Consider the following 48,551-nt stretch of genomic DNA (forward strand, 5'->3'; position numbering starts at 1 on the left):
TCGACCAGGTGCGACTCACGGTCGCTCATGACGGCTCCTCCCTGCGGTCGGTGCCGTCATGAGGCTCAAACGCGCTGTGCCTGATGATTCGCTCACTACGTTCGCTCATGCCCGCCTCCCTCTCTCGCTCATTGGATGCCTCCGGTGATCCGGCCGGCGGCGAGCTTGCCGGAGATCAACACCATCGGCACCCCGACGCCGGGCTGGGTGCCCGAGCCGACGAAGACCACGTTGGAGAGCGTCCGGTGCAGGTTGGTGGGGCGGAACGGCCCGGTCTGCAGGAAGCTGTGCGCCGCCGCGAACGGCGTACCGGCGGCCATCCCCTGCTCGGCCCAGTCGGCCGGGGTCACGGTGTGCAGCACCTCGACGCCCGAGCCGAAGCCGACGTAGCCGCGCTCCTCCAGCGTGCCGATGAGCTGGTCGGCGTAGCGGCGGGAGAGGCCGCCGCGCCAGTCGAGCGGGGCCCGGTCGAGGTTGGGCACCGGCGCGAGCACGTAGTAGCTGTGCCGGCCCGGGGGCGCGACCGAGGGGTCCGTCCGGCTCGGGTTGGTGACCAGCAGGGACGGGTCGGACATCAGCCGACCCCGGCGGATGACCTCATCGAAGGTTCCCCTCCAGGATCGTCCGAAGTGGATGTTGTGGTGAGCGATTTTTCCATAACCCTGGGTCGATCCGACGTGCAACACGACGCAGGAGGGTGAGTAGGTGAGCTTGCGGCGGGGCCCGGGCGGCAGCAGGTCGCGGTAGGCGACCGGCAGGTCCGGGTTGAGCACCACGACGTCGGCCGGGATCAGCTCGCCGTCGCTGGTCACCACCCCGGTGGCCCGGCCGTTCGCCGTCTCCACCCGGGTCACCGTCGTGTCGTAGCGGATCTGCACACCGTGCTTCTCGGCCGCGCCCGCCATGGCCCGGGAGACGCTGTGCATGCCGCCGCGCGGGAACCAGACCCCGGCCACCGAGTCCAGGTACGCGATGACCGTGTAGATCGCCAGGGCATCGTGCGGGGCGAGGCCCGCGTACATCGCCTGGAAGGAGAAGATGCGCTGGGTACGGGGGTCGCGGAAGAACTGACCGATCTTGGTGTGCAGGCGGCGGAAGGCGCCGGCGGCCAGCAGCCGCAGCAGGTTGCCGGTGAGCAGGTCGGCCGGGGTGTCCAGGTTGCGCTCGATGAAGTCGGCCCGTTCCAGCTGCCAGAGACGTCGGGCGTAGTCGACGAAGCGCAGGTAGCCGTCGGCCTCGCGGGGGCCGCAGACCCGGGAGATCTCCGCCGCCATCCGGGTGGTGTCGGTGATGACGTCGAGCGTCGAGCCGTCCGGATAGTGCGCCCGGTAGGCCGGGTCGAGCGGGGTCAGGTCCAGCCAGTCGCCGAGCTCCTCGCCGACCGCGCCGAGCGCCTCGGCGACCAGCTCCGGCATGGTGAAGACGGTGGGCCCGGTGTCGAACTCGTAGCCGTCGGCGCCGAGCCGGCCCGCCCGCCCGCCGGGCACCGGCTCGCGTTCGAGCACGGTCACCTGCCGGCCACTCCCGGCGAGGTGCAGCGCGCAGGCCAGGCCGCCGAGACCGGCGCCGACGACGACCACCCGATCCGTCCGGCCGTCCACCGTCCGCATGGCGCCACCTCCTCGCCCGAGACCGCCCATCATGCCTGCCGATCGATGGTGACGGTGGCCGCTGCGGATCCGCCTCGGCGTGTCACCGGTTCGAGGGGGGTGTCCGTACTGTCCGCATCCTTGGCCATGCGGCCGAGCGTACCCTAGAGTAACGAGTTGCGTCGATTAGTGCGTCGATTATGGAGGAGGGCGCCGGTGGACACGGAACTCGCCCACGCCTACGACCGATGTCGTGAGCTGCACAGACGCCACGGCCGCACCTACTATCTCGCCACCCGGCTGCTCCCCGCGTGGAAACGGCGGCACGTTCACGCCCTCTACGGCTTCACCCGGTACGCCGACGAGATCGTGGACCGGACCGACGGTCTGCCCACGGCCGAGCGGGCCGGCCGGCTCGACGACTGGGGCGGCCGCTTCCTCGCCGGCCTGCACGGCCAACAGGTCGACGACCCGCTGCTCCCGGCCGTGCTGCACACCATCGCCGTCTTCGACCTCGACCGGAACGACTTCGCCTCGTTCCTCAAGAGCATGGCGATGGACCTGACCGTCAGCTCGTACCCCAGCTATCGGCACCTGCTCGACTACATGGAGGGTTCGGCGGCGGCCATCGGCACGATGATGCTGCCGATCCTGGGGAGCGCCGATCCGGCCGCCGCTCGGGAGCCGGCCCGGCAGCTCGGCTTCGCCTTCCAGCTCACCAACTTCATCCGGGACGTCGCCGAGGACCTGGACCGGGGGCGGACCTACCTGCCCGACGAGGACCTGGACCGGTTCGGGGTGACCCGGCACGAGCTGGCCGAGGCCCGCTCACGAGGGCAGGCCACCCCGGCGATCCGGGCGCTCATCGCCTTCGAGGTGGCCCGGGCCCAGGCGCACTACGCCGCGGCGGCCCCCGGGATCACCATGCTCGCGCCGGGTTCGCAGGCCTGCATGCGGACCGCGTACGCCCTCTACGGCGGGATCCTCGACGAGGTCGCCGCGCAGGACTACGACGTCTTCGCCCGGCGGGCCGTGGTGCCTCGGCGGCGCCGGCTCGCCGTGGCGGCCCGGTCCCTGCTCGCGCCGGTCGGCACGCCGGTGTCCCTGCCCGGGCCGCCGCTGCCCGGGGACGCGGCGGCCCGACTCCCGCTGCCCGGGCCGACCGCCTCCTGAGTGCCGGCCCCACCGCCGAGCAGCCGCCGGGCAGCTGTTGTGCCCGTGACGGTTCAGAGGCAGTCGTGCAGGACGTCGACCAGGTCGTCGACCCGATCGTGGTCGGCCAGGTGCGAGGTCGCGTACGCGAAGGCGTAGCCGCGTCCGGGGTCGGCCCAGGCGGAGCTGCCGCCGAGACCACCCATGCCCCAGCTGCCGTCCTCCTCCCACTGCATCCCCAACGTCCACCGGGCCCGCCGGCCGAGCACGAGGTCGTCGCCGTCGTACTGGACCCGGGTCGCCTCGGCGACCAGCTCGGGGCCGATCAGGTGCGCGCCGTCCAGGGTGCCACCGGCGAGCAGACCGGCGTAGAGCCGCGCGAGCCCGGTAGCGGTCGCGTGCAGGTTGACCGCCGGCACCTGGCTGCCACGCCAGAGCGGGCTGTTCAGCACGGCCAGGTCGAGCCCGCCCGCCGGGTTGGACACCGCCCGGTGACGCAGCGAACCCGGCTCGCCTGCCACCCGGTCCGGCCAGGCCGGGTCGCCGTACCGCAGCTCGGCGCAGCGCCGCTGGTCGGCCGCGCTCAGACCGAAGCCCAGGTCGAGCCGCCACGGGCCGGCGATCTCCTCGGCCAGGAACCGGCCCGGCGTCCGGCCGTCCACCCGCCGGACCAGCTCACCGACGAGGTGCCCGTACGTCCAGGCGTGCTCGCCCGCGACGGACCCCGGCGCCCACTCCGGGTCGGCGGCGGCCAGGTCGGCGCAGAGCAGGTCCCAGTCGGCGACCGCCTCGGCGGGCCGGGGAGCCGGGAAGGCGGGCAGGCCGGCGGTGTGCGTCAGCACCTGCCGGACGGTGGCCGGGGTGCAGAAGCCGGGCCAGTGCTCGGCGACCGGGTCGTCCAGGTCGAGCCGGCCGCGGTCCACCAGCACGAGGAGGCAGAGCGCGGCGACGGGCTTGCCGACCGAGTAGACGCCGACCAGCGTCTCCGGCAGCCACGGCCGGCCCGGCGACCGCTCGCCGCCGACGACGTCGACGACGATCCGGCCGTCGTACCAGATGGTCAGGGCGGCCCCGGTCTCCCGACCGTCCGCGAGCAGGCTGCGGAAGCGGTCGTCGACGGCGGCGAAGCGTACGTCGTGCACCTGCTCACGGTAGTCGGCACGTCGTCCCGTCCGGCAGCTTCGATCATGACGTTATCGCCACGACACGCCGTGCCGATCGGCGACAAGTTCATGATCAACGCGGCGTTCGCGGTCCTGTCGGGGGATGCTGGTGGGGTGGCGGAGCCGGAGCAGGTTGACGTGGTCGTGGTGGGGCTCGGCGTCGGCGGCGAGGAGGTGGCCGGTCGGCTCGCCGAGTCCGGGCTGAGCGTCGTCGGCGTCGAGCGGGACCTGGTCGGCGGCGAGTGCCCCTACTGGGGCTGCATCCCGAGCAAGATGATGATTCGGGCGGCGAACGCCCTCGCCGAGGCGCGCCGGATCGACGGGCTCGCCGGCAGCGCGCAGGTGCGGCCGGACTGGGCGCCGGTGGCGCGGCGGATCCGCGAAGAGGCGACCGACACCTGGAACGACCGGGCCGCGGTCGACAGGTTCGTCGGCCGGGGCGGTCGGTTCGTGCGGGGCAGCGGCCGGCTGGACGGGCCCGGTCGCGTCCGGGTCGGTGACCAGCTCTTCGAGGCCCGCTACGGGGTCGTGATCGGCACCGGCACCCGCCCCTCGGTGCCCCCGGTCGAGGGGCTCGCCGGCACGCCGTACTGGACGAACCATCATGCGATCGAGGTCGAGGAGCTGCCCGGGTCGCTGCTGGTGCTGGGCGGCGGGGCGATCGGGCTGGAGCTGTCGCAGGTCTTCGCCCGGTTCGGCGTACGGGTCACCATCGTCGAGGCGCTGGACCGGGTGCTCGCCGTGGAGGAGCCGGAGGCGTCGGAGGCGGCCGCCTCCGCCCTGCGCGCGGACGGAGTCGAGGTCCACACCGGCGTACGGGCCGAGCGGGTCGACCACGACGGGGAGCGGTTCAGCCTCCGGGCCCATGGTGGGGCGGAGTTCACCGCCGAGCGGCTGCTGGTGGTCACCGGCCGCCGGGCGCACCTGGACGAGCTCGGGTTGGAGGCCGTGGGGGTGGACGCCGACCAGCGTTACCTGCCCGTCGACGACCGGATGCGGGTCGCCGACGGCATCTGGGCGGTCGGCGACGTGACGGGCGAGGGCGCCTTCACGCACATCGCGATGTACCAGGCGGCGATCGTCATCGCGGACGTGCTCGACCGGGCCCGGCACGCCCGGCCGGGCGCCGATCCCAGCGGTACGGCGAGCGTGGTGGGGGGCGCCATGGGCGCGGCCAGCGCGCTCGGGGCCAGCGGGTCGAGTGGCACGGCCGGCACCGTACCCCGGGCCGACTACCGCGCGCTGCCCCGCGTCACGTTCACCGATCCGGAGATCGGCGCGGTCGGCCTTACCGAGGAGCAGGCCCGGTCCCGGGGCATCAACGTCCAGGTCGGCTTCAGCAAGTTGGGCCAGTCCACCCGGGGCTGGATCCACCGGGTCGGCGACGAGGGTTTCATCAAGCTGATCGCGGACGCGGACGAGGGCGTGCTGATCGGGGCCACCTCGGCGGGACCGGCCGGTGGCGAGGTGCTCTCCGGGCTGGTGGTCGCCGTGCACGCGGCCGTGCCGCTCAGCCAGCTGCGGCACATGATCTATGCGTACCCGACCTTCCACCGGGCGATCGAGGACGCGCTGCGGAACCTGCGGTGACTGCGCTGATCTGACGTCTGTCGACAGAAGGCTGTTCAGTTCTTGCAGCCGACTGGCATAGCATTGCGCCGTGACGAAACGGTTGACCGAGGTGGCCCGCAAGGCGGGCGTCAGCGAAGCCACCGTGAGCCGGGTGCTCAACGGGCGGGGCGGCGTCTCCGAGACGACTCGCACCGCGGTGCTCACCGCCCTCGACGTGCTCGGCTACGAACGGCCGACCAAGCTGCGGGGCGAGCGCGCCCGGCTGGTCGGGCTGGTCCTCCCCGAGCTGCAGAATCCGATCTTCCCGGCCCTCGCCGAGGTGGTCACCGGCTCGCTGGCCCAGCGGGGATTCACCCCGGCGCTCTGCGCCCGCACCATCGGTGGGGTCTCCGAGTCGGACTACGTCGAGATGCTGCTGGACCACCAGGTCTCCGGTGTGATCTTCGCCGGTGGCTCGTACGCGCTCGCCGACGCGCCGCACGACCACTATCGACGGTTGACCGACCGTGGGCTGCCCGTGGTGCTCGTGAACGCCGGCGTGGACGAGCTGGGCTTCCCCCGGGTCTCCACGGACGACGCGGTCGCGGTGGAGCAGGCGTACGGACATCTGCGCTCGCTCGGGCACGAGCGGATCGGCATGGTGCTCGGGCCGGAGGGGCATGTCCCGTCCCGGCGCAAGCTCGCCGCGGTGGCCCGGATCGCGGGCTGGGCCGACCCGACCGAGTGGGTCGAGCGCTCCAGCTTCTCGATGGAGGGCGCCCGGGTGGCCGCGAGCAAGCTGGTGGACCGGGGCGTGACCGGGATCATCTGCGCCAGCGACGTGCTGGCGCTCGGGGCGATCCGGGCGGTACGCCGGTTGGGCCGTTCGGTGCCCGGCGACGTGTCGGTGGTGGGCTACGACGATTCGGCGTTCATGACCTGCACCGACCCGCCGCTGACCACTGTCCGGCAGCCGATCGAGACGATGGGGCAGGCGGCGGTGGACCTGCTGGTCACCCAGATCGAGGGGGCCGGCGTGCTGCACGACGAACTGCTCTTCGAGCCCGAACTGGTGGTGCGCGGCTCCACCGCCCCGGCCCCCGGCCGCGCCACGGCGTAGCCGACCTCGCACGGCATCCCGGCCGTCGACCGCTCCCCGCGGTCGGCGGCCGGTCTCGTCTCCGGCGGGCCCGCAGAGCACACCCGTCGACCGTTGTCGATTGCGGGATCGGCTCGAACGCCCGGCCGCCCAAAGTGGATGAAACCCCGCGTTATCGGGCCGCTTTCAGAACGCTGTCTTGATCTCTCGTTACAAAGTCGATTCTTTGCAAGGCGGTATCCATACCTTGCCGCCATGAAGCCACGTAGTTACAGTGACTCCACTCACACCTGACTCGCGACGCACCTACCGCGGTCGGGTCGTATGGCGGATGCAGATCAGTAGCAGGGCATCGCCGCGGTGGTGATCACCGCAGCTCAGCGAAGGTCATGGAGACACCCGTTCCCGAAGGGATGGACAGATGTCCGTACCGCAGTACCGGAAGGTTGCGGCGTTAGCGCTCGTGGCCGGCCTGGGAATCAGCCTCACGGCTTGCTCCACGAAGAGTGACAACGCGTCGGACGAGGCAGGCGGCAAGGTCACCATCACGGTCGACTGCCAGCCGGTCGGCGCTCAGAAGGAGCTTTTGCAGAACTGGAACGCCGACGTCGTCGAGTTCCAGCGGCAGAACCCCGACATCATCATCAAGAGCGTGAGCGTCGGCGAGCAGTGCAACAACCCGCCGGACTTCACCGCCCGCCTGGCCGGCGGAACCGTCACCGACGTGTTCTACGGCTACATGACGGATCTCCAGCAGGTGCTCGACTCCGGTCAGGCGATGGAGATCACCGAGCACGCCAACAAGGACTCGGTCTCCACCTGGGACAGCGTCGACCCGGCGCTCAAGGAGGTCTTCACCGACGGCGGCAAGCTCTACGCCGTCCCGGTGAAGAACTACTCGATGGGTCTGGTCTACAACAAGGTCCTGTTCCAGCGGGCGGGGCTCGACGTCAACAACCCGCCCAAGACGTGGCCCGAGGTCCGGGCGGCGGCCAAGAAGATCGCCGCGCTCGGCGACGGCATCGCCGGCTACGCGGAGTACAGCGCCGGAAACACGGGCGGCTGGCACTTCACCTCCCTGCTCTACTCCCAGGGTGGCCAGGTGCTGAGCGAGGACGGCAAGAAGGCCGACTTCAACAACCCGATGGGCAAGCAGGTCCTGCAGAACCTCAAGGACATGCGGTACGGCGACAACAGCATGGGCAGCCGCCAGCTGCTCCAGTGGGGTGACCTGCTCACCAACGCCGCCGCGGGCAAGGTCGGCATGTTCATCGGCGCGCCGGACACCACCCAGGCGATCGTCAGCCAGTTCCAGGGCAAGTTCCAGGACTGGGCGATGGGCCCGCTGCCCGGCCAGGACGGCGCGGCGAAGGGGACGCTCGGCGGTGGCGAGGGCTACTTCTTCAAGAAGGGCCTCACCCCCGAGCAGGTCAAGGCCGGCCTGAAGTGGATCGCGTACCAGAAGCTGACGCCGGGCAAGGGCCAGTTCGACTACGTCCGGGCCAAGCCGCAGAACTACCCGGTGGGTCTGCCGCAGCCGCTGCTCTTCGCCAACGGCAGCGAGGCGCAGAAGCAGGAGTTCGAGCTGCGTAAGGCGAACGCGAACCTCGACACCGCCAACTTCGCGCTCTTCGAGGCGAACCCGGTTCCGATCAAGGGTGAGCCGCGCAACGCGCAGGCGATCTACGCGGTGCTCGACGCCGCGATGTCCGGGGTGCTCACGAACCCGAACGCGAACCTCGACGCGCTGCTGAAGACGGCCGAGGAGAAGGTCAACCAGCTCCTCGCCGCGGAGAGCTGACCCCGTGGGTGGGGGCCGGACCGCTGGCCCCCACCCCACCGGCACGCCGTCGACCGGTGCCTGACCCACCAGGAGTTGCCTTGGCGATCACCACCGCTCCGGGTACCACCAGACCGGGCCGCCCCACGTCGCCGTACGCGCCTCGGCCCCGGCGCGCGGGCCTCGGCCGCAAGCTGCGCGACAACCTCACCGGGCACGCGTTCCTGATCGGTGCGGTCCTCTGCTTCGCGGTCTTCTCCTGGTACCCGATGATCCGCGGCATCGTGATGAGCTTCCAGCGCACCCGGCGCGGCGTGACCACCTGGGTGGGCTGGGACAACTACCTCCGCATCCTCGACGACCCCAGCTTCTGGACCGCCTGGAAGAACACCTTCTACTTCACGGCCCTCGCGCTGGTCCTCGGGTACGCGGTGCCGTTCCTCGTGGCGATCCTGCTCAACGAGCTGCGCCACGCCAAGGGGTACCTGCGGATCCTGGTCTACCTGCCGGTGATGCTGCCGCCGGCCTCCGCGCTCTTCCTCTTCAAGTTCTACGCGTACGACCCCAGCGAGGCGGGGCTCTTCAACGCGATCCTCAAGGCCCTGCACCTGCCGACGTCCCAGTGGATGCAGTCGCCCGAGATGACGATGCCGGCCATGGTGATCGCGTCGACCTGGATGAACATGGGCAGCGCCGTGCTCATCTACCTGGCGGCGTTGCAGAACATCCCCGGCGAGCTCTACGAGGCGGCCGAGCTCGACGGCGCCGGGATCTGGCGCCGGATCTGGAACGTGACCATCCCACAGACCCGGCTGATCCTCGCGCTCCTGGCGATGATGCAGATCGTCGCCACCATGCAGCTCTTCATCGAACCGCTGATCCTCGCCAACGGCGCCGGCGCGGAGGACTCGGCCACCTCGGTCGCGTACCTCATCTACCAGCACGGGTTCTTCCAGAACGACCTCAACGGCGCTGCGGCCCTCGGCGTGATCATGCTCGTGGTGCTGGCCGGCTTCTCCGCCGTCTACCTGCGGCTGACGGCGAAACAGGACTAGGACGGACGAGGAATGGCACAGGACTCCGGGACCCGCACCCTGATCTCGCACGCCCAGCTCCGGCGGGGGCGCGGCAGGGCGATCTACTGGACGCTGCTCGCCGTCGTGGTCGTGGGGTTCTCGCTCGTCTTCCTCGGGCCGCTCTACTGGATGGTGACCGGAGCGCTGAAGTCCGGCCAGGAGATCGCGCAGACCCCGCCGTCGCTCGTCCCGCAGGATCCGCAGTTCCAGAACTACGTCAACGCGTGGCACAACCTGGACCTCGCCAAGCTGCTGTTCAACACCTTCTACTACGCGGCCGGGGCGGTGGTGTTCCAGCTCGTCCTCGACACCGCGGCGGCGTACGCGCTGTCGAAGCTCCGTCCGATCTTCGGCAACGCGATCCTCGCGATGATGCTGGCGACGCTGATGATCCCGGCGATGGTCCTCATCGTCCCGCAGTACGTCACGGTGATCGACCTGCCGTTCCTGCACGTCAACCTGCTCGACTCCCCGTTCGCGATCTGGCTGCCCCTGGTCGCGAACGCGTTCAACATCTTCCTTCTCAAGCGGTTCTTCGACTCGATCCCGGAGGACCTGATGGCGGCGGCCCTCATGGACGGGGCGACGCCGCTGCGCACGCTCTGGTCGGTGATCCTGCCGATGTCGCGCCCCATCCTCGGCGTGGTGTCGATCTTCGCCGTGACCGCGGTGTGGAAGGACTTCCTCTGGCCGAAGCTGGTCATGCCGTCACCGGAGACGCGCACGGTCAGCGTCGGCATCTACGCCTTCGCGGGCGGTACGCCGATGAACGTGGTGATCGCCGCCTCGGTGATCGCCGCCATCCCGACCGTGATCATCTTCCTGATCTTCCAGCGGAACATCATGTCCGGTCTGACCACGGGGAGCCTCAAGGGATAGCCCCCCATCCGGCGTAACCTGCCGCGCGGCGCTCGAAGATCGTGCGCCCGATCCACATCCAGGTCCGGCGAACCCGCCGACGTAACGCAGAAAGCAGGTGCTCGTGTCCACAGCAGACGGCAGTCCGTGGTGGCGTGGAGCGGTGATCTACCAGGTGTACCCGCGTAGCTTCGCCGACGGCGACGGCGACGGGATCGGCGACATCGCCGGCATCCGGTCCCGGCTGAACTACCTGTCCACGCTCGGTGTCGACGCGATCTGGTTCAGCCCCTGGTACCCCTCCCCGATGGCCGACGCCGGCTACGACGTGGCCGACTACCGCGACATCGACCCGGTCTTCGGCACGCTGGCCGAGGCGGAGGCGCTGATCGCGGAGGCACACGCGCTCGGCCTAAAGATCATCGTCGACGTCGTGCCCAACCACTGCTCCGACGCACACCCCTGGTTCCAGGCGGCCCTCAACGGCGGACCGGACGCGCCCGAGCGGGAGCTGTTCTGGTTCCGTCCGGGCCGGGGCCCCGACGGCGACCAACGACCGACCGACTGGGTCGGCGAGTTCGGCGGTGAGACCTGGACCCGCACCACCAATCCGGACGGCACCCCCGGCGACTGGTACCTGCACCTGTTCACCGCCGAGCAGCCCGACTTCAACTGGGACCACCCGAAGGTGCGCGCGGAGTTCGAGGACATCCTGCGGTTCTGGTTCGACCGGGGCGTGGACGGCATCCGGATCGACTCGGCCGGGCTGCTGGTCAAGGACGGTTCGCTGCCGGAGACCCTGCCCGGGCGGCCGCACCCGTTCCGCGACCTCGACGGCGTGCACGAGATCTATCGCGCCTGGCGGCGGGTGGCCGACGAGTACCCCGATCGGGCGCTGATCGGGGAGGTGTGGATGCCGGACCGGCAGCGGTTCGCCAACTACCTGCGTCCGGACGAGCTGCACGCGGCGTTCAACTTCGACTTCCTCGGCTGCGCCTGGGACGCCGCCGCGCTGCGCGAGAGCATCGACGGAACGCTGAGCGCGCACGCCCCGGTCGGCGCGCCGGCCACCTGGGTCCTCTCCAACCACGACGTGACCCGGCACGTCACCCGCTACGGCCGGGCGGACACCACGTTCAGCTTCGCCGCGAAGCGGGAGGGAACCCCGACCGACCTGGAGCTGGGCACCCGCCGGGCTCGCGCCGCCGCGTTGTTGTCGCTCTCGCTGCCCGGTGCGGCCTACGTCTACCAGGGCGAGGAGCTGGGCCTCTGGGAGGTCGAGGACATTCCCCGTGAGCTGCGACAGGACCCGATGCACTTCCGCTCCGGCGGAGTCGACCCCGGCCGGGACGGGTGCCGTGTCCCGCTGCCCTGGTCCGGGGAGACGCCGCCGTTCGGCTTCAGCCCGGACGAGACGACGGGGGCGCCGTGGCTTCCGCAGCCGACCGACTGGAAGGACCGGACGGCCCAGGCGCAGGCCGGCGACGAGCGCTCGATGCTGGAGCTGTACCGCGCCGCGCTCGCCATCCGCCGGGCCGAGCCCGCGCTCGGCGACGGGGAGATGACCTGGCTGCCCGCGCCGGACGGGGTGCTCGCGTACCGCCGCTCGGCCGGCTTCACCTGCCTGGTCAACCTCTCCGGCGCCGCAGTGCCGCTGCCGCCGCACACCGAGAGGCTGCTCGCCAGCGGCCCGCTCGACGACGACCTGCTGCCGCCGGACACCGCCGTCTGGCTGCGTACCGCCGAACCCGTCTCCGCCGGGTCCGACCCGGCCTGATCGCCCGGTGCCGGCGGCTGGCGTCCCGCCGCCGGCACCGCGCCCGCACCACCCGGCGGCACCGTCCCGCCGCCGGCCCCGGATTCGCCCGCCGGCACCGCCGGCCGAGACCGAAACGGAGGTAGTCGCCCGCAACCGCACCGCCTCGGGGGGACCGCAACGCACGGGGGGATCTGGACCACCGACGAGAGGGAGAGCCCAGCTCATGCCCGAACACGCCACCGCCCACCCACCCCGAAGAGTCCGCGCCCGCGCGGGGGTGGCCGCCCTCGCCGCCGCCGCCCTCACCGCGACGTCGCTCACCGTTCTCGCGCTGACCGGCACCGCGACCCCGGCCCAGGCGGCCGGCCTCTCCCCGTTCGACATTCCCGGGCGGGGCGCCGACGTCCCGTTCGTGGAGCACGAGGCGGAGGAGGTGGCGCACACCGGCACGAAGATCGGCCCGGACCGGTACTACGGCGCGCTGCCGTCCGAGGCGTCCGGCCGCGAGGCGGTCACCCTGGACTCCGTCGGCGAGTACGTCGAGTTCACCCTCACCGAGCCGGCCAACGCCGTGACCTTCCGGTACAGCCTCCCGGACAACGCCGCCGGCACCGGCCGGGACGCCAGCATCGATCTGCGCGCCAACGGCGCCCTGGTGAAGGCCGTCCCGGTGACCTCCCGGTACGGCTGGTACTACGGCGGCTATCCGTTCAACAACAACCCGGGCGACACCAACCCGCACCACTTCTACGACGAGACCCGGACGATGTTCGGGACCACCTACCCGGCCGGTACGAAGATCCGGCTGCAGGTCTCCTCGACCGCCCAGTCGCCGACCTTCACCATCGACCTGGCCGACTTCGAGCTGGTCGCGCCGGCGATCGGCAAGCCCGCGAACGTGCTGGACGTGGTGACCGACTTCGGCGCCGACCCGACCGGTGCCACCGACTCGACAGCCAAGTTCCAGGCGGCTGTCGACGCCGGCCGGGCGCAGGGCCGGGCGGTCTGGATCCCGACGGGCACCTTCACCCTCTGGGACCACGTGGTGGTGGACGGGGTGACCCTGCGCGGCGCGGGACCGTGGTATTCGGTGCTCGGCGGCCGGCACCCGACCGACCGCAAACGTGCCGCCGGCATCTACGGCAAGTACGTCCCCGGCGGCGGCTACAGCGGTGAGATCCGTGCCCACGAGGCCGGTGGTCCGAGCCGCAACGTGACCCTGCGGGACTTCGCCATCATCGGCGACATCCGGGAGCGGGTGGACGAGCACCAGGTCAACGCCATCGGCGGCGCGATGTCGAACTCGGTGGTGCAGAACGTCTGGATGCAGCACACCAAGGTCGGCGCCTGGATGGACGGCCCGATGGACAACTTCACCATCCGCGACAGCCGGATCCTGGACCAGACCGCTGACGGGGTGAACTTCCACTGGGGCGTCACCAACTCCACGGTGACGAACACGTTCGTCCGCAACACCGGTGACGACGCGCTGGCCATGTGGGCGCAGAGCGTGCCGAACGTCAACAACTCGTTCACCTTCAACACGATCGGCGTGACCGTCCTCGCCAACCACCTGGTGACGTACGGCGGGCGGGACATCAAGATCACCGACAACGTGACCGCCGACTCGGTCACCAACGGCGGCGGCATCCACGTCGCCAACCGGTATCCCGGCGTGAACGGCCCGACCGCGGTCTCCGGAACGATCACCGTGGCCCGGAACACGCTGATCCGCAACGGCAACTCGGACTACAACTGGCGGTTCGGCGTGGGCGCGATCTGGTTCTCCGCGCTGAACGAACCGATCCAGAACGCGACCATCAACGTCACCGACACCGACATCCTGGACAGCTCGTACGCGGCGCTGCACTGGATCGAGGGCGCCACCAGCGGGATCAACTTCAGCAACGTCCGCATCGACGGGGCGGGCACGTACGCCCTCCAGGTGCAGGCACCGAGCCAGGTGTCGTTCACCAACGTGCGGGCCACCGGGATCGCCCAGTCGAACCCGATCCACAACTGCGTCGGCAGCGGCTTCCAGATCACCCAGGGCCCCGGCAACTCCGGCTGGTACACGCCCAGGCCGTACTGCGGCCCCTGGCCGGAGCCGCGGTGGGGCGGTGGCCCGACCGACCCGCCCCCCACCGACCCGCCGCCGACCGATCCGCCGCCCACCGATCCGCCGCCGACGGGCGGAAACCTGGCGCTGGGCCGACCGGTCACCGCGACCAGCTCCACCCAGAACTACGTGGCCGCCAACACGGTGGACGGCAACGCCGCCAGCTACTGGGAGAGCGCGAACAACAGCTTCCCGCAGTCGATCACCGTCGACCTGGGTACGGCGCGCAACGTCGACCGGGTACAGCTGAAACTGCCGGCCGGCTGGGAGCGGCGTACGCAGACCCTGGCCGTACTCGGCTCCACCGACGGATCGAGCTGGACGACGCTCGCCGGGTCCGCCGGGCGCACCTTCGACCCGGCGTCGGGCAACACGGTCTCCGTCGCCCTGCCGGCCGGTGACCGCCGGTTCGTCCGGCTGACCTTCACCGGCAACACCGGCTGGCCGGCGGGGCAGCTCGCCGAGTTCGAGGTGTACGGCGACGGCTCCACCCCGCCGCCCACCAATCCGCCCACCGGAAACCTGGCGGCCGGACGGCCGATCTCGGCGACCAGCCACTCCGACGTGTACGTCGCCGGCAACGCGGTGGACGGCAACGCGAACACCTACTGGGAGAGTGCCAACAACGCCTTCCCCCAGTCGGTGACCGTCGACCTGGGCAGCGCCCGACCGGTGTCCCGGCTGGTGCTGAAGCTGCCGCCGGCCTCGGCCTGGCAGACCCGTACGCAGGCGCTGACCGTGCTCGGCTCCACCGACGGCTCCTCGTTCAGCACGCTGAAGAGCTCGGCCGGCTACACCTTCGACCCGGCGTCCGGGAATACCGTGTCGATCCCCGTACCGGCCGGTGACCGTCGCTTCGTCCGGCTGACCCTCACCGGCAACACCGGCTGGCCGGCGGGGCAGCTCGCCGAGTTCGAGGTCTACGCCACCTGACGTGCGCCGGTGGGGCTCCGCCGCCGATCGGGGCCCCACCGACGCGCCCGTAACACCCCCGCTCCACACCGCACCCCCCGCACCACCGCACACGCCTCTCCACGTCCCCCGGGAAGAAGGTGTCCGCAACCATGTCCAGATTCCGTACCCGAGCCGTCGCGGTGCTCGCCGCGATCGGCCTGGCCGTCACCGCGGCCCCGGCGCCACCCGCCGCAGCGGCCGGCGGCCCGAACCTCGCCGCCGGCAAGAACGCCTCCGCTAGCAGCACCAACGCGCCCTACGCCGCCGCGAACCTGACCGACGGCAACCAGGGCAGCTACTGGGAGAGCAGCGGCGCCCTCCCGCAGTGGGCCCAGGTGGACCTCGGCTCCAGCCAGTCGATCGACCAGGTGACGCTCAAGCTGCCCGGCAGCTGGGAGGCGCGCACCCAGACGCTCTCCGTGCAGGGCAGCGCCGACGGCAGCGGCTTCAGCACCATCGTCTCCTCGGCCGGACGCTCGTTCAGCCCGGCCGGCGGCAACTCCGTGACCATCAACTTCCCCGCCACCAGCACCCGCTTCGTCCGCGTCCACATCACCGCGAACACCGGCTGGTCGGCCGCCCAGCTCGCCGAGCTGGAGGTGTACGGCGCGGCGACCTCGTCGACCAACCTGGCGCTCGGCAAGGCGATGGCGGAGAGCAGCCACTCCGACGTCTACGGCGCCGCCAACGCCAACGACGGCAACGCCGGCAGCTACTGGGAGAGCGCCAACAACGCCTTCCCGCAGTGGATCCAGGTCGACCTGGCCGCCACGGTGAACGTGAACCGGGTGGTGCTCAAGCTGCCCGGCGGCTGGGGCGCGCGCAGCCAGACGCTGACCGTGCAGGGCAGCACCAACGGGTCGAGCTTCGACACCCTGGTCGGCTCGGCGTCGTACGCCTTCAACCCCGGCTCCGGCAACTCGGTCACCGTCACCGTGCCGAACGCCGCCACCCGGTACGTCCGCCTGCTCTTCACGGCGAACACCGGCTGGCCCGCCGGGCAGCTCTCCGAGCTGGAGGTCTACGGCCCGGCGACCGGCGACACCCAGCCGCCCTCGGCGCCCGGCAACCTCGCCTTCACCCAGCCGGCGCCCGACCAGATCCGGCTCACCTGGACCGCGTCGACCGACAACGTCGGGGTGACCGGCTACGACGTCTACGCCAACGGGGTGCTGCGCACCAGCGTCGGCGGTTCGACGCTCACCTTCACCGACACCCAGCCGGCCTCCGCGACGGTGACCTACCACGTCCGGGCGCGGGACGCCGCCGGCAACCAGTCGGCGAACAGCAACTCGGTGACCCGTACCGGCAGCACCGGTGACACCGTGGCGCCGACCGCGCCGGGCAACCTGGCCTACACCCAGCCGGCGAGCGGGCAGATCCGGCTGACCTGGACGGCGTCCACGGACAACGTCGGGGTGACCGGCTACGACGTGTACGCCAACGGCGCGTTGCGCGGCAGCGTCAACGGCTCCACCCTCACCTACACCGACAGCCAGCCGGCCTCGGCCACCGTCTCCTACTTCGTCCGCGCCCGGGACGCGGCGGGGAACGTGTCGGCGAACAGCAACACGGTGACCCGCCCCGGCAGCACACCCGGCGGCACCAACCTGGCCGTCGACAAGCCGATCACCGCCTCCTCGGTGGTGCACATCTTCAACGCCGTCAACGCCAACGACGACGACGTCACCACCTACTGGGAGGGCGCGCCCGGGGCGTACCCGAGCACGCTGACCGTCGCGCTCGGCGCGAACGCGACGGTCAACTCGCTGGTGGTGAAGCTCAACCCCGACCCGGCCTGGGGGCCGCGCACCCAGACGTTCCAGGTGTTCGGCCGGGAGCAGTCGGCCGCCGGGTTCAGCACGCTGGTCGGGTCGGCCACCTACTCGTTCAGCCCGGCGAGCGGCAACACGGTGACCATCCCGGTCTCGGCGACCGCCGCCGACATCCGGCTCCAGTTCACCGCGAACTCCGGCTCGTCGAACGGGCAGGTCGCCGAGCTCCAGGTGATCGGTGTACCGGCCCCGAACCCGGACCTCACCGTCACCGCCCTCACCGCGTCACCCGCGACGCCGGTCGAGACGGACGCGATCACCCTCTCCGCCACGGTCCGCAACGCGGGAACCGCGGGCGCGGCGGCCACGGCCGTCGGCCTCTACCTGGGTACGACGAAGGTCGGCACGGCGAACGTCGGCGCGCTCGCCGCCGGGGCGTCGACCACCGTCTCGGCGAACATCGGCCCGCGTAACGCCGGCAGCTACGAGCTGGTGGCCAAGGTCGACGAGGCGAACACGGTGATCGAGCAGAACGAGGCGAACAACAGCTACACCAGCCCGAACGCGCTCACCGTCAATCCGGTGGCCAGCTCGGACCTGGTCGCCTCGGCGGTCACCTGGTCGCCCGGCACGCCGAGTGCGGGCGCCACGGTCAACTTCGCGGTGACCATCCGCAACCAGGGCACGGTCGCCTCGGCGGGCGGCGCGCACGGCATCACGCTGACCGTGGTCAACGACTCGGGCACCGTGGTCCGTACGCTGACCGGCTCGTACAGCGGCACCATCGCGGCCGGCGCGAGCGCCGGGCCGGTGAACCTGGGCAGCTGGACGGCGGCGAACGGCCGGTACACCGTCCGGGTGGTGCTCGCCGACGACGCCAACGAGCTGCCGGTGAAGCGGCAGAACAACACCAGCGAGCGGCCGTTCTTCGTCGGGCGTGGGGCGAACCTGCCGTACGACATGTACGAGGCCGAGGAGGGCACGATCGGCGGCGGGGCGCAGACGGTCGGGCCGAACCGGATCATCGGCGACCTGGGCGGTGAGGCCTCCGGCCGGCGGGCCGTCACCCTCAACACCAACGGCGCCTTCGTCGAGTGGACCACGAAGGCGCCGGCGAACGCCCTGGTGACCCGCTTCTCGATCCCGGATGCGCCGGGCGGCGGGGGCATCAACTCGACGTTGAACATCTACGTCAACGGTGTGCTGCACAAGCCGATCAGCCTCACCTCGAAGCACATCTGGCTGTACGGCGCGGAGGCCAGCCCGAGCGACTCGCCGAGCGCGGGCCCGCCCCGGCACCTCTACGACGAGGCGAACGTCCTGCTGAACTCCACGATCCCGGCGGGCAGCCGGATCCGCCTCCAGAAGGACCCGGCCAACAACACCACGTACGCCATCGACTTCATCAACCTGGAGCAGGTGTCGCCGCGGGCGAACCCGGATCCGGCCCGGTACGCGGTGCCGAACGGGTTCAGCCACTCCGACGTGCAGAACGCGCTCGACGCGGTCCGGATGGACACGTCGGGCAACCTGACCGGCGTCTACCTGCCGGCCGGCACGTACGAGACCGCGCAGAAGCTACAGGTCTACGGCAAGCCGGTGAAGGTCGTCGGCGCGGGCATGTGGTTCACCCGCTTCCAGACGCCGACGTCGCAGCAGAACACCGACGCCGGTTTCCGGGTGGAGCCCTCGGCCAGCGGGTCGTCCTTCGAGCACCTCGCCTTCTTCGGCAACTACACGAACCGGATCGACGGGCCGGGGAAGGTCTGGGGTGAGCTGAAGGACGTCGACAACATGACGTTGGACAACGTCTGGGTCGAGCACACCGTCTGCGGCTACTGGGGGGTCAGCGTCAGCGGCCTCAAGATCACGAACAGCCGGTTCCGGAACACCTTCGCCGACGCGGTCAACATGACCAACGGCAGCACGAACAACCTGATCGCCAACTCGGAGGGGCGCTCCAACGGGGACGACGCGTTCGCGCTCTTCTCCGCGATCGACCAGGGGGCGTCGACGTCCAACCACGGCAACGTCTTCGAGAACCTGACCGCCACGCTCACCTGGCGGGCGGCGGGCATCGCCGTCTACGGCGGCTACGACAACGTGTTCCGCAACCTCTACATCGCCGACCAGTTGACCTACTCCGGGCTCACCATCAGCTCGCTGGACTTCGGCTACCCCTTCATCGGGTTCGGGGCCAGCCCACCCACCCGCTTCGAGAACATCTCACTGATCCGGTCCGGCGGCCACTTCTGGGGCGCGCAGACCTTCCCGGCGATCTGGATCTTCTCGGCGTCGAAGGAGTTCCGCGGCATCCGCGTCACCGACGTGGACATCGTCGACCCCTCCTACTCCGGAATCATGTTCCAGACCAAGTACACCGGGAGCCAGCCGGAGAACCCGGTCACCGACACCGTCTTCACCAACGTGTCGATCTCCGGGGCGCGGCGCAGCGGTGACGCCTTCGACGCCAAGTCCGGCTTCGCCATCTGGGTCAACGAGATGCCGGAGCCGGGTCAGGGCCCGGCGGTCGGCTCGGCGACCTTCAACAACCTCCGACTGACCGACAACGACGTCGACATCAGGAACACGACCTCGACCTTCACCATCATCCGGAACTGACCATCCGCACCGGGACGCCGTCGGGAGGACCCACCCTCCCGGCGGCGTCCGCCGATGCGGTCACTGCGCCGCGGCGCCGTGCCGGCCGGCCCCGGCGGCGAAGAGGGCCGCGCCGGCCGCCGCATCCGCCGCCAACGACTCCATGCCGTACGCCAGCTCGGTCGCCATCGCCGCCGGCTCGGGCAACCCGCTACCGGCAAGCACCGCCGCCCGATCGTTGCGCAGGCAGGCCTGCGGGTGCCGGGCCAGCTCCGCGGCCAGCTCCTCGGCCTCCGCCCGCGCCGCGCCCGGGGCGACCAGCCGGTTGACCAGCCCCATGACGTACGCCTCCGGCGCCGGCACCGCCCGGCCGGTGAGGATCAGATCCATCGCCCGACTCTCGCCGATCAGCCGGGGCAGCCGGACCGTGCCCCCGTCGATCAGGGGGACGCCCCAACGCCGGCAGAAGACCCCGAGCACCGCGTCCGCCTCGGCGACCCGCAGATCGCACCAGAGCGCCAGCTCCAGACCGCCGGCGACGGCGTACCCGGAGATCGCCGCGATCACCGGCTTGCCGAGGACCATCCGGGTGGGGCCCATCGGGCCGTCCCCGTCCGGCTCGACCCGGTTGCCGCTCGCCGTGCCGATCGCCTTCAGATCCGCGCCGGCGCAGAACGTGCCGCCCTCGCCCCAGAGCACGGCGACCGAGGCGTCCGGGTCGGCGTCGAAGGCGCGGAACGCGTCGGCGAGCGACCGCGCGGTCGGCCCGTCGACGGCGTTACGCGCCGCTGGCCGGTCCAGGATCACCGTGGTCACCGCTCCGCGCCGCTCGACCCGTACGCCCATCGGCACAGGATGCCCGCGCGGGTGCCAACGCGCCAGGGGGCGGCCGGGGTCGGCCACGGCCGCGTGCGCCCTCACAGTGGGATCGGGTGCCGGCCACGCTCCGCGACAGATCCGTCCCCGGCGACCGGTTTGCGACGGCGAGGACCGGGAAGTCGGTACCCGTGCGAGCCTTACTGACGAGAATCGAGCAGAACACCCGGCTGGACCGGGTGGGTGACCCGCTGCAGCGTGCGGTCCAGGCGATCCTGCGACCGCAGCGGGTCCGGGACCTGCTGCACGGTGTGCCGCTGGGCCACCCGCTGCACCCGGCGATGGTGCAGGTGCCCGTCGGTTCCTGGATCGGCGCGGCGGTCCTCGACCTGATGCCCGGGCAGCGCCGGGCCGCCACGACCCTCACCGCCTTCGGCACGGTGAGCGCCCTGCCGGCGGCCGTCGCCGGGCTCAACGACTGGGCGGCGCTCGCCCCCGACCAGCGCCGGGTCGGCCTGGTGCACGCCGCCGCGAACACCGTCGCGGTGGCCTGCTACGGCGGCTCCCTGGCCGCCCGCCTCTCCGGCCGGCACGGGATCGGTCGCGCGCTCAGCATGGCGGGCCTCGGCATCGCCAGCATCGGCGCGTACATCGGCGGGCACCTGGCGTACAAGCAGGGGGCGCAGGTCAGCCAGAGCATCTCCGAGCTGCACCTGATCAGCCAGGGTTGGCACCCGCTGGGTGACCTGTCGAGCGTCCCGCAGCGGCAGCTGATCACCAAGGAGATCGACGACGTCTCGGTGATCCTCTACCGGCACGGCGACGACGTGACAGTGATGCTGGAGCGCTGCCCGCACCAGAGCGGCCCGCTGGGGCAGGGCGAGGTGCAGCAGGTCGACGGGCACGACTGCGTGGTCTGCCCGTGGCACGGCAGCACGTTCCGGCTCAACGGCGGCGAGGTGGTGCACGGCCCGTCCGGCAGCGACGGTCAGGTGCTGCCCACCCGGATCCGCAACGGCATGATCGAGGCGCGGCTGCCCTGAGGCGGCCGCCCACCGGGCCGGGTCGATTTCAGTCCCGGCGGTGTCGCCCCACCGGCATTTCACCGGCGGCCCGGGCGTGCGCGCCGGCCTGGCCACTGGGCAGCGCCCGCAGCTGACCGCCCGCACCCGCCCGCGCTCCGGCGGTGACCGGGCGGCGGCGCAGTCCGAGCACGGCACCGATCTGCGCGCCGACGATGCTCGCGACGGCGAGTACGGCGGAGACCGCCAGCGGCCGGTTCAGCCGGTCCGCCTCAACCGCCCGGGCCGCCCCCACCGTCAACGCGGGCGCTCCGCCGTCGGGTCGGGCGGCGGTGCCGCTCCCCTCCTGGCCGTCCGGTGTGGTCGGCGCCGGCCGAGTGCCGTGAGCCCCGGCGACCCGTTCCGGCGCGGGGCGGGGTGCCGGACGCTGTACGAGACGACCTGTCGCGTGCGGCCGTACGCCCCGGTCGACCGCCTGTCGCGGCAGCTTGAGCAGCTGCCCCGGGCGGATCCGGTCGGGGTCGGCGAGCCGGTTGATCCGGGCCAGCTCGCGGTAGTCGGCGAACTCGTCGAGGTAGCGCTCGGCGACCGCGCCGAGGTAGTCGCCCTTGGCGACCCGGTACACGGGCCGGTCACCGGCCTGCGTCTCCCGCACCTGCGCACCCGTCGTCACCGGTGCCGTCACCAGCGGGGTGGCCGGGGCGCCGTACGCCTGGGAGACCACCGGGTGGCTCAGCGTCGGCCCGGCGTACGCCTGACCGACGGTCGTGGCCGCGCTCGCCGCCGGGGCGGCGGCGACGATCAGCGCGACCGAGCCGACCAGCGCTGCCGCCGCGCGCTGCTGCCGGCTCATGCCGGGCAGCCGGGGCGCGGGCCGGCGCAGCGCCTGCGCGCCGAGCTCCACGAGCACCGAGAGGGTGAACGTGGCCCAGCCGAACCAGCCGACGAGCGCCAACGCCCGCAGGAAGAGCTGCCCGTCGTCGCGGCTGGTCAACGCGGCGCCGACCTCGGCCAGGGTCGGCACGTGGTCGGGTAGCGGATTGCCGGCGAGGGCGAGCAGCGCCACCGGGGCGCCGACCAGCACCGTACCGAGCAGGATGAGCGCGCCGAACCCGGTGAGGATCCGTCCGGTCCGGCGTACCGCGGAGCGACCCATGGCTGCCTTCCTTCCCTACGGTCCGGTGAGGGCGCGTGCGGTCGCCTCACCGCTGACGGTGATGGTGTCGTCGAAGCCCAACAGGCCGAGCATCGACCGGCGGTAGGTGATGGTGACCCGGACCCTGATCAAGGTTTCGCCGTTCACGACGGGGAAGCTGACCGTGTGTCCGGCGGCGCCTGCGGCGGCGAGGTAGTCGACCACCGCGGCGCGGGCGAGCCGCTTGTCGATCCGCTTCGGCCCGCCGGCGATCGCGGTGGCCCGGTCGACGGCCTGCCCGCCGGCGCGGGCCGCCTCGGCGGCCAGGTTGTCGGCGCGTTGCAGGGTACGCAGCTGACCGGCTCCGTCGTAGGAGAGCCCGATGACGGCGAGCACCCCGACCATCGCCACCGCGAGGAAGATGCTCACCCGCCCCGCGTCGCGGCCCGACCCGGCGGTCATCCTCTGCTCCGGTAGCGGTCCAGCGGCGAGGTGAAGCTCACCGAGATCGCGTCGCCGGCCGGCATGCCGGGCAGCACGGAGAGGTGCAGGTCCTCGTAGGAGACGGTGCAGCTCACCTGGACGGTGACCGAGGCCTCCTGCCCGGCCCGGCTGCCGAAGGCCGCGTTGAAGGTGGTGGAGCGCCCGGCGACCGAACCGGTGAAGATGAGCGTCGGCGCGCCGGTGCAGGCGAGGCCCCGCCAGTCCAGCTGCCGGCGGGCCGCGTCGCGGGCCTCGGCGCGAGCGGTCTCGGCGTCCCGGGAGATGGAGGCGGCTCGGGCCGCGTCGTGCGCGGCGGCCTCGAGCGCCTCGGCCGCCACCGCGTTGCGCCCGGTCACGCCGGCCAGCACGATCAGCGCGATGAACGCCGGGGCGAGCACCGCCACCTCGATGGAGACCGAACCCCGTCGCCCGTCGCGGGTCACGACGTGGTCCACCGTTCCACGGTGCCGTGGGCGGTCTGCCGCACGGGGAAGCTCACCAGGGGGATCACCGAGAGGGACCGGCCGCGCACCGTGCAGGTCACCTCGGTGGCGGTGGTCTGGCAGGTCGGGGCGGGCCGGTCCCAGCCGACCAGCCAGTCACCCGAGGCCCGGAGGAACCGGGTGGCCCGCTCGGTGCCGGCGTCCGCGGGAGCCTGGTGCACCCGCTGCGCGTTCACCGCGCTCTGCGCGGCGTTGAGCGCGGTCGACCGGGCCACGAACCAGACGGCCACCTGCACCGAGGCGAAGAGCAGCACCAGGATCAGCGGCATCACCACCGCCAACTCGACCGGGCTGGCGCCGCGATCCGCTGCACCGGCGGCGGACCGCCGTACCACCGCGTCGACCGCCCGGCGGACGGCACCGCGCCGGGGCCGGCCGGGCCCGGACGCGCGGGGGCGCCGGACGGCGGGTGTCGCCCGGCGCCCCCGGCGGTGAGCGGCTCGATGCATCGCCGGTTACGGCTTGGTCGGGTTGCTGTGGGCCGGGATGCCGTTCATCCAGTCCTCCGCCTTGGCCAGCGCCAGGCCGGTGACGATCGTCGCCACGAAGACCAGGCCGAAGATGATGACGGCGGTCGGCACCGGGCTGTCGCCGCGCTCGCCGTCGCGGCGCAGCTCGGCCAGGCGCGTCGTCAACGCGACGTGCACGTAGGTGATGAGGGACATGGCGTGCTCCTTGTCAGGTCGGGTCACATGCGGGCTCAGGTCGGGTCACAGCGGGCTCAGGTCGGGTCACATGCGGGCGATGAACGGGTAGACGACGAAACCGAGCAGGACGAAGACGAGCAACGCGCCCGGGATGTCGAGGCGGCTGGTCACCCCCTCGGCCCGGGCGAGGTTGTCGGTGCGGATCTGGTCGCGCAGCGAGTCGGCCCGGCTGCGCAGGGTCTCGTGGACCTGCGCGCCCTCGCTGCCGGAGGAGCGCATGATCGCCCCGACGTCGCCGAGTTCGGGGATGCCGATCCGGTCGGCGAGGTCGCGGAGCTCGTCCCAGGGGGAGTGCATCTGCATCTGGGCGATCCGCAGCGCCTCGGCGATCCGGTCGAAGACCCAGCCGTCGCAGACCGCGGCGGCCCGCTCCAGGGACTGCACCGGGCCGTGCGCGGCGGAGAGCTGCAACGCCACGAGATCCAGGTAGGTGCAGACCGCCTGCCGGAACTCCTCCCGCGCCTTGGCGGCCCGGGCGAGCACGGACCGGTGCGCCAGCAACGCCGCGACCAGGGCGAGCCCGAGGCTGCCCAGCACCGGCACCGCCAGCGGCAGCGAGATGCCGAGCACGAAGCAGGCCACCCCGAGCAGGGTGGGCGTGGCGAGCCCGATCAGCGCGGAGAGCAGCAGCGACAGCGCGTACTGCTCGGGAGCCTGGTCGATCAGCGCGAGCTGCCGGTGCGGCGGGCGCAGCCACCGGGAGAGGCCGGTGAGCCACTCCAGCCGCCGTCCGGCCGGTGTGGTGGGCGGTCGGGCCCCCGCCGGCTGGTGCAGGCGGCGCAGCGCGGGCCCGAGCGCCGGGGAGGCCGGCGCCAACTCGCGTACGACCAGGAAGAGGCCGAGCCCGACGGCCGCGCCCCCGCCGACCGCGATCCCGAGCTGCCAGTTGAGGTACGTGATCACGCGATCGCCTCCTCCGGATCGGGGGCGGGCAGGAAGCGGGCGGCCCGCTGCGGCCTGCTCATCGATCGAACCCAGGCCAGCAGGCCGACGAAGGTGGCGCCGAGCGCGGCCATCACGAGCTGACCGACCGGCGTGGCGTACGGGCGGATGTACTCGGTGTTGAGCAGCCCGTAGACCAGGGTGGCGAGGGTCATCCCGGTCAGGAAGCGCACCGCGAACCGTGGCTGGGTGCGCTTCGCCTCGACCTCCCGCCGGGTGGCGACCTCGGCGGCCGCGGCGGTGGCGATCGAGCCGAGCACGTCACCGAGGCGGTCACCGCGGTCGGTCAGGTGCAGGATCAGCGCGGCCACCACCTGGTCGCAGACCGGGTCGCCGATCTCGTCGGCGAACGCGAGCAGGGCGGAACGGCCCAGCCAGCCGGCCTGGAGCCGGGCGGCGAGCAGCCGTACCTCCTCCTCGATCTCCTCCGGCGCGGTGCCGACGGTGTGGATGATCGACTGCTGCAGCCCCTGCCCGGTGGCGGAGACGTCCTTGAGTCGCCGGGTCCACTCGCCGACCGCCTCGATCTGGGCGATGGCACGCTGCTCGGCCCGGCCCACATTGAACAGCCAGGGGGTGCCGGGCACCGCGACCGCGACCAGCAGACCGACCACGGGCAGGCCGGTGAGCAGGAACGCCGCCGCCCCGGCCAACAGCGCGCCGACCAGCAGGGCCTGGTGGCTCCGCCGCTCGGCGGGGGTGCTGCCCGACCCGTACCAGAGCCGGCTCAGACCGGGACCGGCGCCGGGGGCGGGCCCGGCCGGTCGCCGGGTGCCGACCAGCGCGACCACCGCCAGGATCAGCCCGGCCACGCAGGCGGCCCCGGAGACCACCGCGATCAGTTCGACGTCGTCGCGCACGCCGTCACCGCCGGGCCAGTCGGGTCTGCCGTGGCCGCCGCCAGGCCCCGGTGCCCGCCTCGATCCAGCGGCTCAGCAGGCGCGCGTCGTAGCCGACCCGGAGCAGCTGGTCGCGTACCCGCTCCGGCAGGTGACGGGGGACCGCCCGGCCGTCCGGCCCCGGGCCGAAGACCGTGGTCGTGGTGATCCGGCCGGCGTCACCGGCGCCGATCACCTCCTCCACGTGCGAGACGAACCGGTGCTTGCGACCGCCGATCGCGGTCTCGTCCTCCACTGTCACGTAGACGATCAGGTCGAGCGCGTTGCCGGCCATCCGGCGCGCCTGGTCGACGGTCATCTCCCGGCCGTGCGCCAGCGCCAGCTCGACGATGCGTTCGCCGACGCCGGCCGGCGTACGGGCGTGGATGGTGCACATCGAGCCCCGGCTGGTCGTCATCGCCTGGAGCATCGGGACGATCTCCCGGGACCGGACCTCGCCCACGATGATCCGCAGTACGCCCATCCGGAGCGAGACCGGGATCAGGTCGGCGATGGTCACCTCCCCGGCGGGCCGACCGTCCAGCCCCCGCTCCCCGTGCCCCTCCCGGGCCTCGAAGCTCATCACCGCCCGGTGCCGCGCCTTACGGCGGGCCGGCAGCAGCTCCCGGCTCTCCTCCAGCAGCACGTACGGCTCGTCCGGCGGGATCTCGTTCATCAGGGCCCGGATGACTGTGGTCTTCCCGGCGCCGGCGAGCCCGGCGACCATGATGTTCAACCCGGCCCGCATGGACGCGCGGAGGAAGTCGCGCAGCAGCGGATCGACCATCTCGTCCAGGTCGGGCCGGGAGCCGGCGATGTCGTCGAGGCTCACGTCCAGCGTGTTGTGTTTGCGGATCACCGCGTACGGGCGGTGGCTGACCAGGAACACCGCGGCGAGCCGGCTGCCGTCGGGCAGTTGCAGGTCGAGAGTGGGCTTCGAGGTGGAGAGGGAGCGTTCCGTGGCCCCGGCCCGGCGGGCCGCCGCCTGGAGGATCTCCACGAGTTCGGCGTCGCTGTCGGCGATCGGCTCGCTCCAGTCGATCCCGCCGCCGTGGCGGGTGATGCGCACCTGGTCGCAGCCGAGGATGTGCACCTCCTCGATGGTCTCGTCGACCAGCAGCGTCTGCAGCCGACCAAGCCCGACCAGCTCCGCGGTCACCTGGTCGAGCAGGTGCCGCTCCTCGTCGGCGGGCATCGGCGTGCCGGCCCGGCGGACCGAGTCGGCGTACTCGGAGACCACCGCCACGGCGAGCCGGGCCCGTTCGGTGTCCTCCTCGTCGTGGCTGAACTCCCGGCCGCGCTGCCAGAGGGCGAGTCGTTCGCTGAGCTGGCGGCGCAGGTCCCGGACCACCTGGAAGTCGACCCGGGGCCGGGGTGGCCGCGGCGCCGGGGCGACGGGTGGCGCGTGGTGCCGGTCGTTCGCCGGGGCGAGCGGCGGCGTGACGGAGGTGACGCTCGGTGGGGTGGCGCTCGGTGGCGTGACCGGGTCGGTCTCCGGCGGCTGCCGGCGCGGGTCGGTGGAGACGGGTTCAAAGCGCATCCGGGACTCCCTGCGGGACGGGCCAGGCCAGCCGGGCGCGGCGCCGGTCCAGCAGCGCGCCGACCGGAACCTCCAGCGCGGCCGCCGCGCGCATCAGCGGCCGTCCGGCCCGCACGGTGCCGCCGAAGCCGAGCACCCGGGCGGTACGCGGGTCCTCCGGCAGCCGGGCGATCACCGGCAGGCGCAGCACCCGGCTGATCTCGGTGCGCCCGTGCCCGTCGCCGACGAGCAGCAGCCGCAGGTTGCCCGGTGGCACCCGGTGCTCGGCGAAGTCCCGTTCGATCGCCCTGACCGTCGCCTGCGCGCCGGAGAGGTCCGGCAGTTCGGCGCGGGTCACCACGAGCACCACCGAGGCGGCGCGCAGCAGCGGCCACGGCGGGTTCGCCACGTGCAGCCGACCGCAGTCGACCAGCACGTCGTACGGGGGTGTGCCGCGTTCCAGCCCGGTGAAGAAGTCGGTGAAGCGCTGCCACAGCGGGGTGACGCTGCCGGACTGGGCCGGGTCGACCACGCCGGGCAGCAGCAGTCGTTCCCGCCGGGGCGCGTCCAGGTCGACCAGCTGCGACCAGAAGGCGGTCTCCAGGTTGCCGTCGCGCAGCTCGCCGACGGCCAGCTCACCGAGGCCACGCGGGCCGTCGAGCGTGCCGCCCAGGAAGCCGGCGAGGATCGAGCCGCCGGCCGGGTCGCACTCGGCGAGGACGAGCCGTCGGTGCCAGGTGAGCGCGGCGGCCAGCGCGGCGGTGGTGACGCCCGGGGATCCCTTCGCGGAGACCAGCGCGATGATCGCCATGCTCAGGCCGCCCCGGTGAGCACGACCGCGATCCGGTCCTGCGCGGTCAACGCCACCACGGCCGGTACGTCCCGGACGGCCAGCGCCAGGTAGACCACGATGTCGTCGCTCGTCTCGGAGGTGCTGGTGTCGATGACGGTGGCCTGGAAGCGGGTACCGCCGGCCGCGGCGGAGCCGTCGGCGTTGTCGTCGGGGGTGCTGATCAGCAGCAGCTTGTCACCGGGGTGCAGTTGCCGGGCGGGCACCTCGGCCGGGTCGAGGCCGAGCGCGAACTGCTGCTGGTCGGGGCCGAGCAGCGGAGCGTCGGTCAGCTGCCCCATCGTCAGCAGGGTGCCGGGCGTCAGCGACACCGCGGCCCGCTTGCCGAGCACCTCGTCGATCCGGTCGGCCGGCACCGGCGCGAGTCCCTGTCCGCCGGCCACCTGCACGGGCCGCAGGTCGTCGGCGCTGAGCTGCCGGCCCACCTCGACCGGGCGGGCCACCGCCAGGTAGTTGCCGGTGGCGCGTACCGAGGTGACCGCGAACGCGGCGCCCAGCCCGCCGAGGGCGATCAGCAGTACCGCCAGGCCGAGCAGCCCCGGGCGGATCCGGCGCTGGCGTACCACCCTGGGCGGGGTGACCGGCGCCTCGGCCGGGCTCGTTCCGTTGCGCGTCGCCAGGCTCACCGGTTCACATCCGTTCCGATCGAAGCGTCGTTGGCGCTCATCGCGTCACCACCTGGAGTTCGTTGATCTGGATCGCGACGTCTCCCGTCGTCCGCTGCACCGGGATCACGCCCGACTCGCCGCCGCCCTCCCAGGTCACCGTCCAGTACGTGGTGGCGTTGACCGCGTACGCGCCGGCCTTCGGGTAGCCGCGGTGGTAGCCGCAGGTCGGCGAGGGCTTGCCGGCGTACCGGCCGGTGACCTTGTACTCCGTGCCGGGGCCGGTGCAGGTGACCTTCTCGCCGTTGCCCATGTCCCAGACGATCCGGTCGAAGACGGCGGTGATCTCGACGGTCAGTCCCCGTTCGGTCTCGTCGTCGGAGATCACCGGACCGAAGGTCTGCGCGGCCCGCTCGCCCCACATCCAGACCGGCAGGCCGACCAGGCCGGGGCCGGTGGCCTTGCGGGGTGCGACCGCGATCCGGGGCGGCCGGATGCCGATCTGGGCGAGCGCCCGGCGGGCCAGCTCCTCGGGGTCGGGTGGGGCGCCGTAGCCGGGCGGGGGACCGTCGAGCAGCTCCTCGCGCTGGTCGCCGAGGTCGCCGCCGTTGCAGGTGAGCAGGTACCACTGCTTGCCCTCGGGGGTGTCCGGCGGCTGTGGCTCCTCGAGCTTGTAGTAGCAGCCGTCGGCGTTGTTGAACCAGCCGAGGAACTCGTCGTAGCACTTCACGGTGCGGCCGTTCCACTGGCACTTGCCGCCACCGCCGCCGCCGTCGGAACCGCCGCCGTCGCCGCCACCGTCCCCGCCGCCGCCGTCCCCGCCGCCGCCGGGCGTGCCGGGGTCGTCGTCCCAGACGGAGCAGTCGTGCTGCTCGGGCGGGCAGGAACCGCCCGGGTCGGCCCGTCTGGCGGCGCCGGCCGGGGCGATGCCCGCGGCGACGAGCGCGACCACCAGACCGAGACCGGCGACGCGGGCGGCGCTCCGGCTTCGGGTGGGCCGCCGACGGGGTGCCCGGGCCCGCGGGGGTCGGGCCGGGGCACCCCTGCCTCCCCGGGTCAGCACGGCTGGTCCTGGTGTGCGGTGCCGGCGCTGATCAGCCAGCGGCCGTCGGGATAGCGGGTGGCGGTGGCGGTGGCGATGTACCGCTTCCCGCCGCTGCCGGGAACCACCCGTCGGTCCTTGGTGTAGACCAGGCGGTATCCGGTCGCGTCGAGGCAGTCCTGGATCTCGACGGTGGCCGGCACGGTGTTCAGGCTCACCGCGGTCACCGTGGGGTCCGACTTCAACGTTCCGGTACGCATCGCGCCGTGCTCCTTCGCCTCGCGAATGGCCACTCGGACCCGGGTCAACAGCGGGTCCGCGAGGAACCGGGACAGTTCCGGCGCGTGCGGATCGCTGTTCCGACTTGCCGTACGGGACGCGGTCAGATAACCGGAATACGCGTCGAGGGCGGCTTTTCCGGCCGCCTGTTCATCGGGCTCCCGGTCGGCGTCGGCTGCGGCGGCCGGGGCTGCCGGCGGCCGGACGGTCGCCTCCCGGCTCTTGCCGCACGCCGTCATCGACGCCGTTGCCGCGATCGTCATCAGGCAGATTGCCGCTCGGCCGAACTGCCGTCCTCGCACCGCCGTGCCTCCTCGATGGCGACCCGACCGCAACCTCCTCGTCGCCGTCGGGCATGCGGAAGCGGGCCCGAATGGTCACATCCGGAGCTCTTGAATGCGCTACCGCATTTACCTTCACGGATCTCTTACGAAAGCGAAGCTCGATGCCTTCCAATCGTCTCGGTGAGGCTTGCGTCACACCCAAGGGGGGAGCATAAGCTGACGTCCGCCGATGCAACAGAGGAAATTCATTTGAATACGCTGAGTGATGACAGGTGGTGGTGGCGGGTGGCGACAGTCCAGTCCGCCCCGATCGCGTCCCGACGGGTCGCTCCCTGCGCCCAGCGGTGGCGCGGACCGGCGCCGGGTGCGGTCTCCGCTGGCCGGACGGGGGAGGCGAGTCGACCCACTCGCGGCATCTCGTCCGATCCGTCCGTTCGTCGCCGCTCGCCGGGGCCGCGCCGGTCGCCACGAGATCTGGCGTCCCCGGGGTTTGGCGCCGACCGGGGTCGGCCGGTCGCTTTCTGCGCCATCCGCTACACCCGAGCGTTCGTTAAGTCACGCTCCGTGTTCACGTTCGGCGGCTCGGGTGATCAAGCCGGACGGCGCGCATGGCACTGACCGGCCCTCGCCCACCACAACCCGCCCCGGAAAGCTCACCAGCGCCCGGTGACGGTGGACGCTCCGGCGTCGCGCGGGCCGCGGTGGCGGTTCTGCTGCTCACTCCGCTGCTGCGCCTGGCGGTGGTGCGGCACGCCGTACCGGCTGGATCCATCCTCCGCGCCGGCTGCGCGGCCTGCGGCGCGGTGGTGGAGCTGCGGCACCCGTGGCCCGCGCTCGGCCCGACGGCCCGCTGCCGCCGATGCTCAGCCCGGACGGGGCCGCGACCGGGCTCCGTCGAGCTGGCCGCGGTCGGGGCGGTCGCGCTGCTCGTGCTGCTGGGTCCACCCGTGGCCGAGCTGGCCGCGGTCGCCTGGTGGCTCGGCTGGGTCCTGCCGCTCTGCTTCATCGACCTCGCCTTGCACCGGCTGCCGGACCGGCTCACCTGGCCGGCGGCGGCCGGAGTGGGGCTGCTGCTCGGGCTCGCCGCGCTCACCGGCGCCGGTGCGGGTCCCTGGCTGCGGGCGGTCCTGGGCGGAGCCGGGCTCGCGCTCTTCTTCGCCGCGACCACCCTGCTGCTCGGCGCGCGGGGGTTCGGGTTGGGCGACGCCAAGCTGGCCCTCGGTGCCGGGGCGCTGCTCGCCTGGCACGGCTGGCCGGTGCTGGTGGCGGGGCTGCTGCTCGCGCTGGGGCTCTCCGCCCTGGTGAGCCTCGGGCTGCTCGCCGCCCGTCGGGCCCGCTGGTCCAGCCACCTGCCGTTCGGCCCGTTCCTGGTGCTCGGCACCCTCGCCGCGCTGCTGTTGTCGGGCTAGTGCCGGGTGCCACCGATCGGGTCGGCCACCGGCGATTCGGCGGGTGCCCGGCGGCGCAGCAGCACGACCACCGCCCGCCGCAGCGGCGGAACGAGCAGCAGGACCACGCCGGCGCCGAAGAGCAGACCGGCGACCACGTCGTGCGGATAGTGCACGCCGACGAAGACGCGGGAGAACGCGGCGAGCGCGGCCAGGGCCAGTGCCACGAGGCCGATCCGGCGGGCGAGCAGCAGCGTGGCGACCGCCAGCGCCCCCGCGACCGTCGAGTGGTTGCTCGGGAACGACCAGTCGCCGGTCGGCGGGCAGGAGCCCGCGATGATCGCCTCGGTGGCGGCACGGCACGGACGATCCTGGTCGACGATCGTCTTGAGCCACTCGCTGCCGCCGTACGCGAGGACGACCGGAATCGGCGCGACCAGGGCGAGTGCCCGGTCCCGTGGCCCGCCGCCGAGGCGGGTGAGCGCCGCGGCCAGCAGCAGCAGGCCGAGCAGCACGATCGCCCCCTCGGTGAAGTGCCCGGCGAACCACCGCACCGGCTCCGGGCTGCTCGCCGCCGCGTCGACGACGTCCTGGTACCAGTCGGCGCTGATCTCCGGTACGTCGATCGTGCCGTTCTCCACCATCAATCACCCCACGCCTCGTTCATGCCCCGTTCACCTGGAAGAAAGGTACAGATAACCCAGATTCAACGGCAGTGGCGAAGGGAAGGAGTGCGAACTGACTTTCGTCCCAGTGATCTCACAGGTTGGATTTGCCATGATCCGGAGGCGCGGCGCGGCGCGGCCGACGCGACGGCCGTGGGCCGGAGACCACGGTCGAGCTGTGGCACCACGGCGAACGGCTCGCCGTCGGCGGTGGCGCGCCGTGCCTCCGGCCGATGCCTTCGGTGCCCGATCCCGGGCCCGAGCCGCCCTCTCCGCCGGGTCGGCGTCCGCCGCGCCGGGCCGGTGGCTGAGGCTGAGCCTCAGAACGTCTCAAGCCCGCCGGACATCCGCTCCCGGACCTCCTCCAGCGCCTCGAAGGCGTACGCCCAGTTGTGGCACTTGAAGCTGCGCAGCCCGTCGATGGCGGTGTGGCAGTCGGCGCAGCGGACGCCGGGGATCGCGTCGGGCACCTCGGTGTTGACGTACTTGTGGTCGCCGAGGATCACCATGGCGATCATCGTCCGGTCGTGCACCCCGTCGAGGGCGGACGAGACGATGTCGTACCAGGTCACCCGTCGGCCGCACTTCGGGCAGTCCGGTTCGTCGCCGCTGACCCAGAGCGGTGCGCCGATGCTGCGCGGCGGGATGCCGAGCAGCTTCTCCAGCCGCCGCACATCCGACTCGGGCGTGGTCCAGCGCTGTCGGCCGGGCAGCGCGGCGGGCGAGTCGTAGACGGCACGGAACAGGTCCGGTTCGACCCGTACGGTCTCCCGCTGACTGGTCATCGGCGTCCCTCCTCGACGGTTGCCCCCACCGTGGGCCGCCGGCGGCGGGGGTTGCAGCCGGATCAACGACAGGACGGGCCGCCGGGTCGTCCTCTCCGGTGATCCTCGTGGACGCGCACCTCGCCGCGCCGCGAGTGCCCGATCATGCAGTTTGTGGTGCGTCACCGGGCCGGCGCGGAACGCCGATCCGGACGCCACAGCCGCATGATCGTCGTGGCGGAGCGGCCGGAGGAGCAGGATGGCGGGCAGTCGCGAACGGTTGCTGCGGCACCGCGAGGACCCGGTGAGCGCCTCCTTCCTGGAACTCTTCTTCGACCTCGCGTTCGTGTTCACGCTCAACCAGGTGGGCGCCGTCCTGCTGGCCGACCCGAGCATCGACGGGGCCCTGCGGACCGCCCTGCTGCTCGCCACGGTCTGGTTCCTCTGGGTGACGACCACCTGGTCGGCCGACTGGTACGCCCCGGACGCGCCCGTCGTGCGGGTGGTGCGGATCGGCGCGGCGCTCGCCGGTCTGCTCATGGGAGTGGCGGTCCCGGCGGCGCTGGACGACCGGTCCGCGCTCTTCGTCGGCGCCTACCTCGTGGTCAACGCGGGCCGGGGCCTGCTCGGCCTCGTCGTGCTGCGCGGCCATCCGCTGCGCCGACGCATCGGCCGGATCCTGTGCTGGTTCGCCGCCAGCGGTGTGCTGTGGTTGGCCGGGCTGTTCCTGCCGGCGGCGCGCGTACCGCTCTGGGGGCTCGCCCTGCTCGTCGAGTACGCCGGGCCGAGCGTGGGGTGGCCGACGCCTTGGCTGGGACGGTCGCGGCCGCAGGAGCTGCGGCTTCGCGGCGCCCACTTCGCCGAGCGGTTCCGGCAGGTCTTCATCATCTCGCTCGGCGAGCTGATCTTCTCGGCCGGTCTCGCGTACGCCGAGAGCGAGACGAGCCCGGCGCAGACCGGCGCCTTCCTGCTGATCTTCGCCACGGCGGTGCTGCTGGGGCTGCTGTACGTCACGCCGGGCGGGCGGCAGTTGGCCTCCGCCATCGAGCGCGCCAGACCGACGCGACTCGGCACGGCCTCCAACCTTCTGCACCTCGTGATGATCGCCGGGGTGGTCTCCACCGCCGTGGCGGCGGAGGTGGTCATCGGTCACCCCGGCGAGCCGGGTGCGGTGGCGGTCGTCGTGGCCGGTCCGGCGCTCTTCCTGGCTGGGCGGTTGCTGCTCTCCGCCGCCATCAATCGGCGGATCTCGCTGCCCCGGTTGCTCGGGCTGCCGGTCCTGGTCGCCGTGGGGCTCGTGGCGGCGGATCTTCCCCTGCTCGTGGCGACCGCGGTCACCACGGCCGTCCTCGTCGCGGTGGCCGTGCTCGACCGGGCCCGGGTCTTCGCGCCGGGCTGACCGGGCAGCCGCCGCTACGCCCGCCGGCGGCGGGATCGTCCGTCCCGGGACAGCGCGGCGCGTGCGCCGGTCCGGCCGCCGCGTCCCGGCCCTGCGGCGGTCACCGCTACTGCTGCTGCTCGCGGAGCCGCTGCTCGACGGCCTCCTGCACGCGGGCCTCCTCACGCTGCTTGCGCGCCGTGCGGTTGCGCCGCCCGAGCCGGATCGCCAGCACGACGATCGCGATGAGGACGAGGAGCAGGAGCAGCAGCGTCCACGGGAGGACCCAGGCGTGGGTCGTCTTCTCGACCTTGTCGAGCGGGGTGACGGAGCCGGACGCGTCGGTGAGCAGGGGCGTGAGGCCGGCGGTCGCGGCGAGCCGGATCGCGGGGCTGACGTCCTTGACGGGCACGGTGACCTGCCAGCTCTCACCGGGCAGCAGCTCCGGCGTCTTCGGCAGGTCGCGGGCCTTGGTGCGCAGCAGCCCGAACGGGCCGGAGACCGAGGCCGCCTGCTGGCTCGACAGGGCGGCGTTGCCGGTGTTGTGGACCTTGTAGCTGATGGTGGCGTCGCCCCTGCCGAACGGGTTCCAGGTGCCCTTGTAGTCGACGTCGAAGTCCTCGATCGCGAGAGCCGGCTTCAGCTCGCCGCCGACGCGCAGCTTGATCCGGATGCCGAGCCGCCGGTCCACGTTGATGCCCTCGGCCTGGTCGGGCTGGGTCAGCGAGGTGAGGACGCCGCCGACGTAGTCGCCGGGGGTGGCGTTCGCCGGGACGCTGATCTTGAACGGGACGGTGGCGGTCTTCCCCGGCTGGATCGCGACGCTCGCGGCGTTCGCGTGCACCCAGGCGCCGATGGCGACGGACTTCTTGTCCCGGGTGAGCAGGTCGAGCTGGCCGGACTCGGTGGTGAAGCCGTCGGCGGCGTAGACGGTGAGGTTCAGCGGGGCCGTGCCGCGGTTGGCCACGACCATCCCGTCCTCGATCGTGCCGCCGGGGTTGACGTTGTAGCTGTAGCTGGACCGGGTCGCGCCGTAGCTGTTGGAGGCCGTTCTGACCGTCCAGGTGACGTCGCCATCCGCCGCCAGAGCGGGTCCGGCGCCGACACCGGCGACCGCGGCGGCGGCGAGCAGGGACAGGGCGGTCGTACGGAGAAGCTTGGCGGTCCTGGTCTTCCAGCGCGTTGCGGGCGCGTGCATCTCTGGTCCTCGGGTGATCTTGGGGTGGCTCGAAACGGGTGGCGGGGTAGGCCCCGAAGGTGCCTACCCCGCCGGTCAAGCGGATCCGATCAGCTGCTCAGGGCAGTGATCGTGAGGGTGGCGCGGTAGCTGCCCTTCGCGACCTCGTTCGGGAACTTGAGGTCGAGGTCGGCACCGAGCTTGGCGGTGCCACGGGCGTGGCCCTGGTCGGCCGCACCGAGGCCGCGCGAGACCGCGAGGCCCTGGCCCTGGTCGTCGTAGCCGGAGACCACCGGCGCGCCGGCCTGGGCACCGGCCCCGGACTCGACGATCTTCGGCGACCAACCGAGGTACGAGCCGGCGAGGGTCTTGTCGCCGTCCTTGAAGTCGCTCACGTTGGCCGAGATCGACCACGGGGCGAGCGAGAAGCGACTGTCCGAGACGACGATCGGGTTGATCTTGCCGTTCGCCTCGAAGTACCAGCCGTCGTGCTCCTGGGCGGTACCCAGGTTCACCAGGCCGTTGTAGCCGTCGATGGTCCAGCCGAACTCACCGGTCGCGTTCGGCACGTTGACCTGGATGGCCTGGCCGTCACCGTTGTACGGGTGGATCGTCACGTTGTCGACGAGCGAGCCCACCGGCTGACCGTCGGCGGTGTTGGTGCAGGACAGGCCCTTCTCGACAGCCGCGTTCGGCGCCGCGCAGGTGCCGCTGCGGATGTTCTCGACAACCAGCTTGTCGGACTTGACCTGAACCTTGACGTAGGTCCGGACGTGCTCCTGGTTCTGCACGGAGTTGTACCAGAAGCTGTCCGGGTTCAGCGGGTCCGGGCGCTGGCCGTTCGGGTCGGTGTCCGCCGCGTTCGGCTTCTTGATGTCGTAGTACTTCGAGCCGGAGGCCGAGTTCGCCGTCACGTAGATGACGCCGCCCGGGCCCGGGTACACGTCGGCAGCACCCGGCTGCTCGGCCGGGTTCTGCTTCTGGCCGTTCTTGATCGAGTAGCTACGCGAGTAGCTGTGGTCGTGACCCTGCAGCACCAGGTCGACGCCGAGCTCGGAGAAGGCGGTGGTGAAGTCCTTCCGCCGCTGCTTGTTGTCGCCGTCACCGGAGTGGCTGGCCGGCGAGTAGATGGCGTGGTGGTAGTTCAGCACCGTCCACTTCGCCTCGGCGCCGTGCTTGTTGATGACGTCCGTGACGTACGCGACGTGCGCCGTGTCGCCACCGAGCGAGCCGTCGGCGGGGTTCACGTAGCTGTTGCTGTTCAGGTCGATGAAGAGCGTGTCCTTGTAGATGTACCAGTAGTCACCGCCGGAGCGGGTCGCCGAGTCGCCGTTGTAGTACTGGCTCGAGCGGTCCGTGTTGGGGGTGAAGTGGTGCTGCTCCCAGGACTTGCCGCCGACGTCGTGGTTACCGATGGTCGCCGCGACCGGGTACTGCCGCAGCTGGTCGGGGGCGAGGAACGCGTCCCACTGGGCCTCGTTGTTCGCGGACTCGACGTGGTCACCTCCGGAGACCAGCAGCTCGATGTCCGGGTTCGCGGCGGTGGCGTACCGCAGCGTCTCCGCCCAGCCGGCACCGTCCTTGGCGACGTCGCCGGAGGAGCCGATCTGCGGGTCGCCGAAGAACAGGAAGTCGTAGTCGCCCTCGAAGTCGTGCGTCTTGAAGGCGTACGCCGGAGACCAGTTGCCCTCGGAGCCGACGCGGTACGAGTACCCCGTGTTCTCCTTCAGGTTCGTGATCGTGGCGTGCCGGTTGTAGCCGGTGGTGGAGGTGTTCGCCGCGCCGGTGGCGTCGACGGTGACGGCATCGGCCGGGAACTCGCCGTTGACGATCGAAGCCGTCGGGGCGACCTGGACCTTCTGCGCGGTGTCACCCGAGGAGTACCAGGTGACGATGCGCTGGGTCTCGTTGGCGCCCACCCCGAGGACGATGCCGCTGTAGGAGGTGGCGTCGGCGGCGCTGGCGGCGGTGGTCAGGCCACCGCTGAGGGCCACGCCCAGACCGAAGATCGCCGCAGCGGCCCCGGTGGCCACGCGACGCCGCACAAGCCGAGCGGCCTGCGCTGAGGTGCTCATTCTCATCAATTTCCGTCCTTTTCGGATGAGAGGTGCTGCGAGAGCGTCCTCAACCTGGCGGTGTCCGGTGAACCGATCATGAATTGGGCCGGGCCGGCTGGCATCGCTCCCAGGAAGACCAGCGTTCTCTCAGAATCCGAATACGCGCTGCACGAACCAGAAAAGACCCATACCGGCCACACCTGCGGAAACCGCACCGGTGGCCCAGAGCCCGACCTTCGGCGACCGTCGGCGAAGCACCGCCAGCAGCGGAAAGACGACGGCGATAATCGCGAGTTGAACGATTTCGATTCCGACGTTGAACACCAGCAGCGACCACAGCAACTGCCACGACCAAGCCTCATCGATGCCCAGTGCGCCCGCGAAGCCCAAACCGTGTACGAGACCGAAGCAGAACACCACCGCGAGGCGGAGCCAACCCGCGCGGTCCAAACTGAAGTGTCCGTGCCCCGCCGTCTCCAGCTCCGTGGCGTGGTCGCCGCGCCGCCAGATCCCGAAGAGGTGCCAGGCGGCCACCACGGCGATCGACAGGGCGATGACGGGCTCCACGATCCCCGCCGGGGCGTCGACCAGACCCAGCGCCGCGAGCATGAACGTCACCGAGTGCGCCAGCGTGAAGCTCGTGGCCGCCAGCACGATCTCGCGCAACCGCCGCGACCCGGCGATGAGCGCCAGCAGGAACAGGATGTGGTCGAGCCCCGTCAGCAGGTGCTCGGCGCCGAGGCGCAGGAACTCCCAGAACCGCTCGTACCACGCCTGGCCGGTCGAGAAGGACGGATGCTCGGCGTCGAGCGCGGCACTGCCCGAGCTGCCGTCGACGTCGTACGTGAGGATCGTCTTGGTGCCCTTGACGTAGCCCTCCGAGTCGGGGAAGAGCGCAGCGCGCACCTCGTGCGCCTCGCCGTGCTCGCCGCACGCCCAGTCGAGCAGCACGTTCGCGTACGGCACGCCCTCGCGTACGCCCATCGTGAAGTCGCCCAGCTGGCTCGGTGCGCAGGTCGCACCGTTGGAGGTGACCGAGACCCGGTTCGTGACGTACCCGACCGCCGACTTCTTGTGAGCGTTCAGCGCTGCGGCCATGCCGGGCATGTCCCGGTCGTCGAAGGCCGGCTGCCCCTGCTGGAAGAGCGGGTCGTCCTTCTCGTAGTCGGCGGTGGAGACGACGAAGAGGTCGTACTCCAACTCCAGTTTCGTCCGTACGTGGCCCTCATCACCAGCTGTGACGTCGCCGTACACGGTCGACGTGAATCCGTGGGCGAAGGCCGGCCCGGTGCTCAGCAAGGTGATCACCACGGCGGCGAGTCCGACGACCACGGCGGCGAGGCTTCTGCGAATACGTTGCGACATGCTCTTCCTTCGGTTGGCCAGTGCACGGTGCATGTCGCGGATGAACGGCAACCGGTCGAACGAAGAACCATTGGCAAACAAAGTCGCAGGTCAGACCTCCGATGGCGGCATCCGGCACCACCTGGGATAAGAAGGAGCCCGCACTTTCCGTACGCCTCGAGAGGACGAGCGATCATCTTGCGTCCCCCGCTTCGGGCCGTTGCGACCCTGGCCGCGGTCGCCGCCCTGCTCACCGGCTGTGGCACCGGCGACGACTGGTCGCAGCCCCGCCCCACACCCAGCCCCGTCGGCGCCCTCGGCGCCGGGTTCGTCGACCCCACCGACCCGCCCAAGCCCGAGGGGACCGTCACACCGCGGCCCGGGTCATGGAACGCGGTCCACCCGCCGAAGGACTACCGGGTGGTGCTGATCACCACGGGCGACGACGGCCCCACCAAGGCCCTCGTCAAGGCGGTCGAGGAGTGGGCCGAGGACGAGGACGTCGACCTCCGGACGATCGTCCCCAAGGACGCGCACGACTTCGTGCCGAGCATCGACCGGGCCGTCAAGATGACCCCGGACCTCATCGTCAGCGCCGGCAACGACCTCATCGACCCGCTCGCGATGGTCACCGCGAGCCACCTGTCACAGCAGTTCCTCGTCGTCGGTGCGGAGGTCGCCGAGCCCACCCACAACGTGACGGCGGCCGACTGGTCCGGTGCGTCGTTCCGCGGCGAAGGGCTCGGCATGTCCTCGACGTACGACCCGAACTCCTTCACGCCCGAACGCTGCGCGGCAGCCATCCGGGCGGGCGTCGCGGCCGTGCTCAACAACCTGACCGGCATCGTGATCTGGCTCGACCAGCACTGACGGCTCCCTTTCCCGGGCCGGCTGTGCTGCCCGGGAAAGGCAACGGCCCCGGTGCGGGCGCACCGGGGCCGTTGCGTGTCGGCGCGTGCCGGTCAGCTACGGGTGACCAGGCCGGCGTCGACCACGTACTCCCCGCCGTTCGTGGCGCTGAACTCGGCGCTGGAGGTCAGCAGGATCGGGTCCCGCTGGTACGTGGTCACCATGTCCGAGTCGGTGGCGTCGTCGCCGACGTTCGAGGCGGTGGTGTCGTAGGTGCTGGAAGCCTCGATCCAGACCTGGTAGAGCAGCTCGGTACGGGTGGTCAGCGACCAGGTCCCGTCCGGGTTGACCGTGGCGGTGCCCCCGCCGGTGGTCCCGTTCTGCCGGGCCCCGACCTTCACACTCAGCACGCCGTCCGGGCCGGGGGCGATGCCCGGCTCGCCCTCGTCGCGCTGCCCGTCCCGGTCCAGGTCGTGCCAGATCACGCCCCGCACCACACAGGTGCCGGAGATCGGCACCGGCACCGAGGTGGTGTTGTTCTCGGTGTTGCTCTCCTTGCGCTGCGGCTCGACCGTGGCGGTGAGCGGTACCCGGGAGCCGGGCTCTGCGCCCGCCACCACGAACGGCAGCCAGACCCGCTCCGCCCATCCGGGGGCCAGCTCCGCGTGGGTGCAGCTGTAGCTCGTGTCGCCCACCGCCGTGCAGGTCCACGCACCGTCGGACCAACCGGGCTCGGCCGCCCGTAGCCCCGCAGCCGCGGACACGGTGAGGCTGACCGGGCCCGACGTGCCCGTGCCGCCGTTGCGGACGTCGATCTGGGTGCGGAAGGTCTCGCCCTCCGCCGGGTTCAACGCGTCGACCGTCATCAGGTTGACGAACAGGTCGGGCTCGGTACGTCCGGCCGCCACCGCGTCGGCCGGGACGAGCGCCGCCGAGGCCCCGGCGAGGGCGAGCGCGGACACGGAGGTGGCGAAGGCACGACGGATCGAGCGGGAGGTTGCACTGGGTCGCATGAGGTCCTCACGTCGCTGGATCGGCCACTCCGGCACGGAGGGCCGAGGTGGAGATCACCCCACCACTCACTCGGCGTCCCGGGGATAGGGTCCGTTACGCATTTGGACCGGTCTACAGCAGACAGTGACAAGCGTCACCGTGGCAACGGCTCCACTGTGGCTCGGAGTGGCCGGCCGGCAGCGTCCGGAGCGCGAGTTCGTCCCCGGAAACGGCACTGCCCGGCCGGCGACGAGAGTCACCGGCCGGGCAGGTTCGGTTTCGATCAGACCCCGGCGGTCAGGTCGCCCAGGCCCTTCAGCATCTCGGCGAGGTCGGCGGTCTCCGCCGGCGGCGGCGTCTCGATGTTCACCGGCTTGCCGTAGTCGGTGTAGTCGACAGTCATGTCGCTCATCGTGCCCATGACCATGTGCATGCGGCGCGGCCGGTACTGCTCGTCGGCCCAGAGGTCCACCGTGACCTCCTTGACGCCCTGCTTCGCCAGCTGCTCCTCGACCTGCGGCCGCATCTTCGCGTCGACCTGCCCGAGGTACGTCGCCACGGGGGCGGTGACGCTGTAGTGGACCGTGCGCGCCCCGTTGACCGTCTCCTCACCGACGACCTTGACGCCCTCGGTGGCCAGCAGCGTCTTGACCTGCTTGGTCGGGTCGACGTCCTCGAACTGCTTCGAGAAGTCCATCCCCGCCGGGGCACCGGCGGCAGCGAGGTCCAGCTTCATCCAGCGCTTCCCGTCGGCGCTGGCGCGCTCCGCCTCGGGGATCTCGACGTAGACGGCGGTGCCGATCATGCGGACGGTCATCGGGGTGCCGTCCGGGCCGGCCGTCTTCATCTCGGCCTTGAGCGGGTCGCGCAGATCCAGCACACCCTGCATGGTGAGCTTCTCGCCGGCCGCCGTGCCCTCCATGGACACGGTCACCGAGTCGCTCTTGTCCGTCGTGTCGACGATCTTCTGCAACGAACCCTTGAGGTCGGTGGCGAGCAGCTCCAGCGCACTGGGCTGCTTCGGCTGCTCCGACGACCCCGAGTCGGAGCCGCAGGCGCTGATCGCGAGCGCCGTGAACGCGGAGACCGCGACGATCGTGGTCTTCTTCCAAACTGACACTGACAGCTTCTTTCCCCGAAGGACCCTGGAGATCTCCCCAGATCGACGGGCGACACGTTATCCCAACCGGGCGACAGGGCGTCGGCCCTTATCCTCGCGCGGGGTGACCGGGCGGCGCCGCTCGACCGCCATCGCCGAATCCGGGGGAGTGTCCCAGGTGCGCCGTAGCCTCCGGGACGTGAGCGACGCGTACACCGCCTTCTGGGCGAAGGACCGCTGCAAGGCCGCCGCTCCCGCGGCCGCCGCCCACCTGCCCCTGCAGGTCCTCTTCGGTGGCCCGCACATCTCGATGCCCAGCTTCGTACGGGCCAAGGTCCGCCCCGGCGACCTGGTCTACCCGGTCGGTGTGCACGACCAGCGGCTCTACGTGCTGGGCCGGGTTCGGGTCACCGAGATCATCGAGTGGAGCGCCGGCACCGACGAGCAGTTCACCGGCCACCTGGATCGCTTCCCCGACTGGCGGTCCACAGCCGACAGCTGCCTCAGCGAGATCGTCCTCGGCGAGGCCGGCACCCCGCTGCGGTTCGACGCGGCCATGCCGCCCGAGCTGCTGCAACGGTTGACGTACCGCTCTCTGCGCGGCACCCGCACCGTCAAGCACGTCGACGCCGACGGGCGGCTGGTCCACTCCCTCGGTGTGCAGGGCATCTACCGGCTCGCGCCGCAGTGCGTGGCCGACCTGGACGCCGTCCTCGCGCAGCCGCCCTCCGCGCCGGTCTTCGGTCGGCGGAACCTTCGGGCCACCGTGGCACAGGCCGAGCTCCTGGTCTGACGGGTAACCCTTGGTTCGATGCGTCGCCGGACGACGGGCTACCACGGCCAATGCGGAGCCAGGTGCGTCGACTCGTCCCCCGGCGAGACCACGAAGACCTGCTCACCGCCGCTGTCAACCACCAGCATCGGGCCGGCCAGTTCGGCCAGCGCCAGCGCCACCGCCAGGACAGCCCGGCCGTACGGCTTCCGGAACCTGACGTCCGTCACCGTCCGGTCCAGCTCCCAGGGGCCGCCGTTGCCTCCGAGGCTGACCTCGCCCACATCTGCTCCCTCAGCGAAGTGGCAGGTCGCCGGGGTCGGGCAGGGCGGAAGGTAGCTCGTCACGTCCTGGTCCACGACCTCGAACCAGGGCGTCCCGTGGCTCGCGGTCTCCCGCAGGGCGGAGAGCACCTGCGCGACGGTCGGCAGCTCACGGGGTGGCGGCGGCTCATCGGGCAAACCAAAGGACTCCGCGCCCGCAACCCACTCCCACCCGCCCTTCTCGACCGCGATGTGCAGCGGGAACATCAGAAGACTCCAGCTCACGAGGCCCATCCTCCAGTCCGTCACGAAGCCACCCGGCTCCGGTCTCGCTGCCGATCAATGCTCGGCTCCGGCCGAGCGGGGGTCATTCCGGTTCCACCGGCCAGGTCGAAATCTCCGCGACCCCCGCTCGCACCCGCGCCCAGTCGACATGGCGTGGAGAGGCCAGACGGTGGGCCAGCCAACGACTTCGGCCCAGATGTTCGGTCCGTAGCTGTGCCAGGTCCAGCTCGATACCGGACGGCGGGCCGCTGCGCTCCAGCGCGGTCACGCGCTCTCCCATAGCGGCGATGAGTCGGCGGTCGACGTCCGCGACCGCCGCAAAGAACTCGTTCGCCGGCACTGCGACGTCCAGCCGCTCCGGCCCCTCGAAGGTGCCCTGCTTGCCGGGCGGGATCAGCTGGCTGAGCGCCACCACGTCTTCGCCGCCGACGCTGTGGCGGTAACAGCTCACGGTCGGGGCATCCGTCAGGTAACCGAAGTCGAGGTGGTGGTCTCCCTGCAGGTTGAAGGCGACCTCGACCTCGGCGCTGATCGCGTCGTCCGGGAACTCGCGTGGCGGAAACGTCCCGTCGACGAACGGCACGAGGTCGTCGGGGACAGCCACCTGCAACGCCCAGCGCAGCACGAGTAGGTCCTCCCAGAACCGCGCCAGGTAGTAATCGGGGTACGGCCGCTCCAGGTTCCAGCGGTGTACGGCCTCGTCGCGGTAGCGCGGCAGCTCGTGACCCTCGACGTCGATCCAGTACCAGCCGTCGGTCAACCCGAACCAGTGCAGGTTCGGTCGCGCGCTGCCCCATGGCGCAACCTCGGCCAGGGGCCGTAGCTCGAACGAAAAGCTCAGCACTCGTAGATCCTCTGACCCGTCACGATCGGACCTCCGACAAAGACGCGGCTGCCCGTTCGGCAAGCGGTGTACGCCGCGCGGGTACGGTAGCGGGCTTCGTCGTGGCGGTTTAACGGCACGACCCCGGCGCTCGCGGGGCGCCGGTCCCGCTACGGCTCGTCATCGGCCCGCCGGTGGAGCGTGGCCGTCGCCGCCGAGCCGACTGATCGGCCGAATGGTCAATGCCTACCATGAGTGATGCCCATGACTACATTCTGTGTTGACTCTTCTTCCAATCACGTCTCTGCGGGCGGATGGGGATCTCCGTGGCGGTCCGGCCGCCAGGGCGAACCCGAGAGCCGCGCGCTTCGCCCTGGCGGTCGGGTAGCCTAATGGGTCGTCGGGCCGCTAGCTCAATGGCAGAGCTGTGGACTTTTAATCCATAGGTTCAGGGTTCGAGTCCCTGGCGGCCCACTCTTCCGCAGGTCAGCTGCCCGTTGTGCAGCCAGTGGAGCCCGGATCATGGTGGTTCGGCAGCGAAGCGTTCGTCGGCGGCGCCGGCATCTGGCTCGCCAGTAGCCGCCTTTGGACCTGATGACGTAAACGAGTCACGAGCCCCCGGTTCCGGCGCGACCCAGCCGCTTGAACACCCTGAGGGTGGCCACGGTGAGATCTTGCGTCGTCCGTTTCTCCTGGATGCCAGCGGCGGGCCGCTACGTCAACGGCCGCCTCGGAGCCCCTGCCCGGCGTTCTCAAGGCCCATTTGCCCCGTCCGGAGTTCGAGCCGGGTGGGCATGCATGCCCGGACTACGTCGGTGGATCAGCCTGCAAGTCCCACCAGCGGGGCAGGTCGTCGTCTGGAACGTCCGGGCTGGCGAAGTAGAACGGCACCCCGATGTTGTCTGCCAACGCCCGACCTTTCTCGGTCGCCTCCGCAGCTTCTGGCCATGGCGGAACCTCACCGCTGAACAGGCGGAGATCGCTGCCGTGGCGGAAACCCGCCAGCGGCTGCTCGTCGAAGCGGGGGTGGTGAGGGCTCGGCCGTTGCGTAATCGCGTACAGCCGCACAAACCAACCTTGGGTGTCTCCATCCCACAGGGCTTCCACGGCGACCACCGGGTCCGTCATCGCCATGACCTTCTCCCTCAGTCGGGGAACCTCGACCGGCGGCGCGTCGGGTTCAACCAATCCTTCCGAACGGAGCCATGCCAAGCGCTCAGCCAACATGTCCTGGGCTTCGTACAGGCCCGGTCGCGGATCAAGGCCGTCAGCTGAGCGCAACAGAACGACGGCATGTATCAGCCGCCGTTGGCGAAGCTGCTCATCGATCTGCTCGCGCACCTGCGAGGCCAGCGACGTCCACCACGGATCCTGCACCGTCACGTCTCCAGTTCCACCGACAGGCTCGGTCCCTGCTCGTCGACGCCGACCGTCATCAGCTGGCGGCCTCGTACGGCTGAGGCCGTACCCCCGGCGGGTGCCGACGGTTGCGCCGAGGGTCAGCGGCCGACTCGGACGCGGTCGGCGGAATACACCTCGCGCGAGCCGTCGGCGCGGAAGATCACGATGACCGGGATGCCCTCACCGATCTCCAGCTCGCGCCGCTCGGCGGGCGTCGGCATCCGAGCGGTGACGGTGTCGCCCTTGAGGAGAGTCACCGTCTCGGTCGGCTCGACGGCGCGAACGAATGTGCCGCGCGGCGGTTTCACGATCACGAGCCCTTCCGACCTGAGTAGCGCTATCGCCTGTCGGACGCTCGTGCGGCTCAGCCCGTGCTCCTGAGCCAGCCGCAGCTCGCTCGGTAGCGATGCCCCGGGCGCAAGGTCGCCGGACGTGATCCGGTCTCGCAGGAGGTCTGCGAGCTGCCGGAACACGGCGCGATCCGCACTGGGGTCGATCACGAATGTGACGCTACGTGTCCAACAGCTCTACATCTTACTGTACCTACAGTCCTACGTTGTTACGGTGATACGACCTGCGGCGTTACGTCGAGAGGCGGGTACAGCGCCCCACGCCAATGACGATGACCCACCCCTGAGGGAGCTCCGGTGCCTGGTGTCTCGTACGAGCAGTGCTTGGTGGCCGTCGCGCTCACCCTGGCCAGGCGGCATCGGCCGGTCTGGTCATGGGAGCGGTGGCGGTAGGTCTGCCGATGCGGAAGCGAGCTGCCCCGCCGCAAGAGACATCAAATCCCAATCAACCGAGATCACTGGCCGCTAGACCCCGCTCGGCGAAGTGCCCCGCCAGTGGCCTGGCCGGCGGCGCGTGAGACGCCGCGATGACGACACACCTGCCGGTCGCCCCGGCCTCGACCTGCGGTTGCTGCGGTGCCGACTGGCCCTGCCAGACTCGGCGGCGGGAGCTGCGGGTGGAGTATGGCGGCACCCCGGTGTCTCTCGCCTTATACCTGGCCGCCCAGTTCGTTGACGCCGCCGAAGACCTGGCTCACCTCCCCGCCGGCTACCTGCACCACCGCTTCCTGGGCTGGATCCGATTAGCATCCTGCGGCCCGGCGACGAGAAGTTCCACTACAGCGACGGCTCCCATAAGTGGATCCCGCCGGGTCCCGACTACGACCAGGAGGTCTGGAACGAACAGGTCCGCCAGCACAAGCAAGGTCACCTCAAGAACGAGCACCCGAAGGTACGCGTAAAACGCCTCGTCTGATGCCAGCAGTACCGCAGCCAAGTGCGGCAACCCACCCAGCCGAACCGGACCGAGGCCGGGCCGTCCGGAAACCGGCTGTTGCGGACCTCGACGTTGCTGCCGCACACGAACCGACGCGCAAATTGACGGGACGTGCCTTGTCAGCTTTCGACAACTTACGTACGTCTATGTCGGGCGGGCGGCCGAGGCCCTCGGCTTGTAGCGTCAGGGCAAGCCGAGATCGTGCAGGAGGGCGACGTGTCTGCTACGGGAGTGCGCAAGGCGGTGGCGACGGTCTCCATCGTGGCGCTGGTGGGTCTCCTTAGCGCCGGAGGTGCCGCGCTCATCTGGATTCCGGTTCAGGCGATCATCAATTTCGAACCGCAGAGTCTCGCGTGGGGCTCGCCCTCCGGCCCTCCGGTGACCGATGCGCAGCAGCGCAGCGATCTCATTCTCGACTCGGTGTTGCCCATTGGCGTGGGGATCATCCTGCTTGTGCTTGCGGTAGCCGTCGTGAGGGCGTTCATCGGCTACCTGCGCAAATGAGCGGCGGTCCAGACGACTGCGGTGAACACGACGGAGGGTCAGCGCCGAACGGTGCCGGCTCTCCAGGTAGGTCGGTCAGTGCCGTTCGAACGCGCCCACCTTCGCTCCAGACATGCAGGGTGACCAGCTCGCGGTGGGTCGCCGGGCGGTAGCGGTTCCGCCCCTGGCGGCATCCGAGGACATGCCAGTCGGCGTTCGGGGCGCCGGTACCGTCGATCGCCCCGCTGGTCGCCGCGGCAAATCGTTCAGCGCGAGAATGTCGACCCATGAGCCCCCTGATCGACCGGACCGCGATGGAGTCCGTCTTTCCCGCCGATGAGCTGGTCACCCTGGACGACCGCACGCTCGCCACGATCGCGCACGAGCCGACGCGGATTTTCCTGCGGGTGGTCGGGCTTCCGGACCAGGTCGGCTGGTTCCAGGCGGACCGGCTCCTTCTCGACGGTGACCTGCGGATCGGTGGCGAGGCGTGGCGGGCGGTGTCGCGGAGGTATCCGAGCTGTCCGTTCGACATGTCGGCCTGGCTGACGCTGGGCGGGATCGGCATGGACGACGTCATCGTGGACACGGCCACGGGGCTGGTCTACTCCATCCCGGAGGACGGCGCTCCGCACCTGCTCAACACGAGCATCGACGCGCTGGCGTACTTCCTGCACGCGCTCGAAGAGGAGCGACCCGACTACGACGTCGAGGCCTGTACCGACGAGGGCGTCGACCCGGAGGGCGCCGAGCGGAGGCTTCTGATCCGGATGCGCCGGGCGGACGCGGCCGCCTTGGAGCATGCCGAGTCGACCTGGTTCCTGGTCCTCCGGTACGTGCGCAATCTCCTGCAGGACTAGGCGGTGTCTTCAAAGGTTCACAACCACTGCAGTAGCGCGGCGATGGTTACCGTGGCCTGGTACGACGTCGCGGTCTTGTCGTAGCGGGTCGCGACGCTGCGGCACTGCTTGAGCCGGTTGAA

The 48,551-nt window shown here is 71.3% G+C and carries 43 protein-coding genes and 1 tRNA gene (1 of these 44 running past the window's edge); 17 read left to right on the forward strand and 27 right to left on the reverse strand.

Annotation, left to right across the window (positions count from 1 at the left end):
- Positions 1 to 29, reverse strand: partial view of an isopentenyl-diphosphate Delta-isomerase gene (gene idi / locus D7044_RS25590; protein WP_120673854.1) — the start only. 625 nt of this gene lie to the left of the window's left edge; only the first 29 of its 654 coding nucleotides appear in the window; the start codon lies at positions 27 to 29; its stop codon lies off the left edge, out of view.
- Positions 30 to 128: 99 nt separating this feature from the next.
- The gene (gene crtI, locus D7044_RS25595) at positions 129 to 1,610 is read right to left on the reverse strand and encodes a phytoene desaturase family protein (RefSeq protein ID WP_120690419.1); all 1,482 of its coding nucleotides are present in this window, start codon (positions 1,608 to 1,610) and stop codon (positions 129 to 131) included.
- A gap of 195 nt (positions 1,611 to 1,805) precedes the next feature.
- Here crtI and D7044_RS25600 point away from each other — a divergent pair, with 195 nt between their 5' ends.
- Positions 1,806 to 2,762 (forward strand): phytoene/squalene synthase family protein, encoded by a 957-nt coding sequence (locus D7044_RS25600; RefSeq protein ID WP_120690420.1) that lies wholly within the window; start codon positions 1,806 to 1,808, stop codon positions 2,760 to 2,762.
- A gap of 53 nt (positions 2,763 to 2,815) precedes the next feature.
- Here the strand turns inward: D7044_RS25600 and D7044_RS25605 are convergent, their stop codons facing one another.
- Entirely contained in the window at positions 2,816 to 3,883 is a 1,068-nt protein-coding gene (locus D7044_RS25605; protein ID WP_120690421.1) for a serine hydrolase domain-containing protein, read from the reverse strand.
- Positions 3,884 to 3,973: 90 nt separating this feature from the next.
- Between D7044_RS25605 and D7044_RS25610 the strand changes: the two genes are divergently transcribed.
- The 8 genes from D7044_RS25610 to D7044_RS25645 all read left to right on the forward strand — a co-directional run bounded on the left by D7044_RS25610 (position 3,974) and on the right by D7044_RS25645 (position 19,497).
- Positions 3,974 to 5,494 (forward strand): dihydrolipoyl dehydrogenase family protein, encoded by a 1,521-nt coding sequence (locus D7044_RS25610; RefSeq protein WP_120690449.1) that lies wholly within the window; start codon positions 3,974 to 3,976, stop codon positions 5,492 to 5,494.
- A 70-nt stretch (positions 5,495 to 5,564) separates the two neighbouring features.
- The gene (locus D7044_RS25615; RefSeq protein ID WP_120690422.1) at positions 5,565 to 6,575 is read left to right on the forward strand and encodes a LacI family DNA-binding transcriptional regulator; all 1,011 of its coding nucleotides are present in this window, start codon (positions 5,565 to 5,567) and stop codon (positions 6,573 to 6,575) included.
- A gap of 400 nt (positions 6,576 to 6,975) precedes the next feature.
- Positions 6,976 to 8,355: an ABC transporter substrate-binding protein gene (locus tag D7044_RS25620; RefSeq protein WP_120690423.1), complete on the forward strand. Its 1,380-nt coding sequence runs from the start codon at positions 6,976 to 6,978 to the stop codon at positions 8,353 to 8,355.
- Positions 8,356 to 8,435: 80 nt separating this feature from the next.
- On the forward strand, positions 8,436 to 9,389 hold the full coding sequence (locus D7044_RS25625; RefSeq protein ID WP_120673848.1) for a carbohydrate ABC transporter permease: 954 nt from the start codon (positions 8,436 to 8,438) through the stop codon (positions 9,387 to 9,389).
- A 12-nt stretch (positions 9,390 to 9,401) separates the two neighbouring features.
- Positions 9,402 to 10,289 carry a carbohydrate ABC transporter permease gene (locus tag D7044_RS25630; protein WP_120690424.1) on the forward strand — a complete coding sequence of 296 codons (888 nt, stop codon included), beginning with the start codon at positions 9,402 to 9,404 and terminating at the stop codon, positions 10,287 to 10,289.
- Positions 10,290 to 10,392: 103 nt separating this feature from the next.
- A complete protein-coding gene (locus D7044_RS25635) occupies positions 10,393 to 12,045 on the forward strand; it encodes a glycoside hydrolase family 13 protein (protein ID WP_120673999.1) in 1,653 nt (550 codons plus the stop codon).
- Between the two features lie 205 nt (positions 12,046 to 12,250).
- Positions 12,251 to 15,079 carry a discoidin domain-containing protein gene (locus D7044_RS25640; protein ID WP_120690425.1) on the forward strand — a complete coding sequence of 943 codons (2,829 nt, stop codon included), beginning with the start codon at positions 12,251 to 12,253 and terminating at the stop codon, positions 15,077 to 15,079.
- A 131-nt stretch (positions 15,080 to 15,210) separates the two neighbouring features.
- Complete coding sequence (locus tag D7044_RS25645) at positions 15,211 to 19,497, forward strand: discoidin domain-containing protein (protein WP_120690426.1); 4,287 nt, start codon at positions 15,211 to 15,213, stop codon at positions 19,495 to 19,497.
- Positions 19,498 to 19,557: 60 nt separating this feature from the next.
- Here D7044_RS25645 and D7044_RS25650 read toward each other — a convergent pair whose 3' ends face one another.
- The gene (locus D7044_RS25650) at positions 19,558 to 20,322 is read right to left on the reverse strand and encodes a crotonase/enoyl-CoA hydratase family protein (RefSeq protein ID WP_120690427.1); all 765 of its coding nucleotides are present in this window, start codon (positions 20,320 to 20,322) and stop codon (positions 19,558 to 19,560) included.
- A 161-nt stretch (positions 20,323 to 20,483) separates the two neighbouring features.
- On the opposite strand from D7044_RS25650, the gene D7044_RS25655 reads away from it, so the two are divergent.
- A complete protein-coding gene (locus tag D7044_RS25655) occupies positions 20,484 to 21,335 on the forward strand; it encodes a Rieske (2Fe-2S) protein (protein ID WP_120690428.1) in 852 nt (283 codons plus the stop codon).
- Positions 21,336 to 21,363: 28 nt separating this feature from the next.
- On the opposite strand, the gene D7044_RS25660 is transcribed toward D7044_RS25655, so the two are convergent.
- The 12 genes from D7044_RS25660 to D7044_RS25720 form a co-directional block, all read right to left on the reverse strand.
- Positions 21,364 to 22,470 carry a LysM peptidoglycan-binding domain-containing protein gene (locus D7044_RS25660; RefSeq protein ID WP_120690429.1) on the reverse strand — a complete coding sequence of 369 codons (1,107 nt, stop codon included), beginning with the start codon at positions 22,468 to 22,470 and terminating at the stop codon, positions 21,364 to 21,366.
- A gap of 15 nt (positions 22,471 to 22,485) precedes the next feature.
- Complete coding sequence (locus D7044_RS25665; protein WP_120673841.1) at positions 22,486 to 22,911, reverse strand: pilus assembly protein TadG-related protein; 426 nt, start codon at positions 22,909 to 22,911, stop codon at positions 22,486 to 22,488.
- Positions 22,908 to 23,387, reverse strand: a complete 480-nt coding sequence (locus tag D7044_RS25670) for a TadE/TadG family type IV pilus assembly protein (protein ID WP_120690430.1) — start codon at positions 23,385 to 23,387, stop codon at positions 22,908 to 22,910. The genes D7044_RS25665 and D7044_RS25670 overlap by 4 nt, the downstream gene beginning before the upstream one ends.
- Entirely contained in the window at positions 23,372 to 23,884 is a 513-nt protein-coding gene (locus tag D7044_RS25675) for a TadE family protein (protein ID WP_120690431.1), read from the reverse strand. Before D7044_RS25675 ends, D7044_RS25670 begins: the two co-directional genes overlap by 16 nt.
- A gap of 6 nt (positions 23,885 to 23,890) precedes the next feature.
- Positions 23,891 to 24,100, reverse strand: a complete 210-nt coding sequence (locus D7044_RS25680; protein ID WP_120673838.1) for a hypothetical protein — start codon at positions 24,098 to 24,100, stop codon at positions 23,891 to 23,893.
- Between the two features lie 66 nt (positions 24,101 to 24,166).
- Complete coding sequence (locus tag D7044_RS25685) at positions 24,167 to 25,042, reverse strand: type II secretion system F family protein (protein ID WP_120690450.1); 876 nt, start codon at positions 25,040 to 25,042, stop codon at positions 24,167 to 24,169.
- On the reverse strand, positions 25,042 to 25,944 hold the full coding sequence (locus tag D7044_RS25690; RefSeq protein ID WP_120690432.1) for a type II secretion system F family protein: 903 nt from the start codon (positions 25,942 to 25,944) through the stop codon (positions 25,042 to 25,044). The genes D7044_RS25685 and D7044_RS25690 overlap by 1 nt, the downstream gene beginning before the upstream one ends.
- Positions 25,945 to 25,948: 4 nt before the next feature.
- Positions 25,949 to 27,502 carry a CpaF family protein gene (locus D7044_RS25695; protein ID WP_120673835.1) on the reverse strand — a complete coding sequence of 518 codons (1,554 nt, stop codon included), beginning with the start codon at positions 27,500 to 27,502 and terminating at the stop codon, positions 25,949 to 25,951.
- Positions 27,492 to 28,292, reverse strand: a complete 801-nt coding sequence (locus tag D7044_RS25700; protein ID WP_120673834.1) for a ParA family protein — start codon at positions 28,290 to 28,292, stop codon at positions 27,492 to 27,494. Before D7044_RS25700 ends, D7044_RS25695 begins: the two co-directional genes overlap by 11 nt.
- A gap of 2 nt (positions 28,293 to 28,294) precedes the next feature.
- Positions 28,295 to 28,957, reverse strand: coding sequence for an SAF domain-containing protein (locus D7044_RS25705; RefSeq protein WP_120690433.1), 663 nt, complete (start codon positions 28,955 to 28,957; stop codon positions 28,295 to 28,297).
- A gap of 37 nt (positions 28,958 to 28,994) precedes the next feature.
- A complete protein-coding gene (locus tag D7044_RS25710) occupies positions 28,995 to 29,999 on the reverse strand; it encodes a hypothetical protein (protein ID WP_199716770.1) in 1,005 nt (334 codons plus the stop codon).
- Entirely contained in the window at positions 29,993 to 30,520 is a 528-nt protein-coding gene (locus tag D7044_RS25720; RefSeq protein WP_233562895.1) for a hypothetical protein, read from the reverse strand. Before D7044_RS25720 ends, D7044_RS25710 begins: the two co-directional genes overlap by 7 nt.
- A 722-nt stretch (positions 30,521 to 31,242) precedes the next feature.
- On the opposite strand from D7044_RS25720, the gene D7044_RS25725 reads away from it, so the two are divergent.
- Positions 31,243 to 31,950, forward strand: a complete 708-nt coding sequence (locus D7044_RS25725) for a prepilin peptidase (RefSeq protein ID WP_233565128.1) — start codon at positions 31,243 to 31,245, stop codon at positions 31,948 to 31,950.
- Here D7044_RS25725 and D7044_RS25730 read toward each other — a convergent pair.
- Together D7044_RS25730 and D7044_RS25735 are read right to left on the reverse strand one after the other, a co-directional pair.
- Positions 31,947 to 32,573, reverse strand: coding sequence for a phosphatase PAP2 family protein (locus D7044_RS25730; protein ID WP_120673829.1), 627 nt, complete (start codon positions 32,571 to 32,573; stop codon positions 31,947 to 31,949). The genes D7044_RS25725 and D7044_RS25730 overlap by 4 nt on opposite strands.
- Positions 32,574 to 32,914: 341 nt before the next feature.
- On the reverse strand, positions 32,915 to 33,379 hold the full coding sequence (locus D7044_RS25735) for a hypothetical protein (protein ID WP_120673828.1): 465 nt from the start codon (positions 33,377 to 33,379) through the stop codon (positions 32,915 to 32,917).
- Between the two features lie 238 nt (positions 33,380 to 33,617).
- On the opposite strand from D7044_RS25735, the gene D7044_RS25740 reads away from it, so the two are divergent.
- Entirely contained in the window at positions 33,618 to 34,757 is a 1,140-nt protein-coding gene (locus tag D7044_RS25740; RefSeq protein ID WP_120690436.1) for a low temperature requirement protein A, read from the forward strand.
- Between the two features lie 106 nt (positions 34,758 to 34,863).
- On the opposite strand, the gene D7044_RS25745 is transcribed toward D7044_RS25740, so the two are convergent.
- The 3 genes from D7044_RS25745 to D7044_RS25755 all read right to left on the reverse strand — a co-directional run bounded on the left by D7044_RS25745 (position 34,864) and on the right by D7044_RS25755 (position 39,335).
- A complete protein-coding gene (locus D7044_RS25745; RefSeq protein ID WP_120690437.1) occupies positions 34,864 to 35,934 on the reverse strand; it encodes a COG1470 family protein in 1,071 nt (356 codons plus the stop codon).
- Between the two features lie 89 nt (positions 35,935 to 36,023).
- Complete coding sequence (locus D7044_RS25750; protein ID WP_233565129.1) at positions 36,024 to 37,988, reverse strand: purple acid phosphatase family protein; 1,965 nt, start codon at positions 37,986 to 37,988, stop codon at positions 36,024 to 36,026.
- 129 nt (positions 37,989 to 38,117) lie between these two features.
- Positions 38,118 to 39,335 (reverse strand): HupE/UreJ family protein, encoded by a 1,218-nt coding sequence (locus tag D7044_RS25755; RefSeq protein WP_120690439.1) that lies wholly within the window; start codon positions 39,333 to 39,335, stop codon positions 38,118 to 38,120.
- A 177-nt stretch (positions 39,336 to 39,512) separates the two neighbouring features.
- Between D7044_RS25755 and D7044_RS25760 the strand changes: the two genes are divergently transcribed.
- On the forward strand, positions 39,513 to 40,184 hold the full coding sequence (locus tag D7044_RS25760; protein ID WP_120673823.1) for a type 1 periplasmic-binding domain-containing protein: 672 nt from the start codon (positions 39,513 to 39,515) through the stop codon (positions 40,182 to 40,184).
- Positions 40,185 to 40,276: 92 nt separating this feature from the next.
- Here the strand turns inward: D7044_RS25760 and D7044_RS25765 are convergent, their stop codons facing one another.
- The gene (locus D7044_RS25765) at positions 40,277 to 41,176 is read right to left on the reverse strand and encodes an SdrD B-like domain-containing protein (protein WP_147434719.1); all 900 of its coding nucleotides are present in this window, start codon (positions 41,174 to 41,176) and stop codon (positions 40,277 to 40,279) included.
- Between the two features lie 263 nt (positions 41,177 to 41,439).
- On the reverse strand, positions 41,440 to 42,276 hold the full coding sequence (locus tag D7044_RS25770; RefSeq protein WP_120673821.1) for an LppX_LprAFG lipoprotein: 837 nt from the start codon (positions 42,274 to 42,276) through the stop codon (positions 41,440 to 41,442).
- 178 nt (positions 42,277 to 42,454) lie between these two features.
- Here D7044_RS25770 and D7044_RS25775 point away from each other — a divergent pair, with 178 nt between their 5' ends.
- Positions 42,455 to 43,048, forward strand: a complete 594-nt coding sequence (locus D7044_RS25775; RefSeq protein WP_147434720.1) for a hypothetical protein — start codon at positions 42,455 to 42,457, stop codon at positions 43,046 to 43,048.
- 38 nt (positions 43,049 to 43,086) lie between these two features.
- On the opposite strand, the gene D7044_RS25780 is transcribed toward D7044_RS25775, so the two are convergent.
- Positions 43,087 to 43,575 (reverse strand): hypothetical protein, encoded by a 489-nt coding sequence (locus tag D7044_RS25780; protein ID WP_147434721.1) that lies wholly within the window; start codon positions 43,573 to 43,575, stop codon positions 43,087 to 43,089.
- 82 nt (positions 43,576 to 43,657) lie between these two features.
- Positions 43,658 to 44,419, reverse strand: a complete 762-nt coding sequence (locus D7044_RS25785; protein ID WP_120673818.1) for a DUF5984 family protein — start codon at positions 44,417 to 44,419, stop codon at positions 43,658 to 43,660.
- Between the two features lie 381 nt (positions 44,420 to 44,800).
- On the opposite strand from D7044_RS25785, the gene D7044_RS25790 reads away from it, so the two are divergent.
- Positions 44,801 to 44,872 (forward strand) — tRNA-Lys (locus tag D7044_RS25790).
- 333 nt (positions 44,873 to 45,205) lie between these two features.
- Here D7044_RS25790 and D7044_RS25795 read toward each other — a convergent pair.
- Both D7044_RS25795 and D7044_RS25800 read right to left on the reverse strand, forming a co-directional pair.
- Positions 45,206 to 45,781, reverse strand: a complete 576-nt coding sequence (locus tag D7044_RS25795) for a hypothetical protein (RefSeq protein ID WP_120673803.1) — start codon at positions 45,779 to 45,781, stop codon at positions 45,206 to 45,208.
- 116 nt (positions 45,782 to 45,897) lie between these two features.
- Complete coding sequence (locus D7044_RS25800; protein ID WP_120673802.1) at positions 45,898 to 46,299, reverse strand: GntR family transcriptional regulator; 402 nt, start codon at positions 46,297 to 46,299, stop codon at positions 45,898 to 45,900.
- Positions 46,300 to 47,317: 1,018 nt separating this feature from the next.
- Here D7044_RS25800 and D7044_RS25815 point away from each other — a divergent pair.
- Together D7044_RS25815 and D7044_RS25820 are read left to right on the forward strand one after the other, a co-directional pair.
- On the forward strand, positions 47,318 to 47,590 hold the full coding sequence (locus D7044_RS25815; protein WP_147434722.1) for a hypothetical protein: 273 nt from the start codon (positions 47,318 to 47,320) through the stop codon (positions 47,588 to 47,590).
- A 266-nt stretch (positions 47,591 to 47,856) separates the two neighbouring features.
- A complete protein-coding gene (locus D7044_RS25820; protein WP_120690442.1) occupies positions 47,857 to 48,429 on the forward strand; it encodes an SUKH-4 family immunity protein in 573 nt (190 codons plus the stop codon).
- The last annotated feature ends 122 nt before the right edge of the window (positions 48,430 to 48,551 follow it).

This window comes from Micromonospora musae (genome assembly GCF_003626635.1).
Classification (GTDB): domain Bacteria; phylum Actinomycetota; class Actinomycetes; order Mycobacteriales; family Micromonosporaceae; genus Micromonospora; species Micromonospora musae.

Excerpts from the sequence above, each read along its gene's own strand:
- crtI (WP_120690419.1), bottom strand. The coding sequence starts at position 1,610 with ATGCGGACGGTGGACGGCCGGACGGATCGGGTGGTCGTCGTCGGCGCC.
- D7044_RS25610 (WP_120690449.1), top strand. The coding sequence starts at position 3,974 with ATGATCAACGCGGCGTTCGCGGTCCTGTCGGGGGATGCTGGTGGGGTG.
- D7044_RS25620 (WP_120690423.1), top strand. The coding sequence starts at position 6,976 with ATGTCCGTACCGCAGTACCGGAAGGTTGCGGCGTTAGCGCTCGTGGCC.
- D7044_RS25630 (WP_120690424.1), top strand. The coding sequence starts at position 9,402 with ATGGCACAGGACTCCGGGACCCGCACCCTGATCTCGCACGCCCAGCTC.
- D7044_RS25640 (WP_120690425.1), top strand. The coding sequence starts at position 12,251 with ATGCCCGAACACGCCACCGCCCACCCACCCCGAAGAGTCCGCGCCCGC.
- D7044_RS25645 (WP_120690426.1), top strand. The coding sequence starts at position 15,211 with ATGTCCAGATTCCGTACCCGAGCCGTCGCGGTGCTCGCCGCGATCGGC.
- D7044_RS25650 (WP_120690427.1), bottom strand. The coding sequence starts at position 20,322 with ATGGGCGTACGGGTCGAGCGGCGCGGAGCGGTGACCACGGTGATCCTG.
- D7044_RS25660 (WP_120690429.1), bottom strand. The coding sequence starts at position 22,470 with ATGGGTCGCTCCGCGGTACGCCGGACCGGACGGATCCTCACCGGGTTC.
- D7044_RS25665 (WP_120673841.1), bottom strand. The coding sequence starts at position 22,911 with ATGACCGCCGGGTCGGGCCGCGACGCGGGGCGGGTGAGCATCTTCCTC.
- D7044_RS25675 (WP_120690431.1), bottom strand. The coding sequence starts at position 23,884 with ATGCATCGAGCCGCTCACCGCCGGGGGCGCCGGGCGACACCCGCCGTC.
- D7044_RS25680 (WP_120673838.1), bottom strand. The coding sequence starts at position 24,100 with ATGTCCCTCATCACCTACGTGCACGTCGCGTTGACGACGCGCCTGGCC.
- D7044_RS25695 (WP_120673835.1), bottom strand. The coding sequence starts at position 27,502 with ATGCGCTTTGAACCCGTCTCCACCGACCCGCGCCGGCAGCCGCCGGAG.
- D7044_RS25700 (WP_120673834.1), bottom strand. The coding sequence starts at position 28,292 with ATGGCGATCATCGCGCTGGTCTCCGCGAAGGGATCCCCGGGCGTCACC.
- D7044_RS25720 (WP_233562895.1), bottom strand. The coding sequence starts at position 30,520 with ATGACGATCGCGGCAACGGCGTCGATGACGGCGTGCGGCAAGAGCCGG.
- D7044_RS25730 (WP_120673829.1), bottom strand. The coding sequence starts at position 32,573 with ATGGTGGAGAACGGCACGATCGACGTACCGGAGATCAGCGCCGACTGG.
- D7044_RS25735 (WP_120673828.1), bottom strand. The coding sequence starts at position 33,379 with ATGACCAGTCAGCGGGAGACCGTACGGGTCGAACCGGACCTGTTCCGT.
- D7044_RS25740 (WP_120690436.1), top strand. The coding sequence starts at position 33,618 with ATGGCGGGCAGTCGCGAACGGTTGCTGCGGCACCGCGAGGACCCGGTG.
- D7044_RS25745 (WP_120690437.1), bottom strand. The coding sequence starts at position 35,934 with ATGCACGCGCCCGCAACGCGCTGGAAGACCAGGACCGCCAAGCTTCTC.
- D7044_RS25750 (WP_233565129.1), bottom strand. The coding sequence starts at position 37,988 with ATGAGCACCTCAGCGCAGGCCGCTCGGCTTGTGCGGCGTCGCGTGGCC.
- D7044_RS25755 (WP_120690439.1), bottom strand. The coding sequence starts at position 39,335 with ATGTCGCAACGTATTCGCAGAAGCCTCGCCGCCGTGGTCGTCGGACTC.
- D7044_RS25765 (WP_147434719.1), bottom strand. The coding sequence starts at position 41,176 with ATGCGACCCAGTGCAACCTCCCGCTCGATCCGTCGTGCCTTCGCCACC.
- D7044_RS25820 (WP_120690442.1), top strand. The coding sequence starts at position 47,857 with ATGAGCCCCCTGATCGACCGGACCGCGATGGAGTCCGTCTTTCCCGCC.